This window comes from Haematospirillum sp. 15-248 (assembly GCF_012102665.1).
Classification (GTDB): Bacteria; Pseudomonadota; Alphaproteobacteria; order Rhodospirillales; family Rhodospirillaceae; genus Haematospirillum.
Map to the genome: position 1 here is coordinate 1 of NZ_JAAVTF010000007.1, position 57,671 is coordinate 57,671.

At 56.0% G+C, this 57,671-nt stretch carries 39 protein-coding genes (1 of these 39 running past the window's edge); 21 read left to right on the top strand and 18 right to left on the bottom strand.

Going from position 1 to position 57,671, the window contains the following annotated elements; genetic code table 11:
* Window positions 1–195 precede the first annotated feature (195 nt).
* The 3 genes from HEQ72_RS07255 to ccmB all read left to right on the top strand — a co-directional run bounded on the left by HEQ72_RS07255 (window position 196) and on the right by ccmB (window position 7,122).
* Window positions 196–5,592 (top strand): hypothetical protein, encoded by a 5,397-nt coding sequence (locus tag HEQ72_RS07255; RefSeq protein ID WP_209316209.1) that lies wholly within the window; start codon window positions 196–198, stop codon window positions 5,590–5,592.
* Window positions 5,593–5,737: 145 nt separating this feature from the next.
* Window positions 5,738–6,454 carry a heme ABC exporter ATP-binding protein CcmA gene (gene ccmA, locus HEQ72_RS07260; protein WP_168020983.1) on the top strand — a complete coding sequence of 239 codons (717 nt, stop codon included), beginning with the start codon at window positions 5,738–5,740 and terminating at the stop codon, window positions 6,452–6,454.
* Window positions 6,451–7,122 (top strand): heme exporter protein CcmB, encoded by a 672-nt coding sequence (ccmB, locus tag HEQ72_RS07265; RefSeq protein WP_168020984.1) that lies wholly within the window; start codon window positions 6,451–6,453, stop codon window positions 7,120–7,122. Before ccmA ends, ccmB begins: the two co-directional genes overlap by 4 nt.
* 6 nt (window positions 7,123–7,128) lie before the next feature.
* Here ccmB and gcvA read toward each other — a convergent pair whose 3' ends face one another.
* From gcvA to HEQ72_RS07285, 4 genes are all read right to left on the bottom strand, one after another.
* Window positions 7,129–8,073 (bottom strand): transcriptional regulator GcvA, encoded by a 945-nt coding sequence (gene gcvA, locus HEQ72_RS07270; protein WP_168020985.1) that lies wholly within the window; start codon window positions 8,071–8,073, stop codon window positions 7,129–7,131.
* A 274-nt stretch (window positions 8,074–8,347) separates the two neighbouring features.
* Window positions 8,348–8,746, bottom strand: coding sequence for a hypothetical protein (locus tag HEQ72_RS07275; protein WP_168020987.1), 399 nt, complete (start codon window positions 8,744–8,746; stop codon window positions 8,348–8,350).
* A 179-nt stretch (window positions 8,747–8,925) separates the two neighbouring features.
* Window positions 8,926–9,144 (bottom strand): DUF1150 family protein, encoded by a 219-nt coding sequence (locus HEQ72_RS07280; RefSeq protein WP_168020989.1) that lies wholly within the window; start codon window positions 9,142–9,144, stop codon window positions 8,926–8,928.
* A gap of 16 nt (window positions 9,145–9,160) precedes the next feature.
* Window positions 9,161–9,646 carry an Hsp20 family protein gene (locus HEQ72_RS07285; RefSeq protein WP_245184251.1) on the bottom strand — a complete coding sequence of 162 codons (486 nt, stop codon included), beginning with the start codon at window positions 9,644–9,646 and terminating at the stop codon, window positions 9,161–9,163.
* A 200-nt stretch (window positions 9,647–9,846) separates the two neighbouring features.
* On the opposite strand from HEQ72_RS07285, the gene HEQ72_RS07290 reads away from it, so the two are divergent.
* Window positions 9,847–10,533 carry a class I SAM-dependent methyltransferase gene (locus HEQ72_RS07290; RefSeq protein WP_168020992.1) on the top strand — a complete coding sequence of 229 codons (687 nt, stop codon included), beginning with the start codon at window positions 9,847–9,849 and terminating at the stop codon, window positions 10,531–10,533.
* A gap of 20 nt (window positions 10,534–10,553) precedes the next feature.
* On the opposite strand, the gene HEQ72_RS07295 is transcribed toward HEQ72_RS07290, so the two are convergent.
* Window positions 10,554–11,009, bottom strand: a complete 456-nt coding sequence (locus HEQ72_RS07295; RefSeq protein WP_209316210.1) for a SufE family protein — start codon at window positions 11,007–11,009, stop codon at window positions 10,554–10,556.
* Between the two features lie 137 nt (window positions 11,010–11,146).
* On the opposite strand from HEQ72_RS07295, the gene HEQ72_RS07300 reads away from it, so the two are divergent.
* From HEQ72_RS07300 to HEQ72_RS07320, 5 genes are all read left to right on the top strand, one after another.
* Window positions 11,147–11,935, top strand: coding sequence for a TSUP family transporter (locus tag HEQ72_RS07300; protein WP_168022986.1), 789 nt, complete (start codon window positions 11,147–11,149; stop codon window positions 11,933–11,935).
* Window positions 11,936–12,137: 202 nt separating this feature from the next.
* The gene (gene dnaK / locus HEQ72_RS07305; protein WP_168022987.1) at window positions 12,138–14,042 is read left to right on the top strand and encodes a molecular chaperone DnaK; all 1,905 of its coding nucleotides are present in this window, start codon (window positions 12,138–12,140) and stop codon (window positions 14,040–14,042) included.
* A 134-nt stretch (window positions 14,043–14,176) separates the two neighbouring features.
* Window positions 14,177–15,304, top strand: a complete 1,128-nt coding sequence (gene dnaJ, locus HEQ72_RS07310; protein WP_168022988.1) for a molecular chaperone DnaJ — start codon at window positions 14,177–14,179, stop codon at window positions 15,302–15,304.
* 303 nt (window positions 15,305–15,607) lie between these two features.
* On the top strand, window positions 15,608–17,188 hold the full coding sequence (locus HEQ72_RS07315) for a methyl-accepting chemotaxis protein (protein ID WP_168022989.1): 1,581 nt from the start codon (window positions 15,608–15,610) through the stop codon (window positions 17,186–17,188).
* Complete coding sequence (locus HEQ72_RS07320) at window positions 17,185–17,976, top strand: substrate-binding periplasmic protein (protein WP_168022990.1); 792 nt, start codon at window positions 17,185–17,187, stop codon at window positions 17,974–17,976. The genes HEQ72_RS07315 and HEQ72_RS07320 overlap by 4 nt, the downstream gene beginning before the upstream one ends.
* Here HEQ72_RS07320 and HEQ72_RS07325 read toward each other — a convergent pair.
* Window positions 17,973–20,123, bottom strand: a complete 2,151-nt coding sequence (locus HEQ72_RS07325) for a transglycosylase domain-containing protein (protein ID WP_168022991.1) — start codon at window positions 20,121–20,123, stop codon at window positions 17,973–17,975. The genes HEQ72_RS07320 and HEQ72_RS07325 overlap by 4 nt on opposite strands.
* 286 nt (window positions 20,124–20,409) lie before the next feature.
* Here HEQ72_RS07325 and HEQ72_RS07330 point away from each other — a divergent pair, with 286 nt between their 5' ends.
* Window positions 20,410–20,655: a hypothetical protein gene (locus HEQ72_RS07330; protein WP_168020999.1), complete on the top strand. Its 246-nt coding sequence runs from the start codon at window positions 20,410–20,412 to the stop codon at window positions 20,653–20,655.
* A 39-nt stretch (window positions 20,656–20,694) separates the two neighbouring features.
* Here HEQ72_RS07330 and gyrB read toward each other — a convergent pair whose 3' ends face one another.
* From gyrB to ubiE, 7 genes are all read right to left on the bottom strand, one after another.
* The gene (gyrB, locus tag HEQ72_RS07335) at window positions 20,695–23,124 is read right to left on the bottom strand and encodes a DNA topoisomerase (ATP-hydrolyzing) subunit B (RefSeq protein ID WP_168022992.1); all 2,430 of its coding nucleotides are present in this window, start codon (window positions 23,122–23,124) and stop codon (window positions 20,695–20,697) included.
* Between the two features lie 57 nt (window positions 23,125–23,181).
* Window positions 23,182–24,321 (bottom strand): DNA replication/repair protein RecF, encoded by a 1,140-nt coding sequence (gene recF / locus HEQ72_RS07340; RefSeq protein WP_168022993.1) that lies wholly within the window; start codon window positions 24,319–24,321, stop codon window positions 23,182–23,184.
* Window positions 24,314–25,432: a DNA polymerase III subunit beta gene (gene dnaN / locus HEQ72_RS07345; protein WP_168022994.1), complete on the bottom strand. Its 1,119-nt coding sequence runs from the start codon at window positions 25,430–25,432 to the stop codon at window positions 24,314–24,316. Before dnaN ends, recF begins: the two co-directional genes overlap by 8 nt.
* Window positions 25,433–26,198: 766 nt before the next feature.
* Window positions 26,199–26,465 (bottom strand): hypothetical protein, encoded by a 267-nt coding sequence (locus HEQ72_RS07350; protein WP_168022995.1) that lies wholly within the window; start codon window positions 26,463–26,465, stop codon window positions 26,199–26,201.
* A gap of 371 nt (window positions 26,466–26,836) precedes the next feature.
* Window positions 26,837–27,328, bottom strand: a complete 492-nt coding sequence (locus HEQ72_RS07355; protein WP_168022996.1) for a GNAT family N-acetyltransferase — start codon at window positions 27,326–27,328, stop codon at window positions 26,837–26,839.
* A 563-nt stretch (window positions 27,329–27,891) separates the two neighbouring features.
* Entirely contained in the window at window positions 27,892–29,436 is a 1,545-nt protein-coding gene (gene ubiB, locus HEQ72_RS07360; RefSeq protein ID WP_168022997.1) for a 2-polyprenylphenol 6-hydroxylase, read from the bottom strand.
* A 15-nt stretch (window positions 29,437–29,451) separates the two neighbouring features.
* Window positions 29,452–30,273, bottom strand: coding sequence for a bifunctional demethylmenaquinone methyltransferase/2-methoxy-6-polyprenyl-1,4-benzoquinol methylase UbiE (ubiE, locus tag HEQ72_RS07365; RefSeq protein ID WP_168022998.1), 822 nt, complete (start codon window positions 30,271–30,273; stop codon window positions 29,452–29,454).
* A gap of 86 nt (window positions 30,274–30,359) precedes the next feature.
* Here ubiE and mutM point away from each other — a divergent pair, with 86 nt between their 5' ends.
* From mutM to HEQ72_RS11610, 10 genes are all read left to right on the top strand, one after another.
* Window positions 30,360–31,208: a bifunctional DNA-formamidopyrimidine glycosylase/DNA-(apurinic or apyrimidinic site) lyase gene (mutM, locus tag HEQ72_RS07370; protein WP_168021007.1), complete on the top strand. Its 849-nt coding sequence runs from the start codon at window positions 30,360–30,362 to the stop codon at window positions 31,206–31,208.
* A gap of 16 nt (window positions 31,209–31,224) precedes the next feature.
* On the top strand, window positions 31,225–31,614 hold the full coding sequence (locus tag HEQ72_RS07375; protein ID WP_066133964.1) for a hypothetical protein: 390 nt from the start codon (window positions 31,225–31,227) through the stop codon (window positions 31,612–31,614).
* A gap of 67 nt (window positions 31,615–31,681) precedes the next feature.
* Window positions 31,682–32,458 (top strand): enoyl-CoA hydratase, encoded by a 777-nt coding sequence (locus tag HEQ72_RS07380; protein ID WP_168022999.1) that lies wholly within the window; start codon window positions 31,682–31,684, stop codon window positions 32,456–32,458.
* A 176-nt stretch (window positions 32,459–32,634) separates the two neighbouring features.
* Window positions 32,635–32,907: a 30S ribosomal protein S20 gene (rpsT, locus tag HEQ72_RS07385; protein ID WP_066133970.1), complete on the top strand. Its 273-nt coding sequence runs from the start codon at window positions 32,635–32,637 to the stop codon at window positions 32,905–32,907.
* A gap of 735 nt (window positions 32,908–33,642) precedes the next feature.
* Complete coding sequence (gene dnaA / locus HEQ72_RS07390; protein ID WP_168023000.1) at window positions 33,643–35,139, top strand: chromosomal replication initiator protein DnaA; 1,497 nt, start codon at window positions 33,643–33,645, stop codon at window positions 35,137–35,139.
* Between the two features lie 570 nt (window positions 35,140–35,709).
* On the top strand, window positions 35,710–35,871 hold the full coding sequence (locus tag HEQ72_RS07395; protein ID WP_168023001.1) for a hypothetical protein: 162 nt from the start codon (window positions 35,710–35,712) through the stop codon (window positions 35,869–35,871).
* A 361-nt stretch (window positions 35,872–36,232) separates the two neighbouring features.
* Window positions 36,233–37,159, top strand: a complete 927-nt coding sequence (locus tag HEQ72_RS07400) for a calcium-binding protein (RefSeq protein WP_168021011.1) — start codon at window positions 36,233–36,235, stop codon at window positions 37,157–37,159.
* Window positions 37,160–37,497: 338 nt separating this feature from the next.
* A complete protein-coding gene (locus HEQ72_RS07405) occupies window positions 37,498–45,840 on the top strand; it encodes an RHS repeat-associated core domain-containing protein (RefSeq protein ID WP_168023002.1) in 8,343 nt (2,780 codons plus the stop codon).
* A 28-nt stretch (window positions 45,841–45,868) separates the two neighbouring features.
* Window positions 45,869–47,044, top strand: coding sequence for a hypothetical protein (locus tag HEQ72_RS07410; RefSeq protein WP_168022983.1), 1,176 nt, complete (start codon window positions 45,869–45,871; stop codon window positions 47,042–47,044).
* Window positions 47,045–47,061: 17 nt separating this feature from the next.
* Window positions 47,062–48,357, top strand: a complete 1,296-nt coding sequence (locus HEQ72_RS11610) for a hypothetical protein (protein WP_168023003.1) — start codon at window positions 47,062–47,064, stop codon at window positions 48,355–48,357.
* A 60-nt stretch (window positions 48,358–48,417) separates the two neighbouring features.
* On the opposite strand, the gene HEQ72_RS07420 is transcribed toward HEQ72_RS11610, so the two are convergent.
* From HEQ72_RS07420 to HEQ72_RS07440, 5 genes are all read right to left on the bottom strand, one after another.
* Window positions 48,418–49,653, bottom strand: coding sequence for an acyl-CoA reductase (locus HEQ72_RS07420; protein ID WP_168023004.1), 1,236 nt, complete (start codon window positions 49,651–49,653; stop codon window positions 48,418–48,420).
* Window positions 49,601–50,680 (bottom strand): acyl-protein synthetase, encoded by a 1,080-nt coding sequence (locus HEQ72_RS07425; RefSeq protein ID WP_168023005.1) that lies wholly within the window; start codon window positions 50,678–50,680, stop codon window positions 49,601–49,603. The genes HEQ72_RS07420 and HEQ72_RS07425 overlap by 53 nt, the downstream gene beginning before the upstream one ends.
* A complete protein-coding gene (locus HEQ72_RS07430; protein ID WP_168021021.1) occupies window positions 50,677–52,089 on the bottom strand; it encodes an AMP-binding protein in 1,413 nt (470 codons plus the stop codon). The genes HEQ72_RS07425 and HEQ72_RS07430 overlap by 4 nt, the downstream gene beginning before the upstream one ends.
* A gap of 274 nt (window positions 52,090–52,363) precedes the next feature.
* Window positions 52,364–55,444, bottom strand: a complete 3,081-nt coding sequence (locus HEQ72_RS07435) for an efflux RND transporter permease subunit (protein ID WP_168023006.1) — start codon at window positions 55,442–55,444, stop codon at window positions 52,364–52,366.
* Window positions 55,441–56,589, bottom strand: coding sequence for an efflux RND transporter periplasmic adaptor subunit (locus HEQ72_RS07440; RefSeq protein WP_168021025.1), 1,149 nt, complete (start codon window positions 56,587–56,589; stop codon window positions 55,441–55,443). The genes HEQ72_RS07435 and HEQ72_RS07440 overlap by 4 nt, the downstream gene beginning before the upstream one ends.
* A gap of 185 nt (window positions 56,590–56,774) precedes the next feature.
* Between HEQ72_RS07440 and dcm the strand changes: the two genes are divergently transcribed.
* On the top strand, window positions 56,775–57,671 hold the 5' portion of the coding sequence (dcm, locus tag HEQ72_RS07445) for a DNA (cytosine-5-)-methyltransferase (RefSeq protein WP_322099499.1). It continues 222 nt past the right edge of the window; 897 of the gene's 1,119 nt are visible here — the first part of the coding sequence; its start codon is at window positions 56,775–56,777; its stop codon lies beyond the right edge, outside the window.

Sequence of the window (57,671 nt, forward strand, 5' to 3'; positions counted from 1 at the left end):
AATTGGAGCGGCGCTTTCACGGCGAGGGTCAGGGCGACGGTTGTTGACACGCCGGAGGGCGGTGGCAATGCGGTCACGAAAACCGTTGATGTTCCTGTCGCGGTCAATGTGACGCCGGTTATTGATGGTCTGAGTTTTGAACTTTCTCATGGTACGAGAACAGCCAGCCATCCTGATCGGAGTATCCCCTTGCGTATGGCGTTCTCTCTGGAGGATAGGGATGGGTCAGAGCAAGTTACTCAGATTCTGTTCAAGAATCTTCACGGCTGGACACTGCACGATGCCAATACGGGTGAAAGCTGGGGTCCATCACGTGATGGTTCCATCAGCTATCCCGTACCACAGCATGCCTCTGGATCCATGCAGCTTGATGGTCTGTATTTGGTGCCCCCGGGCACGGGGCGGATTTCCAAAAATCTGAATGTTGCTGTCAAATGGAAAGAAGAGAGACTGAATACGGAACGTACCCAGTCAGCCACGTTGAAGGTTGTGGCCGCTTCGTCGGATGTGCAGGTTGATGCTTCTGGCACGGACCAGACAGCAACTGAGAATGCAGAATTCGAGTGGAGTCCGATGTTTACGTCCTCGAATCCAGATTATTCCGTAAGCAGTGTAGCCATTTATTCCAATGATCCTGATATGGCGAATAGTCAGTGGAAGACGACGGCCGGTGGAGCATTCACTAAGCCGACAGAGGGTCGTTATCCATATCAATTTAATGGCGTTGCTTACAAATATAAGGTCAATGTTCCAGTTGAGAGCATCATCCGTGGGAATGACGGGACTCTCAGCATCCAAGACATGTCGGTAAAGACGCCGAAGCACAATGTGGAAAATGTGGATCTTGATGTTGCCTTTGGTCTTACGCTGAGGCCTGTGACAGGTGGCATTGCCAAGCAGGTTACCGTGCATGGCCGTCTTGATGTATTGCCCCGCCCTGATGGTGTTAAGGCCTTTCATCTTCCTGATTCGGTAGGTGGGAACGAGGATGAAAACGGAAATGCCTTTGCCTTCAATCTTTCATTGGATCTGGAAGATGATGATACCTCGGAGAAGGTCGAGGTGTTGCGTTTTCAAAATGTGCCTAATGGCGTTGCCCTGCGTCCTCCGGGATCTTCCGATGTCATTCGACCAAGTGGTGGTGTGATTGACTGGAGGCTGCCTGAAGGTCTTTCTAAGCCTTCTGCTGGGCGTGTCAGTATTCAGGGTCTTTCCTGGGTGTTGCCTAAGCATGCGGCCTTGCCGGATAAGCAAAAGATCGAGGTCTTGGCTTATATTCGTGACGGGCGACAGCTTTCCAAGGAGTCTGACAGGGATCACCCCGGTATTTCTGATTGGGCAACGTTACGGTCTTCTTTTTGGTTTGATGTTAGGCCCGTTCCGGATGCACCGAACAATAATTCGGTGCATGTTTCGGGTGATGAAGACACCTGGATACCCCTTGGGTTGTCCTGGTCAAGTCCGGACCAAGACGGATCCGAAACCCTTTCGGTTACTTTGTCCGGATTCCCGGCTGGTACATCTGTTCGTTATCTGAAAGATGGAACAGAGCATGAGGCTGTTATGGAAGGTCCTGCCAGCCTTCTGCAGCTTTTTGGTGAGGAGCACAGAAGCCTGATGGTGAAGGCACCTGCAAACTCTGATGAGGACTTTGAACTGAAGGCCGTTATACGGTCGACAGAAAGCCGTACCGCAGAGTTCAGCGAGGTTGTGTCTTCTGTTCGTGTTTCTGTTCGTGGTGTGGCGGATGGTACTGGAGAACCGGGACAAACATACAAGCGTACCGGTAAAGAAGATGAGCCTGTAGCTCTGAGACTGGACCAAGTGAGCTCCCGTGATACGGACAGGTCCGAAGTTGTCAGCTATTATCTGGATTTATCCGGCGTTTTCAAGAATTATCCGCATTATGAGCTGCGTGCCGGTGGGTCTTCGGATCTGGTGGCTTTGCCCGGTCAACCACATCATTTTGCGGTTGGGAAGGGTGCTCTGGCAAGTCTTTCGCTCTTCTTGGGGCCTGATGCATCCGGGGTTGTCTCAATTCCGGTGCAGGCTGTCTTTACAGAGCGTGAGGGCGATGTCCGGGTTGAGTCGCATATCCTTCAGGTTACGGTAGAGCCTGTGCCCGATATTCCTTTTGAAGGGCCTGTCTCTCAACCCATTGAGTTGGTGATAGAGGGGGGGGGGCCTGTTGTCCATGGTACTGTTGTACAGAATGCTGGTGGCCATACATCGCCCGAGATTCTCTTGCCCAAACCCGTTGACAGATCCAAGCCCTCTGTTAACCAGGATCTGGCGGCATCTTTCTTACCCTTGCCCAAGAATGCCCAGGAAGACGCGTGGGCTGTTATTCCTCTGACAGCTACCCCACTGGATCCTGACCGCTCCGAGAAGGTTTCGGCTGTCTCCTTGACGACAGAGATGAAAGATTTCAATGTTTATGTCAGGGAAGGAAATGGGCCTCTGAAGCGCTTGGTCTGGGATGAGACAGTTAGGAGCTATGTTGAGGAGGTTACAAGAAATAGTAACCTTGTATCTTTCAGCGAGCTTTTGCTGGATCCAAAAGGTGATCGCACCAACCGTGGAGGGGACCGTGTCCCTTATGCCTTGACCTTCACGCTGGATGATGGAGATCCGGGGAAAGGTGGTACGCGTCAGGTATTTGAGCTGAAGCGGGAATTGAAGGTTGTCCCTGTGGCTGATGATCCTGTTGTCGAGGTGTCCCAAGCACGAACACCTAGGGCACAGCTGCCTGATATTGGGAAAGCTGCCGGTCTGAATGTTGTTCTGCGCAGCGGTGAGGCGCGTGAAGCGAAACCTAACGATCCTTCTACAATCAGGAAAGAGGGGTCTGTTGATGGAAAGATTTATGTATCTGACGGATCTGAGGCTGTTCACCTTGTCATATCTGGTATGAAGCCCGGCGCTGTCCTTCTGGACCGTGCGAATAATGTGATTGGCCACAACAATGGTGAGGGAAGCTGGTTCCTGGATGCACAGGTCATTGATGGCTTGCGCAATCCTGTTAATGGTTCTATTCGCGCCGGGGCCATCCAGGTTTGGGCGCCGCCTGGCGTACTTGACGATAATAACAAGCTGAAATTGCAGATTGAGGCTATTGCGGTCGAGAAGGAAGGAACGTCCTCTGACGCGATTCGCCGGGTTGAAGTACATGAGGTCGTTGTGAGTTGGCAGGCTCCGGGGGTGAGAGGGGCATCTGGTGGTATAGGAGGCAATCGTATCTCTCTGGCATTACGTTATCTCCCACGGTCAAGAGATAAGAACACACAGTCAACGGTGGTTCCCCAGCCGAAAGTTCAGATCAAGGACAAAGCTGCTCTGGTGGCTATGGAAGATGGTCCCCTGTTTTTGTCAGGGGTATCCGTTACTACTACTACTGGTGATTCTCTGCCTCCCTACACCTCACTGAGTGCAGTGATTTTGGTACCCAAGGGTTTTATGCTGGCGGGCCATATACCTTTGTCAAAGGTTGAGCCCTATGGCGAGAACCAGAAGGATCTGCCGGAATTCGCGAAAAATGGGAAGAATCCCGGCTACACGTCCTATGTCGTACCAGGCGGTGACCTGTCACACCTTTCCGTGATCCGTGATCCCTCTGTCAAGGAGGCGGAACATTATGCGGGTCCTCTGCCGATATACGTTGAAGGGGTTGTGACAATTGCAGGTCGTCAACCGATAAAAACCCGGCAGGCGGTAGAGTTTGATGTCAAGCCGGTTGTAGATGGTGTTGAACTGTCCGCCAATCCGTCTGCCGGTAAGGAAGGAGATACATTTATTCCCTTGGGGCTGGATGCCAAAAAGCTGGATCCATCAGAGGAAATTCGCTCCCTGTCCATTGAAATGAAAGGTGATAACGGCAAGGTTACGTTCGTCGATAGCGCAGGGCAGTCTGTGAATGTCAGTAACCTCTCGCTTGAGCAGCTGAAAGGTTTGGGCATAAAGCCTGCCGCAGATTTCTCTGGGTTTGTATCCTTTGTTGTCAAGGCGATAACCAAGGATGGCGTTGATGAGAAGGAGACGTTGCTGCAGGTGACCACCTCTGTTGATCCGGTTGCTGATATGCCGACGCTCGTCGTGCCCAAGGACCCTCTTTCAGGTACAGAGCATGATGGTAATGGCAATCCTGCATTGATTCCTTTGAACATCAAGGCAAGTTTGGGAGACAACGACGGGTCTGAAGTCCTCTCTGTTGTTGTTGATGGCTTGCTCAAGGATGGCAAGCCCGTTGGCATACTGGTCGACGAGCATGGCAACGTACTTGCCGGTAACATGCCCAACGGACGGTGGGTTCTGAATGTGGATGCTTTGCAGAACGGCGTTTATTTGCGCCCGGCTCCCCACTTTGGTGGTGTTGTTACCTTGAAGGTTACGGCACAGGCCCGGGAAACAATGTATCGCCCGGATAGTGAAGAGTTGGATGCTGTAAAAACTGTTGAAGACACAATAGAGGTTCACATCAAACAGGTGGCGGATAAACCGCACCTGGATGTCGGATTGGGGTCTGTGACGACTGATGAGGACGAAGTGGTTTCCCTTGGTATTCAGTCGGTTTCCCTTGTTGACCCGGACGGGTCGGAGATCCTTTCTGTGAGTGTGTCGGGCTTGCCCAAGGGTGCGGTCCTCGGGACGCTGGTCGGTAACGTGTTTACGCCGCTGAAGGCAGGGTCCGGGGGTGATCTGACATCCACCGGTGAAGGTGCGTCCCTGAATGTTCCGGCCGGTACGGACTATACGACGCTTGCGGTGCGCCCGCCGGAGAATTGGAGCGGCGCTTTCACGGCGACGGTCAGGGCGACGTCGACTGAGACCGAGAGGGAGACAGGTGCCTCGTTGAGTAGTGACAGCCGCGATGCCACGGTCCAGGTTACGGTAGAGCCGGTTCCGGATCTTCCTCGCTTTGAGCCTATAGATGTGACACGTCAATCTTCTGCCGATCCCATTGCGATAGGGGATGTGTTCAACGCTGTTAGTCCAGCAAAAGTCGATAAATCCCCGCAACTATTTTTGCAGTTCAAGCTTGATGATGGCATGAGCGTTGGTTATCTGCGTAATGGTAAGTTTGAGAAGCTTGGCAAAGAAACTTCTGATGGCTGGACAGAGGTTGAAGCAGGCTGGAGGCCCTATCTCTATCTTGAAGGATCTGGTCAGCTTCAGTATCGGGTTGCTGCGCAGGAAGGGGATAATGCCTCCAAGCGTGTTTATACTGCTGAAAAAACGATAACGATTGGGGAGGAGGCAGCGTCTTCATCGAGCGGTTCCAGAACGAAACGGTCTGTGGACGAGGCTTATGAGATGTCTCCGGCACGGGAAGAATCGGACGACAACCGTGATGCCGAGAATAGGCATCTTGCCTGGGATCATTACCTTTCACCGCCCGGTGCGCAGGTTAAAAGCGATGTCAAGCCAGATGAACAGTTGACTTATGTCGTAGGCGACTCACATTCGTCCTCTGCGGGAGGGGGTATGGCGGGTGAAGCTTCATCCCTGACGTCGCTGGAGAGTGATGCGCTTGGTGGTTTTGGTGATTCCTATGTCGATGATCATGCTGGTTTGCATCAAACACCCTATCTGTAAGCGTGCCGTGAGGGCTTGAGTTTTTCTGCGCTGTGTTTGTCGTGGAGGTTGGCTTCTGATCTTCACGACAGATACGGCGCTTTCCTTTGCCGGTTCTGTTTGTTTTTTCATTCCTGTTGCCGGCTTTCTGGTATGGTCCAGTCCTATGAGCCGTCATACTCTACCGCCTGATTTTCATGTCTCCCGCCCTCCGTTTCCGGCTTTGGACGTAAGGGGGAAGGCTTTGGCCTGCCAGCGGGGCGGGCGCATGGTGTTTCGTCATCTTGATGTTCATGTCACGTCCGGTGATGCGGTTCTTTTGCTGGGACCAAATGGATCCGGGAAGTCGAGCTTGCTCAGGATGTTGGCCGGGTTTCTCCCTGTTGCCAGTGGTTGTCTGGAGTGGGGGCAGGCTGATCAGGACAGGAACAGCTCTCACTCTGTTGTTCGTTATCTTGGTCATCTTGATGCGCTGAAGCCGGCCCTGACCGTGCGCGAGAATATCGTATTCTGGTGCCGTTTGTTGGGCGAGCCGGTGGTGACAGTGCCATCTGTGGACTCAATGGCTCTCTATATGGGTATTTCCCACCTTCTGGATTTGCCGGGGCGTTTCCTTTCAGCCGGTCAGCGTCGCCGTGTTGCCATGATGCCGCTGGTTCTGTCTTCTGCTCCGCTCTGGTTGATGGATGAGCCGGCCACAGCCCTTGATGCCGGTGCTGTTCATATCCTGGAGAAGATTATCGCGGCTCATCGTGCACGTGGTGGGGCGATTGTCTTGTCGACGCATACTGAGCTTGATGTGCCCGATGCCCGTGTCATTCGCCTGGATGACTATGCCCCCAGTCTGGCCGCACGATCTGATGATCCAGAGGTGTTACGGTGAGTCGGTTGTGGCCTGTCCTGTGCCGTGATGTTCGGTTGGCCATGCGCCAAGGAACCGAGAGCGTGACGGTTATTGTCTTTTTTGTGCTGACCGTCGTTCTGTTTCCCTTTGGCCTAGGGCCGGAAGCCAATCTTCTGGCGCGTGTTGCCCCCGGTGTTTTGTGGGTGGTGGCGCTGTTGGCATCGATGCTGTCTCTGGATCGCCTGTTCTCGGGTGATCACGATGATGGATCACTGGAGTTGCTGACCCTCTCCCCAGTCCCCTTGTCACTTCTTGTCCTGGTCAAGGCATTGGCGCATTGGCTCACAACCGGGCTCCCGCTGGTGGCTGTGACGCCTTTGTTGGCTTTGCTGTTGGGTCTTGATGGATCAGCCCTGGGTATGCTGCTCTTGGCTATGATGCTGGGAACTCCCATTCTTTCGCTGATTGGAATGGTTGGTGCTGCCTTGACCTTGGGCTCTCGACGCAGCGGTGTTCTGCTGTCGCTTCTGGTATTGCCGCTGTACGTCCCTGTCCTGGTGTTTGGTGTTGCGACTGTTGATACCGTTCTGGTCGGCCAACCGTCTGTGTCACCCTTGCTGATGCTGGGTTCCTTGCTTTGTGGAGCTTTTGCCTTGTGTCCTTGGGTTGCAGCCGTCGCTGTACGCCAGTCAATCGAAGACGCCTGACTGGACTCAGGCTGGAACAGCGCGTTCCCGTATCTCTAACTCTACAGAATCAGATCGGGTTATTTCCAGAAGCCATTGCGCGAAGACCGCCTGTGCAGGGGCAATCTGTTGTGCACCGGATGTAACGATATAATACGCATTATTGACGGGACGCGAAATGCCGAAAAGGGGCACCAGTTTTCCGCTGCGCAGTGGTTCGGATGTCAGGACTGTGCTGGCCAGCATAATCCCCAGTCCCCTGATTGCGGCCATGGTCAGGGCTGTGCTGTCTGTGAAGTACATGCTCTGTTGCAGATCGGCTACATGGATACCAGCCATGTCAAGCCAAGGCTTCCACTGCAGCCATGGCTCACGGGGGGATCTTCCTGTGTCATGCAGAAGTGTATGGTACTCCAGATCTGACCAGTCATTCAGGGGATGTCCGTTGTCAGCAAGTACAGGTGCGGCTGCCGGAAGGATTTGCTCATTCATCAGAAAGGTGGCACGTACTCCTGGCCAGGTTCCCTGCCCGCAGCGGATGCCAAGGGCGGGGCTTTCTGCATGGGCTGTTGACTTTATATCTCCTGTCGACAGATGAAGCTCGATACCGGGCCAACGGCGACGAAAGTCTGCAAGACGTGGAACAAGCCAGTGTCGCGCCATGTCGGCTGGCGCCGTAATGGTCAATTGTCCTTTCAGGCCGCTTGTATGCAGGTACTCTCCCGCCCGTGACAGGAGATCAAAGCCCCGTGTCAATTCGGGCAGATAGGCGCGTCCTTTTTCTGTCAGGCGTAGTCCACGTGGCATGCGTTCGAACAGACTGATGCCAAGAAAATCCTCGAGGCCTCTGACCTGATGGCTGATTGCTGTTGGGGTTACATGCAATTCCTGTCCAGCCCGGGCAAAACTTCCCAGCCGCGCTGCGGCCTCAAAGGCGCGCAGTGCGTTCAGAGGTGGCAGCCTGCGGGCCATGGATACTGTCCTTGTTTCATCGGGTTGGTCAGCGTGTTTTGTTTGTTAATTGCGTGTATACTATATACGTATGCACGTTCTTATGCTGACATCCTGTCACTGAGTTATGTTCCGGGCAACAGGAAATATTAGAAATATACTTATAAATCTGTGTGTTGTGTTTTTGTTTCCCCGGGATCCAGAAAATTACAGGCAGGCATATTGCCGGAAAGTCGATACGGATTAACAATTTAGGAAAGATTTTTTTTATACCATCGCTTATTGGTAGCGATTCTCAGGCCGGTGGTGGAACCGCAATGGTATCCAAGCTGCGGATGACGATCGGGGCATGATCCGGCGGATTGACAACAGCACTGCTGGTCATGCGTTTCGTAAACCACCCTCTGCGTCCGGCTTCTTCGACCAAGGCGGCTGGTGAGATGGCCTGCCAACCATTCAGATGGGTTTTGAAACTTCCCCCAGAGGCCCAGAAGTCTAGTTCCTCGATCAGCGCGGCGTCTGTCAATTTTTGTGCTTGCCCCATATTCCAGGCTGTGATCAGAAGCATCATAGCATCCGGGTCAAGCCGTTTGTCCAAGCCGCGCTCGACCAAACTTGACCGGAACTCATGCCACGTCGCGGCTCCGGACAAGATGGACAGGGCTTCGCGCATAAAGGGGTCAGGGCCAAACATCACGGACTCCCTTCAGGAGCGTCGAGATTTTTGCATCCTAACATTGTATATGTGTCGAATTCCAGAATTAACGAGAGGAATGATTCTCTTTACCGGGCGAATCCGTATGGTTCCTGTGCGATTGTTCCAGTGGTTTGGCCATACAGCTTGCCCTATAACCTAGGCTGTATGGCCTTTGGTTAGTGAACGCTGTGGGGTTGCAGGTCATTCTGGACCGCAGCCGCAAAGGCTACAGCCCGGCTTGTCGCCAGGCCCAAGTGTTCTCCCTCGTCGCTGAATACGGCCCACAGGGGGCGTCCGGATACTTCGACAGAGCGGACATAAACCGGCTTGCCGGGGAATGTGCCCGTTTCCGGCGATCCCGCCGGTGGCTTTTTGTGATGGCGGTCGTTGCTCATAGCCAATCTCCTGCTCTTAGCGGTCCTTGCGGGGCTGGGGGGCAAGGTCGATTGTTTGCGTCTGCGGTGTTTGATTACTGCGATCCCGGTTGCCGCTTCCAATCTTGATCTGGCGTATAACCGGCTCTGGAACAGGGCGCTGGAGGTCGATATGCAGCAGTCCATTATCCATATAAGCACCAACCACCTCTATGCCCTCAGCCAAGACAAAGCTGCGTTGGAACTGGCGTGAGGCGATGCCACGGTGCAAAAACATACGATTGCCGTCATCTGCGGACTGGCGCCCCCGGATCACAAGCTGGTTGTCCTCTGTCGTGACGGAGAGGTCTTCCTCGCGGAAGCCTGCCACGGCCAAGGTGATGCGCAGGCAGTGTTCGCCAGTTTGCTCGATATTATAGGGTGGATAGCCCTCTGCCGAGCTTTTGGCAACACGGTCAAGGACGCGCTCTACGTGGTCAAAGCCAAGTAGAAGCGGGCTGTTGAAAACAGACAGGCGTGTCAAGGGAACCTCCTTTCGAGCGTATCCCGAAGTCGCATTGGGCCCGGAATTCCGGCACCCGGCCTCAGAGATCCATGTGTGTGGCATCTCCTTGTCCTTAATTTCGGCACAGATGAAGTGTCCGTCAAGGGGAAGAGAGGAAAGCACCTTGAGATGCAGTGTGTTGGCTGGTTTCTGGCTTCAAGGCATGGCATGATAAACAGGTGAAGGATACGAATCCGGATATATTGCAGTCCGGCCTTGGAGCCCTTTCTGCAGACGGCTACCCGACGGTTCTGGAGCGAATCGCCGGGAGCTATGATTTCACGCTCCGGCAGTCCGGTCCCGTTCCCGAAGCGGTCTTATGGCGTGGTCGTCGCCATCAAGCGGCAAGGTTTCGTGCTCTTTTGTCAATTATGGGTTCAGATCGCTGGCGTCGCGGGATCAGCCTCAACGATGTTGGCTGCGGGTATGGTGCGCTGTGGCTCTGGTTGGGGTGGCGATGGCGGGTTCTTGGCGGTTCTTACACCGGGTACGACATCAGCTCCGAGATGCTGGATGCAGCCTGTCGCCGTATTTCTCACCCCAAGGCTCGGTTTGTTCGTTCGGCTGTTCCATCGTTTATGGCTGACTACACCGTTGCATCCGGTGTGTTCGGGCTGCGCCTGGATATGGAAAGCCAGGATTGGGAGGCGTGGGTCGAAGCCTTGTGCCTGGCCATGGCCCGTGTATCCCGGCGCGGTTTGTCCTTCAATATCCTGGACGGACGGCGTTCTGCTTCTTGTCAGACCTTGTGGTACAGTGACCCGGATACGGAGAAGAGCCGGGCCGTGCGTCTCTTCCCCGGGGCCAATGTTCGCATTGCCCAAGGGTATACATCGGGTGACTTTACGGTTCTGGTGCGTTTCTAGGTCTGCAAACGCGCCTTTCTTCAGGAATGAGGCGGTTCATTCCCTGCCTTCTCGATCCGGTCACGTGCTACGGATCGAACAACCTGAACAACGGATGCGACGCCATTTCGGCGGTTCGGGCTGATGTGCTGATCCAGTTCCAGCCGCGCAAGCTGGGCATCTGCATCAATGGACAGGATATCTTTGGGTGTCCGGCCCGAGAACAAGGCAAGCAGAACGGCCAGAAGACCTTTGACAATGTGGGCGTCACTGTCTGCCGCGAAGAACAGGTGTTCTTCCTTGCCGATATGCTCGATCCGGTGGGTCAGCCAGACTTGGCTGATGCATCCTTCCACCTTGTTTTCGCGGGTCCGGCTTTCTTCGGGGAAGGGTTCCAGTGTGCGTCCCAGATCGATGATGTAGCGGTAGCGGTCTTCCCAGTCATCGAACAAGGAGAAATTCTCCACCAGCTCATCTATTGTCAGGTTTGCACCCATTGTTCCGTATCCACGCCGCTGCTGTTGTCATTCTGATCTCTTGCCGGAGACAGGCTTGATATAGCGCCTTGTCCCTCAGGATGAAACCCCGCGACACAGGTTTCGTGCCCGGCTATGCTGGAACATGATCAGTTTTTATGTCAGGGACGGCTGTATTGGAATTGGAAGCCCATGTTCTGATTGTTCTTGCCCTTGTTGCGGTGGGGGCGGGCTTTCTGGATACACTGGCCGGCGGGGGTGGGTTATTGACTGTTCCGGCCCTTCTTCTTGCCGGTGTGCCTCCGGTGCAAGCCCTGGCGACGAACAAGCTTCAGTCATCGGCGGGCACTCTGACAGCAACTGTTGGGATGGCCCGTCTTGGCTTGCTCCGTTTCCGGGATATACGAACTCCTTTTCTGGCATCGCTTGTAGGTTCGGCGGTTGGTGCCACCTTGGTGCAGGTTTTGGATGTTCGATCCCTTGATCATATTGTCCCGGTTGTTCTGGTTGGTATTGCTGTGTACTTCGTCCTGGTTCCGTCTGCCGGAGATGTGGAGTGTCAGCCCCGTATAGGGCGGGGTGTTTACCGGCTTGGCGTTGTTCCGGCCATCGGCCTTTACGATGGTATGTTCGGGCCGGGGACCGGGTCTTTCTTTTCCTTGGCCGGCGTTGGCTTGCGCGGGCAACATCTGGTGCAGGCCACAGCCCATGCCAAGGCCTTCAACCTTGCAAGCAACATGGCGGCTTTGGGGGCTTTTGTTGTTGGGGGGAAGGTTGTCTGGTCGATCGGGGCTGTCATGATTCTGGGGCAGGCCTGTGGGGCCAGTCTGGGTAGCATGGCTGTGGCACGCGGGGGTGTGCGCCTGATACGCCCTTTGATTGTCTTTATGTCCCTGTCAATGACCGCTCGTTACCTATGGGACTGCTGTATCCGGGTATTCTGGTAGCCCTCTTGGCACACCCGGTATCGAAGTGCTAAAATAGCGGAGATCGTCACAGGGAGCGTTGCCAACGCTGGTCTGTCGCCCTATATAAATGATCATTCGGGGCCGTCAGGGTGATGGTCCTGTCGTTTTCGGAACCCAAAGGGGACTTCGGGGACGCCGACAAAAGGGTCCGGTGGAGTTCGCCGCAGAAAGAGGTATTGCGATGAGCAAGGTCATTGGTATCGACCTCGGCACCACCAATTCGTGTGTTGCCATTATGGACGGGAAGGAAGCCCGTGTTCTCGAGAATGCAGAAGGTAACCGTACCACGCCGTCCATGGTTGCCTTTGCCGAGGATGATGAAATTCTGGTCGGTCAGCCTGCCAAGCGTCAGGCTGTAACCAATCCTGAAAATACACTGTTTGCCATCAAGCGTCTGATTGGCCGTCGTTTCGACGATCCGGCAGTCGAGAAAGACAAGAAGCTTGTCCCTTACGAGATCGTTAAGGGCAACAACGGTGATGCATGGGTTGACGTTCGCGGGAAGAAAAGAGCGCCGAGTGAAATTTCGTCCAGCGTCCTGCGTAAGATGAAGGAAACAGCCGAGAGCTATCTCGGGGCGGCCGTTACACAGGCCGTGATTACGGTTCCGGCCTATTTCAATGACTCCCAGCGTCAGGCAACCAAGGATGCCGGGATTTTGGCCGGCCTTGAAGTTCTGCGTATTATCAACGAGCCGACAGCGGCTGCCCTTGCCTATGGTCTGGACCGCAAGGAAGCTGGTACGGTTGTTGTATATGACTTGGGCGGTGGGACGTTTGACGTTTCCATTCTGGAAATTGGTGACGGTGTTTTCGAGGTCAAGTCCACCAACGGTGATACGTTCCTGGGGGGTGAGGACTTCGATGCCCGGATCATTGGCTATCTGGCAGACGAATTCAAAAAGGAGCAGGGCATTGACCTGCGCCAGGATCGCTTGGCTCTCCAGCGTTTGAAGGAAGCTGCCGAGAAAGCAAAAATAGAGCTTTCGTCAACGGCGCAGACCGATGTGAACCTGCCTTTCATCACGGCCGATGCCAGTGGTCCAAAGCATTTGAATGTCAAGCTGACCCGTTCCAAGCTGGAATCCCTTGTTGAAGACCTGATCAAGCGGACGATAGAGCCTTGTCGCAAAGCGATGGAGGATGCTGACCTGAAAGCTGGTGATATTGCCGAAGTTATTCTGGTCGGCGGTATGACCCGTATGCCAAAGGTGCAGGAAGCGGTGGAGCGCTTCTTTGGTCGCAAGCCGCACAAGGGGGTGAACCCTGATGAAGTCGTTGCCATCGGTGCAGCCATTCAGGGCGGTGTCCTGAAGGGTGAGGTCAAGGATGTCCTTCTTCTGGATGTGACCCCTCTGTCTTTGGGCATTGAAACGCTGGGCGGTGTGTTTACCCGCCTGATTGATCGGAACATCACGATTCCGACCCGGAAGTCCCAGACGTTCTCCACGGCTGAAGACAACCAGAATGCTGTGACCATTCGCGTGTTCCAGGGTGAGCGTGAAATGGCGGCTGACAACAAAATGCTGGGTCAGTTTGACCTGGTTGGTATTCCTGCCGCACCGCGTGGCGTGCCGCAGATCGAGGTAACGTTTGACATTGATGCCAACGGTATTGTCAACGTTTCCGCCAGGGACAAGGCAACCGGCAAGGAGCAGGTGATTCGTATCCAGGCTTCCGGCGGTTTGTCAGAAGACGATATCAAGCGCATGGTCAAGGAAGCCGAAGCAAATGCCGAGGCCGACAAGAAGCGTCGTGAGGTTATTGATGCCCGTAACCATGCCGATGGCCTGATTCATCAGGTTGACAAAGACCTGAAAGAGCATGGTGACAAGATCGATGCTTCCCTGCGGTCCCAGATTGAGGCTGACATGGCTGCTGCGCGTGCCGTTCTTGATGGTGATGATGCTGCGGCGCTCAAGGCTGCGACAGAAACCCTGATGCAGTCTTCCATGAAGCTGGGTGAGGCTATGTACAAGGCTCAGCAGGCATCTGCTGGTGGTGCCGATGGTGCTGCTGCGGGCCAGAAGGATGACGGTGTTGTCGATGCTGATTTTGAGGAAGTAGACGACTCAAAGGGCAAGTAAGGCTATGCCTCTGAGTTCGGAATTTCCGACACAATGAAGCGGCGTCAGCCGTTATGGAATGACTTCGACCGCCCCGCACACGCCCCTGTGGCCGTTTTGTGTGCGGGGCGGTCGTCCCTTTGCAGGGCGAGCCAATGAGCAGCAAAAAGGATTATTACGAAGTTCTTGGCGTCAGCCGGGATGCGGATGCCGGGGCAATAAAGAAGGCCTATCGGCTGCGGGTCAAGGATTGTTTCCCGGATCATCATCCAGGTGATGAGGAAATTGCGAAGGCTTTCCGCGAGCTGACCGAAGCTTATGAAGTGCTGCAGGATGACCAGAAGCGTGCAGCGTATGATCGCTTTGGCCATGATGCCTTCTCCCAGGGTGGCGGTGGGGCGTCCGGCTTTGGCGGTTTTGATTTTGGTGGCGGCTTTGCCGACATTATTGATGAAGTTTTCGGTAACTTTGCCGGTCGTCAGCGCGGGGGACCTTCCCGTGGTGCCGATGTTCGCTATGACATGTCTATAACCCTGGAAGATGCTTTTCTGGGCAAGACCGCCACGATCACCCTTTCCACGGCGACGTCTTGTGGAACCTGCAAGGGCAGTGGTGCAAAGTCGGGGACAACACCAACAACGTGCTCCACGTGTCGTGGTCAGGGGCGTACACGGGTCCAGCAGGGTATGTTCTTGGTTGAGAGAACGTGTCCGTCGTGCCATGGGCGGGGAAAGACGATCACCGATCCTTGTTCTTCCTGCCGTGGTTCCGGGCGCGAAAATCGGGAGCGTACGCTCGAGGTCAAGATTCCGCCGGGTGTCGAGGATGGAACGCGCATTCGGTTGTCGGGTGAAGGGGAAGCCGGAATGCTGGGCGCCCCGTCCGGCGATCTCTATATTTTCCTGACCATTCGCCCGCATCGTATCTTCCAGCGCGAGGGTGCCGATATCTACTGCAGGGTGCCGATCACCATGACAACGGCCGCCCTGGGTGGCAGTATAGAGGTTCCTTCCATTGATGGCAGCCGCGCACGGGTTACGATTCCGGCCGGAACCCAGTCCGGTAATCAGTTCCGGCTGCGTAACAAGGGGATGAGCGTCCTGCGCAGCCCGAAACGTGGGGATATGATTGTTCATGCCCAGGTTGAAACCCCTGTCAACCTGACCGATGAGCAAAAAGATCTTCTGCGCCGCTTTGATGAAGCGGGTGGAGGCGAGACCAGCCCCGAGAGCACAGGATTCTTTCGCAGGATCCGGGAACTTTGGGATGATCTGACCGATTGATGACCGGTCTGTGTCCGTGGAGTTTTCCGCCTGGTCAAAGCCGTGTTCCCGTCTTCCCGGCAGGAACACGGCTTTTCTGCTTTTTTGGCCCTGAAAGGGTTACGGAACCCGGGTATCAGCGGGGCTTGTGTTCTATTTTGCAGGTATAGTGATTTTGCCCCGGTTTATAGCCGGGTAGGTCGCTTGTACCCTTGTCCCTGTTTGTATTGCCTTTTGTCCTGGCGACAGGGTGAGAAACAGGGTGTAAGCCTTTTGGGCAGTACATGAGGAATGGCGTTACAGGTGTCCTGACAGGAGTAAACCATGTCCGAGCATCCAAAGAAAACGACAATCGCCGTGAAGCTGATTGCCGTTATTGCTTCCGTGGTTTCAGGGTTCCTGATCATTTCAACCGTTGCCAGCGTTATTGTAACAGACCGCCTGATGGGCAAGGCTGTGGATACCCGTGCGTCTCTGGTTGCCAACCTTCAGGCTGCGGCCATGGTTCAGCCAATCTGGGATTTCAATCTTGAGGTTCTGCAGCAGTTGACCAACGCCCTTGCGGCCGATCCGGATTTTGAGGCTGCCTGGGTCACGGATGATACGGGCAAGGTTCTCAGCAAGAAGATGGCCGGAGATATAGACTATACAACTCTTGAACAGGATGCTTTGCCATCCAGTGTCTCCATGATCCACCAGTCGGTTGTTCGGGAAGACAAGCAGATTGCCACCCTGCATATCGTTGTCAGCGACCATTCCAAGCAAGCAGCCCGCCAGAGTGCGATTTTTTCCGGCGTTGTGATCATTATCCTCAGCAACCTGATCCTGGTTGTTATTCTCTTTGCCATCATTCGGCAAATCACCCGTCCCTTGGTTGATATTGCTGCCGTTATCGATGAGCTGGCGGCCGATCGACTGGATGTTGAGGTTCCCCACAAGGAACGTACTGATGAAATTGGCTCCATTGCAGGTGCTGTCGGGACATTCCAGCAGAATATGAAGCGTAACCGCGAGCTGGAACGCGAGGCGGAAGAAGCCCGCGAGCAACGCCGCCAGAGAACAGCCCTGCGCGAGAAACTTACGGCAGCTTTTGATACGGCCGTCAGTTCCATGTTGCAGACTCTGTCAGGCAGTGCGGAAGAAGTTTTCGGGTCTTCGGATACCCTGCAGCAGGCGGCGGACCGTACCCGTGACGAGAGCCAGGCTGTCAATCATTCTGCCGAGCAGGCCTCCCTGGACATTGAAGCCGTGGCAACGGCGGCGGAAGAGCTGGGAGCCTCCATCGGTGAAATCAGCCGTCAGGTCGAGGACAGCACCCACATCACGGCCGATGCAGTACGGGGGATTGAGGGTGCGGCCAAGACCATGGGCATCCTGTCAGAAGCAACGGGGCGGATCGGCGAGATTGTCAATCTGATTACGGATATCGCCAGTCAGACCAACCTCCTTGCACTGAATGCAACGATCGAGGCGGCCCGTGCCGGTGAGGCCGGCAAAGGGTTTGCTGTTGTCGCCAACGAGGTCAAGAGCCTGGCAAACCAGACAACCCGGGCCACAGACGAAATTGCCCGTCAGATCACGGCTGTCCAGAAAGCATCGGGGGATGTCAGCTCGGCCATTCGTCAGGCTGTGGGGACCATTCATTCCGTGGACGCGGTCGTTGCCAATATTGCGTCGGCTGTTGAGGAACAGGGCGCGGCAACGCGCGAGATTGCCCGCGCGGTGGGTGGTGTTGCTGCGGGGAACCGCAGTATCGTCGACCGCATCGGGGAAGTGTCTACAGCCGCAGCCAAGACAGGTGACATGTCTTCCAGCATGTACCGTGTTGCCGAGGGGCTGAAGAGCGAAACGGAGAACCTGCGCGACTGTGTCGAGAAGTTCTTGCTGGACATGCGTTCCGCATGAGCAGGCAAGGCGAGGACAAGAAACAGGTCAGTCGTGGTTCTGCCGTTCGTGCGTGTTCCGTTGTCCTGTTATCCTGCACGTTTTTTCTTGTGGCCCCCGTATCCCATGCTGGTGAGTTGAGGCTCAGCACCTTGGAATGGCCTCCCTATACCGGCGAGGCTTTGCCCGGTGCCGGTGCGGCTGCGATTGTTTTGCAAGAGGCAGCCAAGCATGGTGGCGATACCTTCAGCGCAGCCTTCTATCCTTGGCAATGGGCTGTTCGCATAGGCTTGGAGAGCACAGGGTATGTTGGTTACTTCCCGGAGTATATGTCCCGGGATCTGGACAGTCAGTGCTTGTTCAGCAAGCCGATAGGCATTGGTCCCCTGGGGTTTGCACAGCGCAGGGACAGACCGTTGTTCTGGAATACGCTGGATGATCTTGCATCGGTACCGATTGGCACTGTTTCGGGCTATGTCAATACAGCTGACTTTGATGCCCGGGTGGCTGCTGGCCGCCTGAGTACGGATACAGCGATTGATGACGTCAGTAACTTGCGCAAGGTTATTGCAAAAAGGGTTGTGGCTGCTGTGGTTGATCATAACGTGATGGCCTATCTGCTGAAAACAGACTCATCCCTGATTGCGGAGGGGGATGTCCTGGAATTCAACAGTCAGATTCTTGAGAACAAGACCTTGCACGTGTGTTTCCGCAAGACAGACGAAGGAGAGGCGGCCCGTGCCCGCCTGGATGCGGCCCTGTCTGCTCTGGATGTCTCAACGATTTTTGAGAAAGCCTTGGTGTTCTAACGGCGTCCGAACATGTCCTGCAGGCGGTCTATCTCATCAGCAGGTGTCCAGATTGCCGGCGGGGCTTCTTCCTGGTCATGATCCGGGTCCGAAGAGGATCGTGACGATGGTATCGGGCGTGCGGGCAGGCTGCGGTGAATGTCTTCCATGACCTGTTTCCACACCTGAGCGGGCAGGGTTCCTCCCGTAACCCGTTTCATTGGGCTGTTGTCGTCATTACCAATCCAGACACCGGTCACATAATCGGCGGTATAGCCAAGATAAAGCGCATCGCGGTAAGTCTGGCTGGTACCCGTTTTGGCCCCTGCCGGCCGGTCCAGGGTTGCAGCTTTTCCGGTTCCCCAGGACAGGACACCACCAAGAAGCTGGTTCATCTGCGCCACTACATCCGGGCGTATAACCCGTGTACCGGCTGTTCCGATGCGTTCGTAAAGGACTTGCCCATCCCGCGTGGTGATATCAAGGATGGAATATGGATAGGCGGCCATGCCTCCATTCGCCAAGGGAGCATAGGCCGCTGTCATGGCCAGCAGGGTGTTGTCTTCTGTTCCCAGGGCCATGGCCGGGCTTTCTTCCCCGACACGCGATACGGAAAGACCCAGTCGGCGGGCTGTGCGTGCCACGGTACGTAGACCTGTTTTCATGGCAACCCGGACAGCAACCGTATTGATCGAGCGGGCGACAGCCTCGCGTACCGTAACATCTCCGCGGAATTGGCGGTCAAAGTTTTGTGGCGACCAGTTGCGGATCGTCAGGGGTTCATCCTGAATGATGTCATCAGGTGAAAGACCCTGTTCCAGAGCCGCAAGATATACAAACGTCTTGAACGATGATCCGGGTTGCCGGGTTGCTTGCGTTGCCCGGTTGTACTGGCTTGTGCTGTAGTCCGTTCCGCCCACAATCGCGCGTACGGCCCCTTGCGGGCTCATGACCACAACAGCTCCCTGCGTGGCGTGGCGTGTTGCGCCATACTGGTTCAGTACGGTGTTCAGTGCATGCTCTGCACTCTTCTGGGTTTGCTTGTTGAACGTTGTTCTTACCACAAGGTCGGTATCGACCGTGCCGACCAGGTCGTCAAGCTGATCCAGGACAAAGTCACTGAAATACCGCCCGGTATGGCTGCGGGGTGGCAGTGAAGCCAGATACCGTTCTCCTTCGGACGAGGCGTGTTCGGCCTGAGCTTGTGTCAGAACGCCCGACGCGACCATGGACTGGAGGACAGTTCTGGCCCGTGCATGGGCATTGCCCTTGTTGTTCTCGGGGTTATAGCGGGATGGAGCTTTCAGCAACCCGGCCAGCACGGCGGCTTGATAGGGTGTGACATGGCGCGTGGATACTCCGAAATATTTCCGGGAGGCCGCTTCCATGCCATAGGTACCGGCACCCAGATATACGCGGTTCAGGTACAGGCTGAAGATCTGTTCCTTGCTGAACGTCCATTCCAGCCACAAGGCGAGCATCAGCTCCTGGGCCTTGCGCTTGAAGGTACGGTCGCGGGTCAGGAATAGATTCTTGGCAGTTTGCTGCGTAATGGTGGAACCACCCTGTACGGTTTGCCCCGCCTGCCAGTTGGTTACTACGGCCCGCAAAAGCCCCAGGGGGTCAATGCCCGGGTGACTGTAGAACCGCCGGTCCTCAATGGACATAACCGCCTCAGGCAGCCAGTGAGACATGGCATTGACCGGTACAACATCGCCATATTGGTCCCCATACGTGGCGACCAAGGCGCCGTTCTCATCGACAAGGGTAATGGAAGGCTTGCGGGTCATGGCTGCCGTAAGGTCGATCCGTGGCAGGTCAAGGGCAAACCAGCCCAGAATCAGGCCAACCACCATGCACCCCCACAGCATGATGCTCAGAGTCCAGCGTGTCAGGCGCCAGACAAGGGAGCGTGAACGGCGCGTATTCTTGCTCCTGCCGGTTTTTCTTGGTTCTTGCCCTTGTCGTGTTGACCGCTTGGGCTTGGATCTTCCGGTGTTTTTTGCCTTTTTTGGCCGCTTTTCTGTCCGGAGTTTGCCCCATATTCTGGCCAGACTGCTGCCATAGGCCGGACGCGATGACAGCATACGGTTCCTGATATCATCAGGATCCAGGCGGATTCCGGGCGTTGCAGGGTCAGGAACGGGGCAGGAGCCAGAAGGAGACATCGTATCCGGTTTTCTATGTGTTCCGGGTGGGAGAGGTCACAAGAAAGGTCCTGGGACTACAAACTGTGACCGAAGCAAGGGCTTGATACCCGAGACAGCAGCCTGATGCAAAGGTATCCCCACATCTCTTGGTTACGCTTTTGTCAGGATCATGAAGTGACAGGATATTTTCTCCCCTATACTTGGGGCAATCGTATGGCTGTTTGTGCTGCAAGATGCAGAAATCGGCGAATCGTTGCTTTTTTTCTGCTATTCTGCCTTTCCGTTTCCGGGGGAGAAAGCCGCAATGAAGACTGCGCCTGCCTTGATCATCAATCTGTCCGAGGATCTCTACCTGCGTCTGCAAGCTTTGGCGGAGGCAGGGCAGTGTCAACTGGAAGAGCTGGTCTTCCGTGCTTGCGAAGACTTTGTCGAACGTGAGGAGGAGTTCCTCCAAGTTCGCGACTCCCTAGAATCCGGACAGGATATCCGGGTAACCGTCTGCGTCCCCAATGCTCCCCTTGGTGATGTTTCCCCGGTTCCGAAGGGATAGGGGTGTCCGCCGCCTTTCCCTCCGTTCCCGTGTTCTGGATCAGATATCCAGATTGGTGACTTTCAGGGCATTGTTCTGGATAAACTCACGCCGGGGTTCCACAACATCACCCATCAGAGTGGAGAACACCTCCTGGGCCTCGTCGGCGTGGGCAACCCGGACCTGAAGAAGGCGCCGGACGTTGGGGTCGAGCGTTGTTTCACGCAGCTGCTCGGCGTTCATCTCTCCCAACCCTTTGTAGCGCTGTATGCTGATACCCTTGCGCCCGGCCGACATGAAGGTATTGACCAGCCCGACAGGACCCCGGATCGGATACTGGCTGTCCCGGATGCGCAGCGTGGCTTTTCCGTTGTAGATTTCGCCAAGGCTGGCCGACATCTGGTCCAGGCGGCGGGCCTCGCCAGAGTGGGCCAAGGCGCTGTCGATGGCATGGGTCTCCGTTACACCCCGCAAGGTGCGCCGGAACAGCAGGCTGCCGCTGTCCGTGACTTCACCGCTCCAGCCCTTTTCATGCTCGGCTTCCAGATTGTCCAGTCGTTGGCAGATGGTATCCATAACAGGCTGGTTATTGCGTGTTGATGCCAGAAACTCCGGACTCAGGGCACCGGCTATAGCGGCCTGTTCCAGGATCCGGTTCGGGACCCGGCTCGACATGCGGCCCAGAAGAGTCCGGACCTGCCGGGCCTGGGTTATCAGCTCACGCAGGTGGGGACCGGCAATCTGCTGTCCGTCTTGCAGAACCAGAACAGCTTCGCCGATGGATACATCAATCAAGTATTCTTCCAGCTCGCGATCATCCTTCAGATAACGCTCCGAGTTGCCGCGTTTGGCCCGGTACAGTGGCGGCTGGGCGATATACAGGTGCCCCCGCTCGATAATATCGGGCATTTGCCGGAAGAAGAATGTCAGCAAAAGGGTACGGATGTGGGAACCATCCACGTCCGCGTCGGTCATAATGATGATCTTGTGGTAACGAAGTTTCTCGATATTGAAGTCATCGCGTCCTATGCCGGTTCCCATGGCGGTGATCAGGGTTCCGACTTCGGCGCTGGACAGCATCTTGTCAAACCGTGCCCGTTCCACGTTCAGGATCTTGCCGCGCAGGGGCAGAATGGCCTGGAAGGCCCGGTCCCGCCCCTGTTTGGCTGTTCCACCGGCGGAGTCACCCTCGACCAGGAACAGTTCGGACTGTGCAGGATCACGGTTCTGACAGTCGGCCAGTTTGCCGGGAAGGGAGGAAATATCCAACGCTCCCTTCCGGCGTGTCAGTTCACGGGCCCGGCGAGCGGCCTCGCGCGCGGCAGCGGCTTCGACCACCTTGCCGATAACCTTGCGGGCGTCGGACGGGTGTTCTTCGAACCACTCTGCAAGCTTCTCGGACACAACGCCTTCCACAACGGGGCGTACCTCGGACGAAACCAGCTTGTCCTTGGTCTGGCTGGAGAACTTTGGATCAGGAACCTTCACGGACAACACGCAGGTCATGCCTTCACGCATGTCATCGCCGGTCGGCTGGACTTTTTCCTTTTTCAGCAGACCGGTTTCCTGGGCGTAGTGAGAAATTGTCCGGGTCAGCGCGGCCCGTAAGCCGGCCAGATGAGTTCCACCATCCCGCTGCGGGATGTTGTTGGTAAAGCAGAGCGTGTTCTCGTGGTAGGCATCGGTCCACTCCAGCGCGATTTCCACGCTGATACCATCACGTTCGCCGGTGATCAGAACCGGCTTGTCGTGCAGGGGCTGGCGCGCCTTGTCGAGATAGTGGACGAAAGCCTCTGTGCCGCCTTCATAGTGGAAGATGACGGTTCCGGGTTCCCCGTGGCGTGCATCGGTCAGGTGAAGGGTCACGCCGCTGTTCAGGAAAGCCAGTTCGCGCAGCCGGTGTTCCAGCGTTGCAAAATTGTATTCTGTTATGGCGAAGATAGAAGGCGAGGCAAGGAAGGTCACTTCTGTACCGGTCCGGTCGCCGCATTCCTTGACGCGCTTCAGAGGCTTGACGGTCTCCCCATGTTCAAAGCGGACATAATGCTCCCAGCCATCGCGCCAGATACGCAGGTCAAGCCAGTCTGACAGGGCATTGACCACCGACACACCAACGCCATGCAGCCCGCCGGACACCTTGTACGAGTTCTGGTCAAACTTGCCGCCGGCATGCAGCTGGGTCATGATGACCTCGGCGGCGGAAACGCCTTCTTCCTTGTGGATATCCACCGGAATACCGCGTCCGTTGTCGCGCACGGTCACCGAGCCGTCGCCATTGAGGACAACGTCCGTACGATCGGAATACCCGGCCAAGGACTCGTCAATCGCGTTGTCCACGACCTCGTAGATCATGTGGTGCAGGCCGGATCCGTCGTCGGTATCGCCGATATACATGCCCGGGCGCTTGCGCACGGCTTCCAGTCCCTTCAGGACCTTGATGGAATCCGCGTCATATCCGTTGGTGGTGGTGGCGTTGGCAGCTTCGGTCATGGGTTTGCGTACTCACTTCGTCCTTGCTTTCCCCGCTGGCTGGCGGGGAGGGGTATTCTAGTGCAATTGGCCGTCAGAAACGTCAAAAAACTGCGCCCGGTTCCCAAAGGGTTCAAACAGGGCCCGGTCGGTTCCGGTCAGCCATGCCTGGGCACCCAGTGCAATCAAGGCTTCAAACAGGGCCTCGCGACGCTGTGCATCCAGATGGGCGGCCACCTCATCCAGAAGCAGCAGCGGGGCTGTTCCCCGTTGTGCGCCCTGTATCCTGGCCTGGGCCAACAGGATTGACAATAAAAGTGCCTTTTGTTCGCCGGTGGAGCAGCGGGCAGCAGGCTGGTCATTGCTGTGGTTATGTACCATCAGGTCAGTGCGGTGTGGTCCCTCGGCCGGCATTCCGGTACTTTCCCGGTGGCGGTTCTGGCACATATGCTGACGGAACAGATCCTCGACATCAGTTGCCGGGTGATCCTCCAGCAAGCTTTCAAGCCACCCGTTCAGCCCGAGATCGGGCCGGGGGAAGGGCGGCGCAACCCGTGACAGGGCCCGGTTCAGCCGTGTTATGATATCTTGCCGGGCGGCTGCTATGGCAACGCCGTGCGATGCCATGGTGTTCTCCAGCAGAGCCATCCAGGCAGGGTCATTGACGTTGTCCCGCAGCAGGCTGGTTCTTTGTCGCAGCGCTTTCTCATAGGCCGACAGGTGCCCGGCATGTCCGGGATACAGCCCGAAGACCAGGCGATCCAGGAAACGACGTCGCCCTGATGGACTTTCGGTAAAAAGCCGGTCCATCGCCGGTGTCAACCAGACAATAGACACGATATCCCCCAGCTCGGTCTGGCTGCGGGCATTGATGCCGTTGATGCGTACAACGCGCCGATCCGAAGGGCCCGGGTCTCTGCCAGTTCCCAGATCGACCGGGCCATCGGCGGTGTGCACGGTTGCGGCAATACCCCAGCCCCCTTGCATGCCCATAGCGTGACCACTGCGCGTGACGTCCTGCAACCTGGCGCGACGTAGACCGCGACCAGGAGCCAGGAACGACAAGGCTTCCAGCAGATTGGTCTTTCCGGATCCATTCGGTCCGGTCAGAACAACCGGTGCCATTCCAGCTTCCAGTTGCAGACTGTTCCAACCGCGAAAATCAGTCAGGACCAAGCGGCTGACGCCAATGGCCGGAAAAAGGGACGCGTCAGACACGCACCGGCATCAGCACATAGACCGCCGTGTCATCCGCAGATTCACGGATAATAGCCGGGGATGCCGTGTCGGCCATCGACAGGCGGGCCGCGCTGCCCTCTATTTGTGACATGATATCAAGAAGGTAGCGACTGTTGAAGCCAATCTCCAGGGGCTGGGCGCTGTAAATGCACTCCACCTCTTCCTGGGCATTTCCGGCCTCGGCATTGGAGGCCGAGAGCGTCAGGGACCCATCCTCGATCCTGACCTTGATTGTGCGGTGCTTGTCACCTGAAACGGTCGAAACCCGGTCTACGGCGTCGGAGAATAGCTTCTTGTCTACTTCCAGGTGCAGGTCGTTGTTATGCGGAATAACCTGTTCGTAATCCGGATAGGTGCCTTCTATCAGCTTTGATGTCAGGACGGCACTGCCCAGAACAAATCGGATCCGGCTTGTTGAGAGGGATACGGAGACATCCGCGTTTCCCTCCTCCATCAGCTTGCGCAGCTCGGAAACGGTTTTACGGGGCACGATCACTCCGGGCATGTCCGCCGCACCTTCCGGCAGGGCAATTTCTGCCTTGGCCAGACGGTGGCCATCGGTGGCAACTGCCCGCAGGGCAGGGTTGCCATCAACAACAGCAGTGTGAAGGTAGATTCCGTTCAGGTAATAGCGGGTTTCTTCTGTAGAGATCGCGAAACGGGTGCGATCCACCAAGCTTTGTATATCGCTGGAGGATACGGCGAAGGTATGGCTGTAGCCACCTTCTTCCATCGTCGGAAATTCTTCCACGGGAAGGCAGGACAGGGAAAAGCGCGACCGCCCGGACCGCAGGGTCATCTGGTTCCGCTCGCTGTCCCAGGACATTTCCACTTGGCATCCATCGGGTAGTTTTTTGACAATTTCAAACAGGGTATGGGCGGGTGCCGTCGTGGCACCGTCACGCTCTACCGAAGCCGGGATGCTTTTGACAACTTCCAGATCCATGTCGGTGGCGTTCAGGGCCAGCACACCATCCCGCGCCTGCAGGCGGACATTGGACAGAATGGGGATTGTGTTGCGCCGTTCAACAACGCTTTGAACGTGGCCAAGGGACTTCAGAAGGGTGCTGCGTTCGATGGTCAGTTTCACGGTCGTTGTCACCTGGCACTGGAAAACGGGTGTGGGATCCTGCTTCGGCACAACCGAAACAGACCCCCGTCTGAGCCGGCTTGTTCAGCCTGTGGACCAAACGGGGGACGGGAGTATATCACAGGCTCTGCTGGCTCAAAGAGGTTTTACGCATAGTGAATGCGTGCCGTGTTACACATTAAAGTTGCTTGATATTGACATTCTTGTGCCTTAAGGTTTTGTTTGTCGGCAGGGTTTAGAAACCTGTCGATAGAGGTCCAAAAACCTCGTACATACCCAACGCAGACAGTCGCCTGTATTGCGCGGCGACTGTCTGTACGGTGACGGACTGTGCTCACGGTCCGTGCGCTCCGCTTTATGGCGGGAGGGCGGCGAATAGAACACCCGCAAGGGAAATAAGCCCACCTGATATCCCTGACGTTGGGCAGTGTTATTGGGTTTTTGGCCTCCCGCCACCACGTGTGTTGTCAGCGCATGTGGTGGCCGGCGTCTTCGTGCGCTGAACCGGGGACCCGGTGTGGCTTCCCCCTGATGACCATCCCGTCCGGCTTCCTTGCTCCCCGCCGGGCAGGGGCATCGGGTCCCCGGTTTTCTTGCGCGGGATGTTTGATCCTGATGTCGCAAGGTTTTTTAGACCGCTTTGCTTCCCGCCCTTTTCAGGTCCGGGCGGGGAGGTTGCGCTTAAAGCAGGATGCTGCCGAAGTCTTTGGTCCCGTCGCCGTCGCCGTCGACATCGGCAAACAAGACAACGCCATCCTGTTCGGAGTCACAGCCCGTTACCATGGGCTTGCGGGCCATCCTCACTCAGCATCAGGGTTTTTCCTCTCCAGCCTGCTGCCCGAAGATCAAGGTAGTCACTTTCTCCCTGATGAAAGTCGAGAACAATGTCGTCACCATAGGAATCGGAGCGATACGCAAATGTATCCGCATCGTTGCCTCCCCCCAGTGTGTCGTTGCCCTTGCCCAAAAGAAAATGGATCCGCGTGCACAACGTATCCCCGGGAAGATACGGGGTCTGTAACAGCGGGAGCATAGGCTCTTCCTGTAACCGGTGTGGAAATGGCGGATTCCGGAAAATCCGAAGAGAAAGGGTCATAGGCTTTAGTGCGTGCGTACCTCTCATGCTTTTGCGAAACGGGTTGCACGCCGGTTTTGATTCAGGGAAAGGTTTGATCGGCTCCGGTGTTACCCATTTACGCTGGCAGAATGCAAACAGCGTACTCTATCAATGCGTGTATAGAAGCGACATTACAGGTCTGGATAAAATGATAAAAGTAATTTGAATCTTAACAATTTTTCCACTTGTTCCATGCGAGATGCACGATGTGAGGAAGCCACGCGAGGATCGCAATCCTTATGTTTATAGCGAGCTGTTGCACATGTTTATTTCCCAACTCATGTTAATCATGGGGAGTTTCCGTCTTTGTTTGCATAGAGGGCATAGTAGTCATAATCGGCATCGCAATCGTAAAGGGAGAAGCCGCACTTTCGGAAGCAACGTATGCTCGGGAGGTTCACTTTTCTTATCTGCGATAGAACATCATATTCATGTATCGAGAGAAATATTCTCAACGATTTCATCAATAATAGAGAAGACAAACCAATACCTCTGAATTCAGGATTCAGGTTAATTGATACGTCAGCTATTTTCTCATTCTCGCGTATATTAAATCTGCAGAGTCCTATCTTTTTGCTATTAGCGATATTAAAACCAATAAATATAATGATATTTATGTCAGATACAGACTCTGTGAACCATTTTTGGTGTGATTCTCTGTTGATCTCACCATTAAATGTCGACATTTTTCTTGTTAAGGGATCGTTCCTCCATCTCCATATGTCTTCAGAGTCCTCTGGAAGAACCCTTCTTATCATTATATCTATTTCGTTTCTCATAGTTAGTGCCAATTTTTTATTCTATATTCGCGCTCACTATAAGTCAGCGCTTCTATCAGATCACAGTATGATAGGAACAAGAAGAGATGGATATAAATGATCCTGTACACTGTTACACACAGATGCGCTGCATAGTGTCACACAAGAAAACCGGGGACCCGATGCCCCTGCCCGGCGGGGAGCAAGGAAGCCGGACGGGATGGTCATCAGGGGGAAACCACACCGGGTCCCCGGTTCAGCGCACGAAGACGCCGGCCACCACATACGCTGACAACACACGTGGTGGCGGGAGGCCAAAAACCCAATAACACTGCCAAGAGTCAGAGGTACCGGGCGGACTTATTTCCCTTGCGGGTTTTCTATTCGCCGCCCTCCCGCCATGATACACGTGCACGGACCGCGAGGAATCAGTCCGTCACCGTACAGACAGTCGCCGCGCAATATGGGCGACTGCCTGCTCTTGGTATGTACGAGGTTTTTGGGCCTCTATCGACAGGTTTTTGAACCCTGCCGACAAAAAACCCTAAATTATAATGCATCCTGCATCAAGAAACTTATTGGTTTTATCGTCCGATCAAGGCCAAGGCCAGTCCCGCAACCAGAATCCACGGTAGCCAGGGTGGCAAAGTGCGGCGGCCATTCCCCCCGGTCAGACTGACACCAAGCTGACGCACCGTTTCAGGATGCAGCTTCAACCCACCGGAAGCCATCATCGCAGCCGCTCGGTCGGCATATTCAAGAACAGCAGGCATCCGCTCCAAGGTGCGGGCCAAGCCATGCACTGTTCCCTTGACCCTTGCACCGGGACCAAAGGTGTCGGTCATCCAGCGTTCCACCAGTGGGTAAGCCAGTTCCCACATGTTGATATCGGGCTCCAGCTTGCGCCCCACGCCTTCTGCCAGCAGCATGGATTTCTGTAACAGCAGCAGCTGCGGCTGGGTCTGCATTGAAAATTGCTCTGTTACCTGGAACAGCTGCCCCAGCAGGCGCGCGATGGAAATTTCGTTGATCGGCTTGCCAAAAATGGGTTCAGCAATGGAACGGGCTGCTTGGGTGAATGCATCAATCGACTTGTCATCGGGCACCCACCCGGCTTCAAAATGAACCTCTGCTACCCGGCGGTAGTTACCGGTCAGGAAACCCAGCAGCATTTCCCCCAAGGTTCGCTTTGTTTCCTCGCTGACCCGACCCATAATTCCGAAATCAACCGCGATAATGGTGCCGGTCTCGTCAACAAACAGATTTCCCGGGTGCAGGTCAGCATGAAAAAACCCGTCGCGGAACACCATGTTGAAAAATGCATTGGCGGCGTGGGTAATCACCTCGCGCGGGTCAAGGCCGACGGCAATGATTCTTTCCCGTTCATCCAGGGGAATACCGGCAATGCGTTCCTGCGTCATCACCCGTTGGCCGGTGCGCTGCCAGTCGATGGCCGGAACGCGGAACGTGGTATCCCCGGCGAAGTTTTCTGCCAATTCCGCAGCGGCGGCGGCTTCAAACCGAAGATCCATTTCCAGCGTGACCGAATCCTCGAACGTCCGGACAGTTTCAACCGGGCGCAGCCGCCGGAACTGTGGTCGGAACCGTTCCACCATCGCGGCGATCCAGGAAAACATTTCAACATCGCGGGCGAAAATTTTCTCCACACCCGGGCGCAGAACCTTGACGGCAACCGGCTTGCCCTCTGTTGTGACGGCAAAGTGAACCTGGGCAATGGAAGCGGCAGCCACCGGAACTTCATCAAAGCTTTGCCACAGGGACTCGGGTGGCTCCCCGAACTCATCGGTCAGAATCCGGCGTACATCTTCAAACGGGAAAGGCTCCAGGCGATCCTGCAGATCTGTCAGATCCTGCGCGATGGCCTCGCCCATCAGATCCGGGCGCGTGGAAAGAGCCTGCCCAAGCTTGATGAATGTTGGCCCCAGCTCAACGAAAGCCCGCGCCAGGCGTTGTCCGGGCCGCCCTTCGGCAGGGCGTACCATGGGACGCAGGAGGGTTGCCACCAAGGACCCGACCGGCAAGGCATCCAGAAGAAACAAAACGTCGTGACGGGCCAGGACCCGGCCGATACGAAATACGCGGGCAAGATTACGACAGGCAGAAAACATCAGGCCCCAACCATCCTAGATCCGCCATGCCGAGTGAATGGCGGCAATACCACCGCTGAGATTATGCACCGCTACCCGTGACAAGCCAGCCTGAGCCATTCTGTCTGCCAGTTCTTTCTGGGCGGGGAACTGGCGGATGCTTTCAGCCAGGTAGCGGTAACTGTCACGATCGCCCGCAACAAGTTGCCCCATCCGGGGTAACACGGCAAAGGAATAAAGATCGTAAAGTCGATCCAGGCCCGGCACCAGAACCTTGGAAAATTCCAGACACAGGAAGCGTCCGCCGGGTTTCAGGACACGGCGCGCTTCTCTCAGCGCTTGATCAATGCGGGTGACGTTGCGCAGACAGAACGCGATGGTATAGGCATCAAAGGATGCATCCGGAAAGGGGAGGCTTTCTGCGTCACCATTGATCCATGTCAGGCCGGCAGGGTGTCCACGATCCAGCGCCCGGTCCCGTCCGACGGTCAGCATGCCGGTGTTGATATCGCAGACCTGTACGGTTGTACCGCCAAGGTCAGGTGCCCGGCGACGCACCCGATCCAGGACGCGGAAGGCAATGTCGCCGGTTCCGCCGCCAACATCCAGAACCTGCATGCCGGCGCGCGGTGCCAGCATATCGACGAAGCGGTCTTTCCACAGGCGGTGAACGCCCAGGCTCATCACATCGTTCATCAGGTCATAGCGACGGGCGACCGAGGTGAACACGCCGCGCACCAAGCCTTCTTTCTCGTCCTCGTGAACGGTACGAAAGCCGAAATGCGTGGTCCGGGCCGACGGGGCTTCATCGGTCACGCAAGCAGCATCAGCGGCAGGTCCTGTATTCTTGTGCGTCATGGCCGCACGATAGCCCAACCCGATGGGAAACGCTATAAGGGAGCCTTCTGCACACCATAATTTTCCTGACCGGAGAATACTTCCTTATGCCGGAACTGCCCGAAGTTGAAACTGTATGCCGTGGATTGGTGCCATTTCTGGAACAGCGCATCCTGCAAGAGGTGGATGTGCGCCGGGCCGATCTGCGCCAGCCCTTTCCAGACCAGTTACAACAAAGGTTGACAGGGCGACGGGTCCAGCGCGTGCACAGGCGTGGAAAGTACTACATATGGGATCTGGATGACGGGATGTGTGTTCTGGGTCATCTGGGAATGAGCGGATCCTGGCGCATTCATACCGCACAGGACGGACAGCCAGCGATCGGAAAACATGACCACCTGGTCATTCGCACCGATCGTGATGATACCCTGACCTATCACGATCCGCGACGCTTTGGTGTGCTGCTTCTGGTGTCGTCCAATGCACTGCCCGGCCACCCCTTGTTACGGAGCATGGGACCGGAACCCCTGTCCGATGCGTTTGACGGATCTATTCTGGCGCAGGCCTTTTCCCGTCGCCGTACGCCGGTGAAAGTTGCGTTGCTGGATCAGGGTGTGGTTGCCGGAATCGGCAATATCTATGCCAGCGAAGCCCTGTACCGGGCCGGCATTGCGCCTGATCGTCCGGCACACAGTCTGGATGAGCGGGAATGCCGATCCCTTGCCGGGGCCGTGCAGTCGGTTCTGTTCGATGCCCTGGAATCCGGCGGGTCCTCGTTGCGTGACCACATGCAGGTCAATGGTGAGCTGGGATATTTCCAGCACCGGTTCGCTGTGTATGACCGCATGGGGCAGCCATGTCCGGACTGTACCTGTGACCATACACAGGGTGGCGGCGTGCGCCGGATCATTCAGGCCGGGCGCTCAACATTTTTCTGTGCGATGCGGCAACGCTAGGGTACGCTCCGGTGCCATGGGACCTTTTTTCTCCTCTGGCGTGTATCGCTTTTTTCTCGTCCTGCCTGTTGCCCTTGCTGTCGCACTGGCCACGGCGGTTGTTTCCGCGTCTGTGCAGGACTTCGCCGAAGGGATCGAGGATTTGCCCCTGATGCCCGGACTGCAAAGCCATGAAGGTGGATTGACTGTTTTTGACAGTCCCTACGGCACGATTGTCGAATCAACAGCCAAGGGGCGGGTCTCGCCTGCCGATGTCCTGGATTTTTATGCCCGGACGTTGCCGCAGCTGGGATGGACCCGGACCGGAGAGACTCTTTTCCGGCGGGAAGCCGAGGAGCTTGTCCTGGATGTCGGGCAAAACAGAACGGATGTCATTGTCCGTTTCCGGGTTGTGCCCGTGGACTGAAATTTACAGAAAAACAGGACAGCCTGTTATCGGGTTTGTACCAAAGACGGAAGGGAGCCAAAAGCGCATGGCATATGAACATATCCTGGTTGAAACCCATGGCGAGGTGGGCGTTGTGATCCTGAACCGGCCCAAGGCTCTCAATGCCCTGTGCGTCGGTTTGGTCAAAGATATGGGGGCGGCCCTGGATGCCTTTGAAAGCAACCCTGATATTGGGGCCATTGTTCTGACGGGATCAGACAAGGCGTTTGCTGCCGGAGCCGATATCAAGGAAATGGCCGACAAGACCTACCTTGATGCCTATACCGAAGACTTCATCACCAAGGGGTGGGAACGCGTGGTTAGCTGCCGCAAGCCGGTTCTGGCCGCTGTGGCCGGTTATGTACTGGGCGGAGGCTGCGAAATCGCCATGATGTGTGACTTCATCATCGCAGCCGACAATGCCCGCTTCGGGCAGCCGGAAATAACGGTTGGTACTATGCCCGGTGCGGGGGGAACCCAGCGGCTGACCCGGATTGTTGGCAAGGCGAAAGCCATGGAAATGTGCCTGACCGGGCGCCAGATGACTGCAGAGGAAGCCGAGCATGTCGGTTTGGTGTCGCGCGTGGTTCCGCTTGATACCCTTCGCGAAGATGCGATCCGGACTGCACAGAAAATTGCCCGGATGTCGCGTCCGCTGACAATGATGATCAAGGAATCGGTGAACCGGGCCTATGAAACCACCCTGCGGGAAGGGCTTCTGTTCGAGCGGAGGGTGTTCCACGCCACTTTTGCCACCGAAGATCAGAAGGAAGGTATGGCTGCTTTTGTCGAGAAGCGCGAGCCAAATTTCAAGCACCGCTAGGCAGGGGCTGCTCCGACTCGGTGGCAAGCCCCCCTGTGAATCCCGGTCAGGCGGGAAATAAGGGGGGAACATGCCCCGAAGCGGGACTCCCCTGTTGACGGAAGGGCGCTCTTTGCCTATAAAGCGCGCTTCGTATTCGTGAACCTGTTACTCTTATTTGGACGGAATCCAAGGCTATGGCTCATCACAAGTCGGCCCAGAAGCGCATTCGCCGCAACGCTCGCCGTTTTGCCATCAATCATGCGCGCAAGAGCCGCGTACGCACCTTCATCAAGAAGGTTGAGCTGGCTGTTGCCGGCGGTGACAAGGCAGCTGCCGATGCAGCCTTCAAGGTCGCCCAGCCGGAGATGATGCGTGGTGCTCAGAAGGGCGTGTTCCACAAGAACACAATGTCCCGCAAGGTCTCGCGCCTGAGCGCGCAGATCAAGGCTCTGCCTGCGGCCGCCTGACAAGGGTGTTGCAGGCGGCCGTTCGGGCTGCGCCGTATCGAAAAGGTCGCGCTCCTGGATTAGAGTCCGGGATGCGGCCTTTTGCGTCTTCTGCTCATGGTGTTCTTGCAGTACCTGATCGTGGAGTCTTGTTGTGGATTCGTCATGGCGCTATAGCCTGACGACTCCCGGTTATCACTCTGGGATGCTCTGTTTTTACCGTATTTGGACCGTGGTCAATGCCGCTTTCACCCCTTGGGGGCGTCAAGAAAAAAACTTTTCATGTTCCCCTTTCGATCTCATTGAATGAGCGCGCGTCTTGCGGATAGAGTCACCCCTCTGATCGGGTCTGGCACCAGGATTTTTCTGGACGTCGGCCTTCCTGTTTCACTCCCTGTCCTTCATTCACCATCCTTTTCTTGTCACCGAATTACACCATTCTCGATAACACGGCCGTGCGGCCTTTGAACAAGGGACACGTGCAGCTCTGCGGTATTCCGTCCTGCCTTCCCTGCGGGGCAAACATGCGGGTTACCGGTGGCCGTACCCTTTCTCCGGAAAGGATTCTGAAGCAGAACAGAACCCGGTTCAGGGTTCGCCAGTTTGGTCCCGGCGTGTGGAGCAATGCATCCGCCGGACAGGGGAGATGTGTTCCTGTCAGAGGGGACATGCTGAATGATACCGGGCCTGTTTTACACCGGGGTTGGCCCCCCTGCCTGATACAACATCATAGTGCCGGGGCTTGAGGCAACGCAGATGACGACAGCAGACCTGATGGTAAAAGAAGAACGCGATACCGTTTTTTCCTGGGACAGAATCCTGCCCCGTCTGCGGGAAGAATTTGGCGAAACTGCCTTTGCGAACTGGTTTGTTCCGATCCGCCATACCGGGGTTCGCAGCGGAACCTTGCAGCTGACGGTGCCAACGCGCTTCATGCGGGATTGGATCATGACCCACTATGGTGATCGTATCCGGGCGCTGTGTAGCGTGGAGGATCCGTCGATCCGGCAGGTCAATCTGTCTGTCAATGCCGCCGCCCCGGCGCAGCCCAAAAGCCAGCCAGTAGCACAGGCCCCCTTGCCACCGACTCCACCGGTGCAGATGCGCCGGTCACCATCCACGTCATCGGTGCGGGATTCCAGATCCAAGGGATCACAACAAGGGGCCAGTGTTGCTCCGCCGGTTGCCATGCCTTCGGTCATTGCGCCTGCCCCCGCATTGCCCGATGACCTGTCGGCACCGCTCGATCCGCGCTATACGTTCGAAAGTTTTGTAACCGGCGCCACCAACGAATTTGCCTGCGCGGCCGCGCGGCGGATCGTGGATTCCAGTCAGGCAGTTTTCAATCCGTTGTTCCTGTATGGCGGGGTTGGTCTGGGCAAAACGCATCTGATGCACGCCATCGCCCACGCCATCCGGTCCCGTCATCCGGAACGGCGTGTTATCTACCTGTCGGCTGAAAAGTTCATGTACAGCTTTGTACGGGCCCTGCGTTACAAGGACACGATGGCGTTCAAGGAACAGTTCCGTTCCGTTGATGTGCTGATGATTGATGATGTCCAGTTCATTTCGGGCAAGGACACAACCCAGGAAGAGTTCTTCCATACCTTCAATGCCCTGGTTGACCAAGGACGACAGGTGGTGATTTCTGCGGACAAGTCACCGGCGGATCTGGATGACATCGGCGACCGGTTGCGTTCCCGCCTGTCGTCTGGCTTGGTCGCCGATATTCACCCCACCACCTATGACCTGCGTCTGGGCATCCTGTCGACAAAGGCTGAAACATCCGGCGTTGTCGTTCCGCCAAAGGTCCTGGAGTTTCTGGCGCACAAGATCAGCTCCAACATCCGCGAGCTGGAGGGCGCCCTGACCCGCCTGATTGCGCATGCCCAGCTTGTGGGGCGTGCACTGTCCCTGGAAACAGCCCAGGATGTGCTGCGGGATCTTCTCCGCGCCAATGACCGGCGTGTTACCATCGACGAGATTCAGAAGAGGGTTGCCGAGCATTTCCAGCTCCGGGTGTCGGACATGCATTCCGCGCGGCGTTCCCGTTCCATTGCCCGGCCGCGTCAGATTGCCATGTTTCTGTCCAAGCAACTGACCAGTCGTTCGTTGCCTGAAATTGGTCGCAAGTTTGGCGGGCGTGACCACACGACGGTGATTCACGCGGTCAAAAAGATCAATCAGTTGATGAGCAGCGATACCGCCTTTGCCGAGGATGTGGAACTGCTGCGCCGGATGCTGGAAACCTGAGCGCAGGACACAGCAACACGACACGAAGGGTATGTGGTTTCTCGATGCAATGGGATGGCTTCTACCTCCCTTCTGCGGCGTGCGCGTGACATCATCTACAATTGCTTGATTGGCAATAAAAACTACCATAAGGTAATCCCTGTCAGCAGGTTTCAAAAACCTGTCGATAGAGGCCCAAAAACCTCGTACATACCAGTAGCAGGCAGTCGCCCATATTGCGCGGTGACTGTCTGTACGGTGACGGACTGATTCCTCGCGGTCCGTGCGCTCCGCTTTATGGCGGGAGGGCGGCGAATAGAACACCCGCAAGGGAAATAAGCCCGCCCGGTACCCCTGACTACTGGCAGTGTTATTGGGTTTTTGGCCTCCCGCCACCACGTGTGTTGTCAGCGCATGTGGTGGCCGGCGTCTTCGTGCGCTGAACCGGGGACCCGGTGTGGTTTCCCCCCGATGGCCATCCCGTCCGGCTTCCTTGCTCCCCGCCGGGCAGGGGCATCGGGTCCCCGGTTTTCTTGCGCGGGATGTTTGATCTTGGCGTATGTGTATTCCGCGCAGGGAAGAGGCGCGGTTATGCGTTCGGTGTTTGCGCGCCTGCCCTGTATGTATCCTGAACCCGGTCGTACCTTGCAGGGCTTGGATCCTGTGTCGGCAAACCTTATGGCACAGCAGCGTAACCAGAGTCTGATTGTGACGATGGACAAGAAACGTTCTGACCGGCCACAGTCATTTTAGTCTTTTCTTGTTACCATTCCTGAAGCAGGCAGCGTGTGCTGTCGTTGCGGCTGATTGCTCTGGCGTGCGCGTGGATAGTATAGATTCTTTTCATTGAAATGTATGACGTACGCATTCATGAATCATGCATGATAGGTTATGAATTTTTATAATTTATACATGCTATTGTGAATTTCTATCGAATATAGTCAATTGCTTCATGTTGTTTATAGTTATCGGGTTATATGTATGTGGCTATTCTATGTCCTGTATGGTGTATATTTTGCGTATATATTCTCATTGTGATGTCTCTTGTTTGCTTTGATACCTTTCGTGTCTGGGGGCTGTTCTGGCCTGTCTGAACATGGAGGATATGATGGATATGACACAGATGAAGAGCTCTGTTGTTATGGTTGGTCCCTATGCGGTGGTGACTGGAACGCAGGGCAGTGATTTTTTGCATCCACCTGAGGCTCGTGGATTCATCGATGGTCTTGGTGGTGCTGATACTGTTGATTATTCATCTTATGCAGATCCGCTGACGATTACGCCATCCTCTGTGGGGGATCTGGTTGTCAATGTGAATGGTCAGCAGAAAGATCTTCTGAGAAATATTGAAAGGGTCATCGGTGGTTCGGCTGATGACCGGATGACAGGGACTTCTGCCAATGAAGTTTTCTTTGGTGGTCCGGGGCGGGATATCCTGGATGGTGGCGCTGGTTTTGATGGGGCCGAATATTCCGACAAAGATAAGCCTGTCGAGGCGGACTTGTCTGTCAAAGGGCCGGTTGTGGTCAAGGTCGGTGGGCAGCATGAGGATACACTGCACAATATAGAAGCCGTTATTGGGGGCCTTGCCGGTGATACCCTTAAGGCCGCTGCGGGCAGAAGCATGCTGGCTGGTGGTGAAGGTAATGACACCCTGATTGCCAACGGGGGCGATGATATCCTGATGGGTGGAAAGGGAGCCGATACATTCGTGTTCAAGTCGGTTTCAGACTCTCCATTCAATGACCCTTCCAGAATTATCGATTTTAACTCTGATGATGGGGACCGTATTGACTTGTCTGCCATTGATGCAAATACAGCGGAGGATGGTTTACAGGCTCTTGCCTTCAGCGGTCAAAATCCCGCTGCGCATTCTGTCTGGTATAGCGCAGGGGCTGACTATGGTGCTTGGTATGCTCCACCTGCCCTCCGTATTGATGTAACAGGTGATGGGGTCGAGGATATGATGATTCTTGTCGAGACGGGTTCCGAGATTCCGTTCCATATTACGGCGGAAGCGTTGGGTTTGGTTGCAGAATAAGCCGCGTTGATCATACGCTATTGATGGTGCTGTCCCCTGTGATATCTGCCTGCTTGCAGGTGCGTTGCAGGGGACATCACGTTGTGACTTGCAGAGTATCCTGATATCTGCTGCAACTCTGTTCTTTCCCGTTTTTCTTTGTCCCGGTTCGGCTCCTTCTTGTTTGGAGCCGTTCCTCTTTTGTATTCATCTGCACAGCATTCCGTATGTCATCTTATTTTTATTACCATTTATTAATCGGTAAAGTGCCGACTTATTATTAACCTTGTCGGGATAAATTATATCGTATACAACCAATGCCAGATTCGATTGGGCTGGCTGGTGTACGGAAACGTGTTATGAATGCTGCAAGGTTGGACACGGTACTTGAGGCCCCGCCCGGGCAGGCCTCGCAATATAGTGCCGATGGGAGTTCCGGGCAGGATGTGAATCTGTTCCGGGGCACCGTTTCATTCTCTGTTCCCCTGCTGTCTCTTCCGGGGCGAAGTGGTCTGAACCTGGAGCTTCTTGCCACTTATAACAGCGCTGTTTCGGGGCAGGTTGTGCAAAGCAATCGCGATGCACCGACCGGCATTCTTGGGCTTGGGTGGGATATGCCCATCGACCGGATCGATGCCCATTATGCTGTGCCGGGTGATCGGAACAGCGTCACCTTCTTCCTGACTAGCCGGGGGTCTCGTAACCGTTTGTATCGTGTTGCACGTCCGTGGCAGCGGGGGTGTCTTGATATCAGTCTGTCTGCTTCCCTGGATCGCAAGGAGGTAACGCCGGCAGTACAGCGTGCTTTTCTGGACCAAGGCCTTGTTCTGGACCGGGGAGCGCGTGTAACGGTCGATGTTCCCGGACAGAGCTGGTCTGTTGTTGATCCAGTCAACGCCTATATGCTTGTTGTCCGGGTTGAAGCTGGCTCCTTGTCTGTTCTGGATGGTGGTTTTCACTACGAAGCAGAAGGCTATGATTTCTCTCGTGTTTGCTATTACGCACCGTTCGAACGCTGGGAGATTTATGACACATCCGGTCTGTGCCGTATTTTTGGTGGGGCTTCCGGAACCAACGCTGCGGGGCATGGTACCAGTCAGGGGGATTCGATTGTCTGGGGCGTTCATTGGAACGGGTGGGCCGGCCCGGGAATGGTTGCCCACGATCCCGAGGGGAAGCGGATTCAGGCTCAGTATCCGTTGTCATGGTATGTATCTGCTCAGCGGGCTCCGAACCGTGATGAGATCCGCTTTGCCTACAGACAGGTCCAGCCTCTTGTCGGTGTGAATGGTCTGCCGTTTACCCGGGCCATCTACCTGGAAACTGTCACTGACATGTTCGGACGTTCAGCACGCCTGATTTATGCACCGAAGCAGTATTCCAGTGACATGTCCGGTGTGCGTGAGTATCTGGATCCGCACAGGGCTGTTCCCGATGATGCGCCCACAGCGTGGCAGGATCGTTACGAGACGCTGTTTCTTGACCGTGTTGAGTGCCGTGCCCACACGGGCGACCTGTTGTTTACAACCTGCTTTACGTATGAGCTTGGGTTGTTTGCGGCTGTTCCTGACAAGGCTCCCCCCGATTTTGCCGGCACCATGACGCGGCGCGTCCTGACGGCGATAACCCGGGTACAGGCTGATGGCAGTTTTCTGCCGCCCTTGCGTATGACGTATTACCCGGCAACAGGGAGTAATCCCGGGGCAATTGCCTCGCGGCATTTACCGGAAGGGGCTGTTGTTGCGTATGATTACCAGCAAAAAAGTCTGACGCAGTGTTCGCGCAGCCTGACGGTCTTGCCGGCCTTGGCCAGTGCCAGGCCAAGGGTCTGGTTTGGTACGGACTACGCGGTTGTCCTGTGGATTGCTGACAGTCGTTTCAGTCTGACAGTTTATACGTGGAACGGGCGCTGGATTGCCTGGACCCCGTCTGCGCAGCAGTATCTGCTGTCCATTGATCCGGATGGTATCAATCCCGTCTTGCGTGATGATTTCTTTGTTCTGCATGTTCCTGATGCAGATAAAGCCAGCAGCTGCGTGCTGTTCTTCCACCGTGACAACCGTATTCTGGGCGGGTGGATTGAAGATCCTGCTTCTCCCCTGGGTATTGAAAGCCGTAACAGCCACGTTGTCGCCGGAGATCGTTTTCTGGCCATAGCCAACGGACAGAACAACACCGTTACCCGGTTTACATGGAATGACCTCTCGCGGTCATGGACGCAAGAAAACGTTCCGACAGAAGAACGCATGCGGGATCCTTCTGCCTGGCATATTTTTTTGGCAGCGAATGCCACTGCCATGGTTGTGCTGTATTACGACGGGCTTTCCGCACCCGGTACAAAGCAAAGCAGCCTGGTCTGTCATGGTGTTGGAGAAACAGGTGACTGGACGATTCTGGATACACGTCCGGCACCGGACATAACTATCTCCGGCCCGGATGTTCGTGCCAATTTTCACTGGGTGGCGGCATCATGGGTTTTTGCTGCCGCGTCGGTCATTGCTGATACAGGATCCCGCCTGACGTGGCAGCTCAGCCTGTATACCTGGAAGCCTGACCGGACACTGAATGCGCCGTTCCAGATTGTTGGGACCATCGACAAGACAGAAACCGGCATTTTGCCCTGGCAGCCCATACCTGTCATTTTACCATCTGGCCTGGTTGCCTGCGGGCCCAACCTGTTGCGGTTCAATGGTCGTGAATGGCTTCCCAATAACAGCTTGTCCCTGCGTATACCTGTCAGGGACGGTGCTGCTTTCCGGTTTGTAGCCGGGGATGATGTGGTGGTGAAGACTGAATACACCCCGGATCAGGTCATCGGGATGTTGCAGGCTTTTGATCCCGATACCACCCAATCTGTCTGGGCTGGTGATCCGCTCCTTTTATATGACGGTGCACCTGTTGGGAGCGGTTTGCAGCACTATGGCCCCAGTGTTGGTGGCAATACGGTGACGTTTGGTGACCGTGTTTACGATCGGGGTGTATCAACAGACTGGAAAGAAGCCGCCCGGCATGTAACCGGCTCATTGCCCCCGGATGTGAATACGGCAACCCTTGTCAATCAGGGCCCGCTGTTCTTGCTGGCTTTGGGGCAGGAAAATACCGGGGGACCGATGACCCGAATCATGGTCCTGAAGCCCGGGTTTATTTTTGCCGGTGAGGTTGTGCCGCAGGCTTTGTGTGAGTCTTCCGGGCCGGGGAGCTTTGCAACCTTCCTTCCTGCCGATGAGCCTTTTGATCAGGCGCAGTCTTTGACCCTGTATCGGTTCCTGCATGACTCTGTATTGCAACCGGTTGCAGATTTTCCAGTGCGGTCTGTGACCAGCGATAACGGTTACACCCGCGAGGCGGTGAGCTACCTGTTTGATCCGGATACGGCAGCTCTCAGCGCGCAGGGCGATGTTTGCAAATACTATACGGTTGCTGTGTCCAGAGGGCCGGGCGGTCAGAATGGTTCGACCCGTTATACCTTTATGAACGGGATTGGGGATCGTGCCCCCGGGAATCCGGTGCGGGAGGCTGTTCTGGACGGGCAGCTCCTGCGTACGGACATGCATGATGCAGGTAACCGTGTGGTGGCCAGTTATCTCAACACCTGGTCTTTTGTTGACCAGGTCCAGGATATCAGGGATGGCACAACCCGTCGCTTGCATGGCGGTTATGTGCAGTTGACATCAACGACGCGTGTTGTCGATGGCGTGACATCAAGTCAATCCTTTGCGTATGACCTGCGTACGGGACAGGTTATGCAAACGGACATAGCGGTCCTGAATTCTGTTGCGCAGACCGAGGTTCATCGCCGCCGTGTTGTGCCCGGGTGGCAGAGATATCCCCAGTTTGGTTTCCTCAACATCCTGACGCCATGGGTGGAGATCACCTCGACCGTTACAACAGGTGACGCCGAACCAGTTGTAACCGGTCAGGCCCTGATGGAGTGGTGCTCTTTTCCCGGGCCGGCCATAGGGGATGTCGGACGTCTGTCTCTTTTCTCTGAAGTTCAGGCATGGAGTCGTGTTGCCGCAGGTGGTTCCACCCCGTCGGAGGATCCTGCACAGTGGTTGCGGACCGGACGTGTCGAGCATCGTAATGCCTATGGGTATCACGTGGAGACCCGAACATCGTCCGGGCTGGTTCAGAGCGAGCTGTATGCCACGGCAGGCTCCCCCCTTGTCGCGACCTTTTCCGGTGCGTCCTTGTCGGGACAGGAAGCATACTATTACGGGTTCGAACCCTATGAGACAGCTGGGAACTGGAACCTGGATCCTGCGCGGACTCCCCTGGTAACGGCCATCAGCTGCACGGGGACACGTTGTATGGCGGTGCCGGCAGGGGTATCCGGGGCATCTCTGGAGCTGACGCCGCGTGATCGTTCAGAGCCATTCCTGTTCTCGTTCTGGGCTTGTCTGGATCCGGCTGCGCGTGTTCATGACCCTGTTGAATGCTGGCGTGTGGAGTATACCGGTCCCGGTGCTGCATCATTGCCCACGCCCCGGACTATTCGGGTTGCGTCAACACAGTGGTCCTTTTATGCCATTCCTGTGGATCTGTCCGGATGTCAGGGTCCGGTTACGGTGCGTTTGACGCCCGTCAACAGTGGCAACGTGACAGTCTTCATCGATAACGTGGCATTTTCGACACGTGGTGGGTCTGTCCGGGCCCATGTTTTTGATCCTGTGACCTATCGTGTGACGGCTGAGGTTGGCCCCTATAACCAGATCCGTCGCCGCATCTATGACCGGCAGCAACGCCAGGTCGCGATCACCAACGAATTCCAGTCTGTTGTCAATGTGATCGCGCCGTATCTGGCGCGGCAAACGCAGGATGGTTTTGATCCGGACACTCCCAACAGTCAGCTTGTGGTCCAGCCGATGGGGGACACATGGTATGGCCGGTTTCGCAACAATGGCGTCTGGTCGGACGGGTTCTCGTCGACACAGCCGACGTTGTGGACCAGTGCCAACGGGCAGCTTGCTTATCATGGGGATCAACCCGGGCGGATCGATTTTACCGGGATCCGGCTTGTCACAGACTATATGGTTCGCCTGACAGTCAAGGCTGAACCTGGACACAGCGTTGGTCTGATGCTGGGTGATGATCTTGCTGTTGCCTGGAATCCGGATACATGCGCCTGGACACTGACCGATCGCCTGAACAAAGACACAGTGCACGGTGCCTTTACCAGTCCCACTCCATCCGGTGACTGGTTGGTTGTGCTGGGACCCCATGCTGTGATTATGGCGCTTGATGGCCGGATTCTGTTCCGTTATCTGCCCGAGCAGTGCCCGCAGGGGCGTCCGGCGTTTGTTGCCGGAGGGCCACTGGTTATCAGTGAATTTGTTGCCGGCAGCCGTTTGCAGATGGCCATCCGCTATTTCGACGGATGCGGTCGTACGACGCAGGGGCATTCTGTTGAGGGTACGCAGGTTGTCATCGCGACGACCCTGTATGACGAACTGGGGCGGCCGGATGTGCAACTCAAACCCGTTGCGCTTGATATCCGTCGTGACGGCTTCCTGTTCTGGCGCCGTGATCTGGTTACGGCTTTTGATCGTGACAGCGGCCTTTTGTCCGGAAAAGCGGCAGATGCTTGGCCGCAGGATCAAGGATATCCCTATACCCGCAAACGCTTTGAGCCGTCTCCTCTGGGGCGTGTTGTCGAGACCGGTATGCCTGGTCGTGACTTTGCCATCGTCAACCTGTCCACACGTACTCCGGAGGGGCGTCATACCGTACGCTGGTCCTATGGAGCCAACACGGATGATGCACCAACCCGTCAGTTGGGGCTGCCGGTCGGTCGCTATGCCTGTGTGCAGAAAACAGACCAGAATGGTGACGTGTCCGTGACCATGACCGATACGTTGTCCCGGGCGGTTGCCACGGCCCGCCGTGTTGATTCAGAACGTGGGCACTGGACCATCGAGAGTCAGGCCACGGTTTATACGCCTGATGGCGTACAGCAGGCGGTTCGTCTGCCGAATTTTTATGCTCTTCCTTCCGGAGGGGCAGCCGATGCCTGGACCAGGCTGACACTGTCTGATCTTTCTGGACGGATTATCAGCCGCATGGATCCCGACAGTGGCCTGAAGACGGCGGTTTTCAACGCTGCCGGACATGTACGTTTTGCCCGGGATGCTGTTACGGCCGCCCGTGGTGATGTGGTTTACAGTAAATATGACCGCTATGGGCGACCGCTTGAAACCGGTCTTGTTGCAGCAGACTGGGACAGGCGAGCCTTGCAGGCCAGGGCGGAACAGCCGGATTGGCCACGCCCGGAGGACGGTGCCCGCGCCCTGCGTCGTTTTGTGCATGACGGTGACGGGACGTCTGTCAACAATCTCGGGCATCTGGTGTCTGCGACGGAATGTGATGAAACAAGCCGTCAGGCCACCAGTGTTCTTGTCTATGATCATGATGATACCGGTCAGGTTGCCGGAAAGACATTGCGTTTGCCGCAGCTTGGCCGGGCGTATGCGACAACCTTTACCTATGACAACCTGGGTAATGTGACCGGCACAACCTATCCATCCGGGTTTACGGTCCTGTCACAGCGTGATGCTGTCGGCCGGGTCGAGCGTATGGTCGATAGAAATGGCACCGTGCTGGCCGCATGGACATACGCACCAGGTGACCAGATTGCAGAGCAGCGCATCCTTCCCGGTGCACAGGCAGCGGTGACGACGGGTTATGCCTATAACAGTCCCGGGTGGCCGGTCCGTCTTTCTTCGGCCTTTATGACCGAAGAGCTGTCCTACAACAGCGGGGCTATGGATGGTACCGCGTACTACAATGGGCAGGTCTCTTCGATCGATGTGACCTTCTCCCTGCCGGCTTTGGCTGTGCCGGGGTTCCCGGCGCGGACGTCCACAGCCTGCCGCTATGACTCAGGCGGTCGGATTCTGTCAGCCCGGACGATGGCTGATGGTGTTGTCCAACCGCGCTGGAGTTTCGGGGTCGTTACGCCGACATCCTATGATGACAACGGTAATGTTTTGTCTTGTGACCATGACGGTCAGGCAATGGCGTACCGTTATCGTGCCGGTACCAACCAGGTTATCAATACCGATGGCAGTGATCGTGCCGATTATGCCTTTGATGCTGTTGGTGCCGTGACCCGGGCTGATTCAAGGGCAATTACCGACATTGTGCGTCATCCGGGTACTCGGCGTGTGGACAGGATACGGACCACGGATGGTGATGTTGCCTTTGAGTATGACAGCCGATCAAACCGTATCGTCAAGACCACGACAGAGGGTCGCCGGGTCTATGTGCGTGGTGTGAATGGCTGGACCTTGATGGAGGAATATTGTCCTGCTTCGGGAACGCCATCAGTTACGGAATATCTCTACGGTCCCGGTGGGTTGTTTGCCATTCGGGTTGACGGGCAGATTATGCCGGTTCTGACGGACCATCTGGGTTCCGTGCGTGGGCTGGTGGCAGACGGAAGGCTTTCAAGCGCGTTCCATTATAACGTATTTGGCGAGGTTGTAGCCCGTTATGGGGCCGCTGATCACCTGCGCTACCGTTTTACCGGGTATGAGTATGACGCAGAAACAGGCTTGTACAATGCGTCAGCCCGTCTTTATGATCCGGTATCGAAGCGTTTCTACAGTGTTGATCCCAAGGGACAGTACGCATCTTCCTACGTTTACTGTGGTAACAATCCGGTCTCTCTTCTTGATCCTACCGGAGAGGCTGCGTGGTGGGCCGTTCTTCTTGGTGTTTTGGTTGGTACGGCTGCAACCTTGTTTACAGGCGGTGCCGGTGCGTTCCTGTTTGCGACAGAAGAAGGAACGGCGCTTGGGGCCTCTACCGCTGTTTCAGCGGCGGCCGGCGCGGTTGGTTCCCTGGCGGGTGATGCGACAGCAGCGGGAGCATCCGGTGAACGCTTTACGCCGGTGCGGGCACTTGTTGATCTTGCCGCTGGTGCTGCGGGTGGTGCTGCGGGTGAGTTCTTTGGTGGTACAGCGGCCAATGCTGCAATAGGCCGGGCTTTCAGAGCGGGTTATTCGGCTGCAGCTGTCAGTCGGATTGGCTCTGCCGCATCCGGGGTGGCGGGTGGCTTGTCCGGTTCTGCAGCTGCGATAGGAACGCAGGCGGCTCTTGGTGGTCAGCCCCTCTTCAGTGCGGGGAATGGCATAACGGTGGCCTTGTCAGCTCTGGCTGGTTTTGGCGGAGCCGTTGCCGCGTCCGGGTCCTACTTCTCCTGGTTCGGGAATACGATGCCTGTACCGTTGGGAGAGAACGATTTTGATCTGATTGATGCCTTTACCCGGGTGCATCCAATCGCCAAATCCGAGACCGGTCATTCATATCGGTTCCTGACCCTCAATCGCGAAGAGCTTGGGCTTCTTTTCTCTGAGGCCTTTCGTCTGAATGCATCCGGGACCGAGTTCCATGATGTGATCGACGTGCATGGTGCCGGGCGTTTTGTGTTCCCGTCCATCAAGGGTGCCGGGTACATGCGCCCGATGTCCGCCAAGCTCCTGGCACGATACATGCGGACCCAACATCCTGACTGGGTTGGCGGCGGTACACATCCCCCGATCAAGATGTCTTGCTGCTTCAGTGCGATCCCGGGATCCCGTGGGGGGGCTGTTGGCCAAACAATTGCGACAGCCCTCAATCGGACGACCTATGGAAGTCTTGGTACCGTAAGAATGATACATGGTGCTCCGGACTGGAAATGGGTTCGTTTTACTCCATGACCTCAACCCCATACAGGAGATGACAGGTATGAGCCTTTCTGATGTTGAAGAGAAACCGGCCGTTTGCCCAGCAGCAAAGATCCCGGTCCAGGTTGCGTCCCTGGAAGAATATAAAACCCTGTTCGCAGGGGATCTGACCGATGCACAGCGCGAGGCCCATACGCAGCATCTTTCGTGTCTGCATGGGAATGCCCTTGCCGGTACCGATGATGACGGATGTCTGGTCCGCCTCAGCAACTTTGTCTACGGCGCCGGTAAACTGGCACCTCATGACAAGGCTTTTGCCGAGAAGATATTCCCGATCCAGGCCAGCAAGATAGCTGTTGAGGACATGACGGTGACAACCGATATCGTTTATGGTCCCGCTTCGGCACCTGTTTTGCTGAACGTGGGAACATTAACGTTTGCCGGTGGATCCATTACGGCCCTGAACACGGTTCTTACAATCAATGCCCGCAAGGTGGCTTTCCGTGAAGGTACGGGAACCAAGCCCTATCATATCGGTATTCTTGGTACAGACGGTGTCACTGGCATGGATGGTGCCCATGGTGATACGCCTTCCAATCAGGCTGCATCCGGCAAGGATGTCCAGCCTGCGTCTCCGGGGATCTGCACAGGTGTCGGGCCTGGCGGTCTTGGCAGCAACGGATCCAATGGCGGGGATGGGCAGGATGGAAATCTCGGTGGAACCGGACGCCCCAGCCTGCAGGCCAACCTGACATTCTATGCGTTTGATAATCCGGAAGGAGAAAAGCTGGTTGTCTTCACGCGTTCCGGGGCCGGTGGTGCCGGCGGTCGTGGTGGAGACGGCGGTGCCGGACAGCAGGGTGGAAACGGGGGCTGTGGTTGTGATTCCGGCTGTGAAGGCACTGATGGCGGCGACGGTGGTCGTGGCGGCAATGGCGGCGATGGTGGGAACGGTGGTCAGGGCGGCGATGCTGTCGATGGTGGTGATGTGTTCATAAAGGTTCCTGCCGAAGCGGTATCCAGTGTTGTCAGGGTTGCTGATATTGCCCATGCCGGCATTGGTGGTGCCGGTGGCCTGGGTGGTGCTGGCGGCCGTGCTGGAAATGGCGGCGCTGGCGGGAAGCATTCTGCCAACGGAGCAGGTGGTGCGCGTGGCAACAATGGCAAGCCCGGTCAGCCCGGCAAGGCGGGGATTCGTCAGGGTAATCCCGGGAACATTTATATTAACAGTCTGTAGACGGTACGGTTATACGCATGGTGGTGACCACTGAGTCTTCGGATTACGATCTGTCGGTCCTTCCCCGCCCCGGGGAGGACTGGCCGATCGGAACCCATTTTGTCACAGTGCCGGATCTGGAGACGGCGCGTCGTCTGTTTGGCTCGCCGGATCATGCGGTCCGTGTACGCAAGAGTGCATTGTTCTATCGCGGGATTGAAGCGCGCCAGCGCCTTCCCCAGGGGATGCATGACCGTGGCGAGGAATATGCGATCGCGGATGGCAGGCTGCATGAAGCGGACCGTGCCGGGCTTGCCAACCATCTGCCCCTGCATGTCAAGGTGATCCGTCTTTCCTACAAGCGACTTGCCCAAGGTGAGATCTGGGATGTCAGTGTCCGTCATGGACAGTGGCCCGGCCTTGATTACATGGAAGAGCTGTATGTCTTTGTGCACGTTGATCACCTGGTCCTGGAGGAGGGGGCCAGGATTACCGTTTCAGGCAATGTCTTGTTTCTGGTGTGCGGCACGCTGGAACGTGTTGATCCGGTCAGCTCCTGGCAGGACGTCGCCGAGGACAGGTACGATATTGCGGTTCTGCCAACGCCTTTCTCGGTAGACCGGCAGCTGAGTCCCAATACAGGATGCCCTGGTGTTGACGGGTTACCCGGGGATGACGGTGTTCCTGGTATGTCTGTCGAGGTCGAGGGATCTCTCTTTGGTCCGGTCCCGGTTCATGTTCCCGCGCAGTGTCATGCCGGGGATGGTGGGTCCGGTCTGGACGGAGGCCATGGTGTGCGTGGCCGTAATGGTGGCATGTGCAAGGTAGCCGATATACGGATTGCGCGGTTGGTGGGGTGTGACTCTCGTCCCCTGCGTATCTTTTCCCGTGCTGGGTCTGGTGCTCTAGGGGGGAGCGGCGGGCAGGGAGGGCGCGGTGGTAACGGTGGGCAGGGTGGTAACGGCATCAAGTCTCTCCGTGTCTTGCGGCCTTCCGGGGACGGGGGTGCCGGTGGTCACGGGGGGCGTGGCGGTCATGGCGGACAAGGCGGAAACGGTGGGCTGTCATCCAATATTTTTGTCCAGGTTCCGGTGGGAACGGTGATCCGGTCCCTCTCTTTGCCGTCTTTGGGGGGGCCGGGTGGTTCACCGGGTTCGGGTGGATTGCCGGGGCTTGGTGGTGCGGGGGGAAGAGCACTGCCCGGTATTGCTCCCGGGCGTCGGGGATGTGACGGACTTTGGGGTGCTGACGGGTTGCCCGGGCGTCCAGGCCGGTCGCGACCGGGGGCGGGTATTTTTGTGATTGAGTGCGACCGTTTCGGTCCAAGTTTCTGACAGCGTCCTGCATGCCCCAGGACCAAGGGATGCTCTGACCGGAACCGTTCGCTGCGGTCTTTATCTCACGTGAACAATGCGTGAGAGCTCTGCCACAATATTGAAACCATCCCAGAGCACATCCATGTCCAGGGCCTGCCCGACAGGCACAATGCGGCTTATCCCGCAGATACCATGGCGCAGGGTCCATTCCTGCATGGCCGATGGTGTGATGCCGAAGTACGTTAAGGTCTGTACTTTCGGGGACAAGGACGGGGCAAGATCATCAAGGTGATGAATGTGCGTCTGGAAGAAGAAGCCACCTCGACCGCTTTCTGTCTCAAAGCACAGGGGAACGGTTGGCAGGTCCAGTACAGAAAGGGTAATGCCGTACGGCTGGACCGCCTGGATGTCCGGGCGTATCGCCAGGGCTTTCAGGACAGAGGTGGCTTTGCTGACAGCCTGTTCGGCGCGCAGTGTGTATGACCTGTCTGTTATGTGATGTTCAAGGGCATTCCAGAAACGCTGTGGACCTCTTCCTTTGCCGCACCAGATGACATAACGGGGGGAAGAGCATGCGTTCTGGTCCATTGTGTATGCGTCGTTGAAGAACGCACGGGCAAGTGCAGCCAGATCATCGTCTTCCAGCTTGGCAACGGCATCGGAATCCATGATGCACAGGGACAGGCGATCAGGGAATACAACATCAACGCAGTCCGGTCGTGTCGGCAGGGACCGGATGTGCGTGACAGTTGAATCGCCGCCCCAGATCATGCGGGCTGCACAGACACGTGACAGTGTGGCGGTTAAATCCAGATCCCTTGCATAACGGACGATGGCAAAGCGCCTGGCCATGTCTTGATATGGAGATACGCTGACAACATCATTCAGAATGCGGCACAGGATATCGATCTCTTCAAATGGGCGTGACGGAGCTCGCACGATGTTCACGTTACCGGCCAACAGGCCAAAGGCTAGCGAGAAGGCTGTGTTGATGGGAATATTGCCGGGTGCAATGTGTAGTGTCAGGCCGCGCCCAAGGCGTAGTCTGGAATCATTGCAGAGTTTCTGTGAGGCCTTGATGCCTGCAGGCCGACACCAGAAAGCAAACGTTTGCAGGTCGGGTTTCTTCTTGGCTTGCGGATCAAGACGCAGGGCCTTTGACAAGGCGCCGAGGAATTCGCAGACAGGCGGTGCGAATGGTGGAAGACACGTGTCATGCAGGTCACGATTCCCGGCCAGCAGATCAACGGTAGATCCCTCATCAAGAAAGGGTATCGCTGCATCCTCTGGCTTCAGCGTCCTGGACTCGTCCATGTACAACAAAATATTTCCCCTTTCTCCCGCACGGACAATCATCTTCCCCAAGAATCGTGGCTTCATCTTCTGTCAAAAGACTATGACCGGGATAGCTTTCGGGCAAAGCGGAAAAGAGCTGAAGCAAACCCCGTTCGTTTGATGCGCACGGCTCAAGATGCGCATTCCGCACCAGGACATCCGAGAACAGGGACGGATGCAGATAGTGTTGCTCACATTCAAGAAAGATGGAGCCTGTTTGTTCGACAAGACCATAGTAATTATGGACAGAACGGATACCGGTTGTTTTCTCAGCCAGTGCACGAAATGCCCTGGCGCTGATCTGTTGGTCGGCCATCTTCTTCCACCCACCACCATGGATCAGGATACCTTTCCCCAGATCAAGGCGCATACCCTGTTCCTCAAGGCACTTCAGAAATTTTGAGAATACAAGGAAGGTGAGGCCAAAGACAAAAACAGGCTGGTTACCATAACGGGCTTCAAAGTCCTTCAGGGCATTCAGATCGGTCATTCCCTGTTTGTCCAGGGCATACGTGATGGGGCGCCCAAAGAGTGAAAATCCGGTTGTAGCTGCTGTGCGCGCTGATAATGCATCCGCACCCCTTTGTGCGGATTGTGAGTCGATGATCAGCATGGGCATCCGTTCCAGCCCCGTAAAATTCACTGTAATGTGGGTAAGGACTTTCGTTTGTCGTATGATTTCAGCATGATCAAGAGCAATGCGCGAACGTGTATGACCGGTTGTTCCTGATGACAGCAGGGTCTTCTGGACCTGGTTCCGGGGAACACTTTTCAGATCCAGTTCCTTGAAGAGGCGAACCGGCAAGAAGGGAACGTGCTCCAGAGAGGGATGCTTTTCCGTCTGGTCCGGGAAGAAAGCCATCATTTTTTTGTAAGACGGGCAGTGTTGCATATGATGGTGTGTCAACCACGACATGCGTTCCAGAAAGAGGGTCTCTCTTTGCGGACGAGCCAGTCCGTAGGGTGGTTCGTCAAAGAAAGTATCAAGGGGCAAGGGTGTGATCATGGCACAGCCTGGCTCATAAGGGTGGAATAATCCGTTTTCCCTGACTCGAGACGGGGAAATGCGGGGACTGCATGAACGAAGATCCCCTTGTGATGCAGGCTTGTTACAGATTGCAGGAATGCGGCTACATCCCTAGCCTTGTCCGCGTCTGTAATAAAAACACATAGTCTATCGTCATGGCCACTGCATGCAGCGTGATAGCCGGCCTTTTCCAGAAGATGTTCTGTTTCGTCCAGGCTGACCCTGTGCCCGAATATTTTCAGGAATCGCTTCTTGCGCCCGATAATACGCAGGAATCCATCACTGTCGCGGCAGGCGATATCCCCTGTGTGCAAGGTCCCTTTGTGGCAATCTCCCAAGGTCAGGTCATTTGCAGATTGTGCCAAGCCAAGTGAGACATTGGGGCCTTGATAGACAAGCTCGCCTGGCTGTTCCGGTTCCTGTATCGGATTCCCGGCTTCATCAATCAGGAACATGCTTCCCCCGGGGATCGGAATACCGATGGTATGTCCCTTGGATGGCATGGCATCCCAAGGGACGCAGGACATGCGCGCAGTTGCCTCCGTCTGTCCATACATGACCCGGAACTGTCTGTCGTTTCTTGCGCATGACTGTACAAATGACTGGATATCGTCTGGATCCATACGTCCCCCGGCCTGTGTCAGCAGACGCAAGGCGGGTAAGTCCATCGTGTCAAGGCGCAGACGCTTCAATGTCTGGTAAATAAACGGCACGCCACCAAAGTTTGTGACGCGATGCTCCTGTACGGCATGCCAGAAAGCAGGTGTAACCACCGCGTTCTCTGTCACAAAAACAGATGCGCCGACAAGAAGATGGGAATGAATGATTGACAGTCCGTAGCTGTAGCTGAAGGGCATTGTGGTGATCGCACGGTCAGACTCTTTGAGGTCGAGAGATTGTGCAATTGATGCCGCATTACTAAGGATATTATTGCGTGAAATCCGGACGAAAGACCGGCTTCCTGTTGATCCTGATGTTGTGAGAAGAAGGGACAGTTGATCGTGCATTGCGGGGCTTTCTCCCCGGTGCATCAGGACATAGCCGTTTCTTTGTTGTACGATCCTGGTGTGCCCGAAGGCTGATGCATGATCCAGTGGACAGAGGATGTAACCCGGGTTCAGGCGGTTCGTAATGTCTACAAGATGGTGCTGTGATACGGAGTGATGCACCAAGGCTGGTACGGAATTTGCGCGCATCAGCCCGATATACGCAATAACAGCTTCCGGGCAATTCTGGCACAGAGTCAGGACAAGGCTGCGCCCTGCAACGGCATTTGCCCAGAAGTCAGTCTGAATAGAAAGGTCGTGGTATGACACTTCACCGCCATCTTCAGACAGAAGAGCAATTCTTTGTTGATGCAGATCCAGATCAGAAAATAAATCCTTCATGCGCAACAGTATCCTTGGAGCATAAAGAAGGCCCCCAATCCCCATGTCATACGCTGCACGTATGCAAGGCTATTGCTCCCCTATTCAGTTTATTATGACATGGCCTCTTGGTCCGGCGAACGTAAAGTTACATCAGTTATGATGCGGTGGTGCCGGATCTGTCAGAATCTTAAGATCATATTGAAACCGCTGCCTTGATTGTGTCGGAATACTACCCGTACTTTTTTTCCAACCACGAGAACACGCCATTATAACTGGCAGAGATTAATGAGAATTATGCCTTTGTGTTGTATGCAGTCCATCCGGTCCGAAGCCGTTCCATATACAGATAGATAACCGGGGTGATGTATAGGGTCAGTGCCTGGGAAACAATCAAGCCACCGACAACGGCAAGCCCCAGCGGTTGCCGCAGTTCAGCGGCGGCGCCATAGGCTGCGGCAATGGGCAAGGTGCCGACAATCGCTGTCATAGTGGTCATCATGATCGGGCGGAACCGTATCAGGCAGGCATTTTCGATGGCATCGCGGGCAGAAAGCCCCTCGATACGTCGGGCGTCCAGCGCGAAATCAATCATCATGATGGCGTTTTTCTTGACGATCCCGATCAGCATCAAGAGACCGATCATGGCAATAACGCTCAATTCGACATTGAAAAGCATCAACGTTGCCAAGGCCCCGACCGAAGCCGAGGGCAGGCCGGACAAGATTGTCAGTGGGTGAATGTAGCTTTCGTACAGTATGCCCAGAACGGCATAGATAACGAGAATCGCCGCGCCCAGAAGAAGGGTTTGGTTCTGCATGGACTCCCGGAATATTTCTGCCGTCCCTGAAAAACTGGTGCTGACCGAGGCTGGAAGACCAAGGGTTTGTTCCAGGGCCCGGATGGCCGTAACGGCATCCCCCAGTGCAGCACCCTGTGCAAGATTGAACGAGAGTGTGACCGCCGGGGTTTGCCCCTGACGGTTAACGCTCATGGGGCCGGATGTTCGTTCCAGTGTCGAAAAAGCCCCCAGTGGGACCAGCTCCCCGCCATTGGCGCGTACATGAATGCGTGACAGGCTGCTTTCGTCTTGCTGGAAGCGTGGCTCCAGTTCCAGGATGACGGCATAGTCGTTGCTGTCAGTGTAAATGGTGGAAATTTGCCTCTGTCCAAAGGCGCTGTAGAGCGCCGCACGAACAGCATCAACCCGGATCCCCAGCAGGGCTGCCTTGTCCCGATCTATGTTGACAAAAACCTGTGGGTTGGACAGTTCCAGATCACTGGCAACATCAACCATATGCGGGTCTACACGCATGGCTTCTTCCAGGCGTGCGGACCATGCATACAGCTCTGTACTGTCCAGGGCCTGGATCGTGTATTGATACTGGCTTTTGGATGTTCGTCCCCCCAGCCGCAAGTTCTGGGTTGGAACCATGAAGACGGAGATACCAACCTCACGCGCAACCTGACGCCGCAGTTCCGCAATAACGGTTTGTATGGGGGGCCGTTCACCGCGTGGGCGCAGACTGACGAACAGGCGGCCGGAATTTATGGCCGTTGTTGCTCCGCCCCCGACAGCGGATGTTACCCCGCTGACAGCAGGATGGGCGCGTACAATCCGGGCAATGCGGGAATGGGCTGTGACCATGGCCGGGAAGGCGATGTCTTTTGATGCTTCTGTAATGGCGACAAATTGCCCGATATCTTCTTCGGGGAAGAAGCCCTTGGGAATCGTGACAAACAGAACCAGCGTCAGGATTACGGTTGCTGCGGCAACGCCTGCGGTCAGGCGGTGATGCTGCAGGCACCACGACAGGGACCGGGCATAGCCGGCTTCCATCCAGTCCAGTGCACGGGACAAGGTTTGCCCCAGCGGGCTTTCCTCGCGCTCCAGGTCATGGCGTGTCAGCAGGCGGGAACATAGAAAAGGTGTCAGTGTCAGGGATACCAGGGCCGATATAACCAAGGCCATGGTCACGACGACAGCAAATTCATGGAACAAACGCCCCAGTACACCGCCCATCAGAAGGATGGGAATAAAGACAGCCACCAGGGACAAGGTGATGGAGACAATGGTAAACCCGATTTCGCGTGAACCTTTCAGGGCGGCTTCGAAGGGCGGTATTCCGGCTTCGATATGACGGACAATATTTTCCAGCATCACAATGGCATCATCCACGACCAGACCAACCGAAAGGGTCAGAGCCAGAAGTGAGATGTTGTCGATGGAAAACCCCATAAGGTGCATGCCTCCTGCTGTGCCCAGAAGGGACAGGGGGACGGCTACGGCGGGAATGATGGTGGCCGTGGTCCGGCGCAGGAACAGGAAAATGACCAGAATGACCAGGATGATGATCAGAAGCAGGGTGAACTGGACATCATCCACCGCTTCACGGATGGATTGGGCCCTGTCGCTGACAATATCAATTGATACCGATGGGGGGAGCCGTGTGCGCAGATCCGGGAGGAGCCTTTGTATATCGTCAACAACCTGCACGGTATTGGCGTCGGGTTGTCTTTGAACGGCCAGAACAATGGCCCGGTTGTCATTATGCCAGCTGGCGGCGCGATCGTTTTCCACGCTGTTGCTGACTGTGGCCACATCGCCAAGGCGAATGGGTGCTCCTTTGCGAACCGCAAGGATCAGGTTCCCGAAGGCTTTTGCATCAGGGAGTTGGTCGTTGGACGTCAGAATCAGCTGTCGGGAATCTCCGGACAGAATGCCGACAGGAGTATTCGCATTGGCTGCGGCGACCGCTGTTTGCAGATCATCAAGAGTCAAGTTCCGTGCGGACAGGGCATCAGGGTCAGCCTTGATCCGGACAGCATATTTCTGCGAGCCATAAACCAGAACCTGTGCCACCCCAGGCAGGGCAGAAATACGCGGCTGTACAACGGACTCTGCATACTCGTTGATATCGGGCAAGCCGACCAGCGGTGAGGACAGGGCCAGAATGGCAATCGGGGAGTCTGCCGGATTGACCTTGCGCCAGGTCGGCGGTGTTGTCATATCGTCTGGCAGGCGGCGCTGGGCCCTGGATATGGCCGCCTGGATATCCTGGGCGGCCGCATCAATATTGCGGTCGAGGACGAATTCCACCGACAGGCTGGTGCTGCCATTCCGGGAGCTGGAGGTGATAGTGCGGATGCCTGCGATGGTGGAAAACTCACGCTCCAGGATGGCTGCAACGGATACGGCCATGGTTTCAGGGCTGGCACCGGGCAGGGATGCGCTGACACTGATGACGGGGAAATCCACATTGGGAAGGGCTGCGACCGGAAGCTGCCGCCACGCAGCCAGCCCGGCCAAGACGACACTTAGCGACAGCAGAACCGTCATGACCGGGCGGCGTATGAACAGTTCGGATATGTTCATGGTGCAGCCTTCCCGTTATCCGGCTTATCCGGATCCTGCTCGAAGACCGCAGATCCTTCCACCAACCGCGATGCCCCCTGTATGACAACACGTTCACCGGCGCTCAGGCCCTTGTCTATAACAGCAAGACCATCAAGACTACGTGCGACATTGACGGGGCGAGCTGCTACCGTTTTGTCTGCACTGACCACAAAAACATACGGCCCTCCCTGGCTTGTCAGGACAGCCGTATCCGGAATGGTCAGGGCATCGTGGTCCACGCGCAGGGTCAAGGTGATACTGACCAGCTGTCCGGGCCACAGCTGTGTCTCTTCATTGGGGAACCGGGCTTTGAGCATGATAGTGCCGGACTGACGGTCGACTTTGTTGTCAATAAACACCAGCTTGCCGGTGACCGGGGAGGATGAGTCCTGCGGGGTCGTGGCAACAACATCCAGGGGTGCACGGCCCTGGCCATATCGAACGATCCCCAGAAGAGATTCCGGCAGGTTGAAGGATACCTCTATCGGGCGAATGGCGGTCACCGTTACCAAGGGATCGGTGTCCGATGGACGGACGCTGGACCCGGGTCGCACGGAAACAGCCCCCGTATAGCCGCCCATCGGAGCAACAATCCGGGTATGGTCTAGGGCAACCCGTGCGCTTTCAATGGCAGCCATGCCGGCATTGACCGTTGCCTGCAGGGCATCAACTCCGGCAATGGCGGCTTCATAGGCCTGGCGCGATGTGGCCTGGTGACGGACCAGGTCGGCGTAACGGCGGGCATCGCCCTGTGCCTTGCCCAGTTGTGCCCGGTCACGGGCCAGGTTGGCTTCGGCTTCGGCTAGTTCTGCTTTCAGGGAACGGTCATCCAGGGTGAACAGCAGCTCTCCCTGCCGGACTTCTTGTCCTTCGGAAAAATGGATAGCCTCGACCACGCTTTCAACACGGGTCCGGAGATCAACGCGGGCAACCGGAAGGGCTGTGCCTGGAGCTGAGAAAAGGTAAGGCACAGAACGGGTGTCGGCTATGGCGGTCAGCACTGGTACAGGGCGTGCGGCCCGGGCGTTGTCTGCGGATCGTCTTTCTTTTCCTGCCCACCAGACATAGCCGGCCAGGAGCAGGGCCAAGGCAAGAAGAATATGAATGGTCTGGCGTGGCATCATGGCTCCGGCGGAATGAGTATCGTGCTTGAAAATAATAGGTTGAATCTAGTTTGCGATTGTTCGCATTTCAATGTTCCCGTCTTGCATAGAGTAACGGCAGGTATTATGCCGCGTGACCCGTCTCTTGTAACGGAGGCCCTGTACTGCCAGTCTGTGGGGACAGACAGCGGTCAGGGGGGCCGATTGTGTCATCTTTTCAGGCTTGCCGTGGTAATCTGCGGCTAACCCGTGGTGTGCCTGCGTTCCGGTTTATTGATCTTTTCGCCGGTATCGGGGGCATGAGGCGCGGCTTCGAGGCTATTGGTGGTGCGTGTGTCTTTACCAGCGAGTGGAATCGTTACTCACGGGAAACATATCAGGCCAACTTTGGATGCGATGACCATCCTTTCGAGGGTGATATTACGGCTGTTTCTGCGGCGCAAATCCCTGAACATGATGTTCTGCTGGCAGGATTCCCGTGCCAGCCCTTCTCCATTGCCGGTGTTTCGAAAAAGAATGCTCTCAAGCGTCCCCATGGTTTTGACTGTCAGACCCAGGGCACGCTATTTTTCGAGATTGAACGTATCTTGGCCACCCATCGTCCGCGTTTCTTCGTGCTGGAGAACGTCAAGAACCTTGTGTCGCATGACAAGGGAAGAACGTTTGATGTTATCCGGACATCCCTGACCCGCCACCTTGGATACCACATTGTATGGCGTATTCTTGATGCGCGTCCCTTTGTTCCACAGCACCGCGAACGTATTTTTATGATCGGTTTTCGTGATGGTGGAGAGGATTTTGATTTTCAGGCCATGCCGATGCCGATGCCGGATCGCGATCGGTGGCCAACCATGGCTGACATTCTTCATCCTGAAGATGGAACCGAGACCCCGGATCCACCCTATACCGGTCCGGGTGGTGCGGTGGATCCACGTTATGTCCTGTCATCGCGCCTGTGGGTATATCTACAGGACTATGCGGCCCGTCACCGGGCCCGGGGCAATGGCTTTGGGTATGGCCTGGTTGGACCGGGCAGTACGGCCCGAACTCTTTCGGCCCGCTATTACAAGGATGGTTCGGAAATACTGGTGGCCCGTCCTTCC

Excerpts from the sequence above, each read along its gene's own strand:
- ubiB (WP_168022997.1), bottom strand. The coding sequence starts at position 29,436 with ATGTTTTCTGCCTGTCGTAATCTTGCCCGCGTATTTCGTATCGGCCGG.
- HEQ72_RS07315 (WP_168022989.1), top strand. The coding sequence starts at position 15,608 with ATGTCCGAGCATCCAAAGAAAACGACAATCGCCGTGAAGCTGATTGCC.
- HEQ72_RS07350 (WP_168022995.1), bottom strand. The coding sequence starts at position 26,465 with ATGCTCCCGCTGTTACAGACCCCGTATCTTCCCGGGGATACGTTGTGC.
- HEQ72_RS07300 (WP_168022986.1), top strand. The coding sequence starts at position 11,147 with ATGTCAGGGACGGCTGTATTGGAATTGGAAGCCCATGTTCTGATTGTT.
- HEQ72_RS07380 (WP_168022999.1), top strand. The coding sequence starts at position 31,682 with ATGGCATATGAACATATCCTGGTTGAAACCCATGGCGAGGTGGGCGTT.
- HEQ72_RS07395 (WP_168023001.1), top strand. The coding sequence starts at position 35,710 with ATGCGTTCGGTGTTTGCGCGCCTGCCCTGTATGTATCCTGAACCCGGT.
- dnaJ (WP_168022988.1), top strand. The coding sequence starts at position 14,177 with ATGAGCAGCAAAAAGGATTATTACGAAGTTCTTGGCGTCAGCCGGGAT.
- ccmA (WP_168020983.1), top strand. The coding sequence starts at position 5,738 with ATGAGCCGTCATACTCTACCGCCTGATTTTCATGTCTCCCGCCCTCCG.
- HEQ72_RS07405 (WP_168023002.1), top strand. The coding sequence starts at position 37,498 with ATGAATGCTGCAAGGTTGGACACGGTACTTGAGGCCCCGCCCGGGCAG.
- HEQ72_RS07430 (WP_168021021.1), bottom strand. The coding sequence starts at position 52,089 with ATGAAGGATTTATTTTCTGATCTGGATCTGCATCAACAAAGAATTGCT.
- HEQ72_RS07440 (WP_168021025.1), bottom strand. The coding sequence starts at position 56,589 with ATGATGCCACGCCAGACCATTCATATTCTTCTTGCCTTGGCCCTGCTC.
- HEQ72_RS07320 (WP_168022990.1), top strand. The coding sequence starts at position 17,185 with ATGAGCAGGCAAGGCGAGGACAAGAAACAGGTCAGTCGTGGTTCTGCC.
- dnaA (WP_168023000.1), top strand. The coding sequence starts at position 33,643 with ATGACGACAGCAGACCTGATGGTAAAAGAAGAACGCGATACCGTTTTT.
- gcvA (WP_168020985.1), bottom strand. The coding sequence starts at position 8,073 with ATGGCCCGCAGGCTGCCACCTCTGAACGCACTGCGCGCCTTTGAGGCC.
- HEQ72_RS07255 (WP_209316209.1), top strand. The coding sequence starts at position 196 with ATGGCGTTCTCTCTGGAGGATAGGGATGGGTCAGAGCAAGTTACTCAG.
- HEQ72_RS07295 (WP_209316210.1), bottom strand. The coding sequence starts at position 11,009 with ATGGGTGCAAACCTGACAATAGATGAGCTGGTGGAGAATTTCTCCTTG.
- rpsT (WP_066133970.1), top strand. The coding sequence starts at position 32,635 with ATGGCTCATCACAAGTCGGCCCAGAAGCGCATTCGCCGCAACGCTCGC.
- HEQ72_RS07420 (WP_168023004.1), bottom strand. The coding sequence starts at position 49,653 with ATGGACGAGTCCAGGACGCTGAAGCCAGAGGATGCAGCGATACCCTTT.
- HEQ72_RS07355 (WP_168022996.1), bottom strand. The coding sequence starts at position 27,328 with ATGAGAAACGAAATAGATATAATGATAAGAAGGGTTCTTCCAGAGGAC.
- HEQ72_RS07400 (WP_168021011.1), top strand. The coding sequence starts at position 36,233 with ATGACACAGATGAAGAGCTCTGTTGTTATGGTTGGTCCCTATGCGGTG.
- HEQ72_RS11610 (WP_168023003.1), top strand. The coding sequence starts at position 47,062 with ATGGTGGTGACCACTGAGTCTTCGGATTACGATCTGTCGGTCCTTCCC.
- HEQ72_RS07375 (WP_066133964.1), top strand. The coding sequence starts at position 31,225 with ATGGGACCTTTTTTCTCCTCTGGCGTGTATCGCTTTTTTCTCGTCCTG.
- gyrB (WP_168022992.1), bottom strand. The coding sequence starts at position 23,124 with ATGACCGAAGCTGCCAACGCCACCACCACCAACGGATATGACGCGGAT.
- HEQ72_RS07280 (WP_168020989.1), bottom strand. The coding sequence starts at position 9,144 with ATGAGCAACGACCGCCATCACAAAAAGCCACCGGCGGGATCGCCGGAA.
- HEQ72_RS07275 (WP_168020987.1), bottom strand. The coding sequence starts at position 8,746 with ATGTTTGGCCCTGACCCCTTTATGCGCGAAGCCCTGTCCATCTTGTCC.
- ubiE (WP_168022998.1), bottom strand. The coding sequence starts at position 30,273 with ATGACGCACAAGAATACAGGACCTGCCGCTGATGCTGCTTGCGTGACC.
- HEQ72_RS07435 (WP_168023006.1), bottom strand. The coding sequence starts at position 55,444 with ATGAACATATCCGAACTGTTCATACGCCGCCCGGTCATGACGGTTCTG.
- HEQ72_RS07330 (WP_168020999.1), top strand. The coding sequence starts at position 20,410 with ATGAAGACTGCGCCTGCCTTGATCATCAATCTGTCCGAGGATCTCTAC.
- dnaK (WP_168022987.1), top strand. The coding sequence starts at position 12,138 with ATGAGCAAGGTCATTGGTATCGACCTCGGCACCACCAATTCGTGTGTT.
- mutM (WP_168021007.1), top strand. The coding sequence starts at position 30,360 with ATGCCGGAACTGCCCGAAGTTGAAACTGTATGCCGTGGATTGGTGCCA.
- HEQ72_RS07410 (WP_168022983.1), top strand. The coding sequence starts at position 45,869 with ATGAGCCTTTCTGATGTTGAAGAGAAACCGGCCGTTTGCCCAGCAGCA.
- HEQ72_RS07425 (WP_168023005.1), bottom strand. The coding sequence starts at position 50,680 with ATGATCACACCCTTGCCCCTTGATACTTTCTTTGACGAACCACCCTAC.
- HEQ72_RS07325 (WP_168022991.1), bottom strand. The coding sequence starts at position 20,123 with ATGTCTCCTTCTGGCTCCTGCCCCGTTCCTGACCCTGCAACGCCCGGA.